The 46,025-nt window shown below is 70.8% G+C and carries 43 protein-coding genes, 1 pseudogene and 1 riboswitch; of the genes and pseudogenes, 15 read left to right on the top strand and 29 right to left on the bottom strand.

Annotated elements, in window-relative coordinates:
• Positions 1-292: 292 nt before the first annotated feature.
• Positions 293-1,741: a gamma-aminobutyraldehyde dehydrogenase gene (locus ACFYNU_RS37580; protein WP_356594038.1), complete on the bottom strand. Its 1,449-nt coding sequence runs from the start codon at positions 1,739-1,741 to the stop codon at positions 293-295.
• A gap of 176 nt (positions 1,742-1,917) precedes the next feature.
• Here ACFYNU_RS37580 and ACFYNU_RS37575 point away from each other — a divergent pair, with 176 nt between their 5' ends.
• The 5 genes from ACFYNU_RS37575 (at position 1,918) to ACFYNU_RS37555 (ending at position 7,149) form a co-directional block, all read left to right on the top strand.
• Positions 1,918-2,430 carry an Lrp/AsnC family transcriptional regulator gene (locus ACFYNU_RS37575; RefSeq protein ID WP_356593977.1) on the top strand — a complete coding sequence of 171 codons (513 nt, stop codon included), beginning with the start codon at positions 1,918-1,920 and terminating at the stop codon, positions 2,428-2,430.
• Complete coding sequence (locus ACFYNU_RS37570; protein WP_356593975.1) at positions 2,415-3,794, top strand: aspartate aminotransferase family protein; 1,380 nt, start codon at positions 2,415-2,417, stop codon at positions 3,792-3,794. The genes ACFYNU_RS37575 and ACFYNU_RS37570 overlap by 16 nt, the downstream gene beginning before the upstream one ends.
• A 250-nt stretch (positions 3,795-4,044) precedes the next feature.
• Positions 4,045-4,773 carry an ATP-binding cassette domain-containing protein gene (locus tag ACFYNU_RS37565; RefSeq protein WP_356593973.1) on the top strand — a complete coding sequence of 243 codons (729 nt, stop codon included), beginning with the start codon at positions 4,045-4,047 and terminating at the stop codon, positions 4,771-4,773.
• Positions 4,755-5,912 carry a hypothetical protein gene (locus ACFYNU_RS37560; protein WP_356593971.1) on the top strand — a complete coding sequence of 386 codons (1,158 nt, stop codon included), beginning with the start codon at positions 4,755-4,757 and terminating at the stop codon, positions 5,910-5,912. Before ACFYNU_RS37565 ends, ACFYNU_RS37560 begins: the two co-directional genes overlap by 19 nt.
• Before the next feature lie 58 nt (positions 5,913-5,970).
• The gene (locus tag ACFYNU_RS37555; RefSeq protein ID WP_356593969.1) at positions 5,971-7,149 is read left to right on the top strand and encodes a Rossmann fold nucleotide-binding protein; all 1,179 of its coding nucleotides are present in this window, start codon (positions 5,971-5,973) and stop codon (positions 7,147-7,149) included.
• A 28-nt stretch (positions 7,150-7,177) separates the two neighbouring features.
• On the opposite strand, the gene ACFYNU_RS37550 is transcribed toward ACFYNU_RS37555, so the two are convergent.
• The 9 genes from ACFYNU_RS37550 to rpsB all read right to left on the bottom strand — a co-directional run bounded on the left by ACFYNU_RS37550 (position 7,178) and on the right by rpsB (position 17,322).
• The gene (locus tag ACFYNU_RS37550; RefSeq protein WP_356594037.1) at positions 7,178-8,272 is read right to left on the bottom strand and encodes an ABC transporter ATP-binding protein; all 1,095 of its coding nucleotides are present in this window, start codon (positions 8,270-8,272) and stop codon (positions 7,178-7,180) included.
• A 5-nt stretch (positions 8,273-8,277) separates the two neighbouring features.
• A complete protein-coding gene (locus tag ACFYNU_RS37545) occupies positions 8,278-9,891 on the bottom strand; it encodes an iron ABC transporter permease (protein ID WP_356594035.1) in 1,614 nt (537 codons plus the stop codon).
• 143 nt (positions 9,892-10,034) lie between these two features.
• Positions 10,035-11,126: a thiamine ABC transporter substrate-binding protein gene (locus ACFYNU_RS37540; protein ID WP_356593967.1), complete on the bottom strand. Its 1,092-nt coding sequence runs from the start codon at positions 11,124-11,126 to the stop codon at positions 10,035-10,037.
• 79 nt (positions 11,127-11,205) lie between these two features.
• Positions 11,206-11,330: riboswitch (TPP riboswitch) on the bottom strand.
• A 54-nt stretch (positions 11,331-11,384) separates the two neighbouring features.
• Positions 11,385-12,497, bottom strand: coding sequence for a 23S rRNA (adenine(2503)-C(2))-methyltransferase RlmN (gene rlmN / locus ACFYNU_RS37535; protein WP_135069298.1), 1,113 nt, complete (start codon positions 12,495-12,497; stop codon positions 11,385-11,387).
• Positions 12,498-12,672: 175 nt separating this feature from the next.
• Positions 12,673-13,743 carry a phosphatidate cytidylyltransferase gene (locus ACFYNU_RS37530; RefSeq protein ID WP_356593965.1) on the bottom strand — a complete coding sequence of 357 codons (1,071 nt, stop codon included), beginning with the start codon at positions 13,741-13,743 and terminating at the stop codon, positions 12,673-12,675.
• Positions 13,743-14,300, bottom strand: a complete 558-nt coding sequence (frr, locus tag ACFYNU_RS37525; protein WP_031229369.1) for a ribosome recycling factor — start codon at positions 14,298-14,300, stop codon at positions 13,743-13,745. The genes ACFYNU_RS37530 and frr overlap by 1 nt, the downstream gene beginning before the upstream one ends.
• 127 nt (positions 14,301-14,427) lie before the next feature.
• Complete coding sequence (gene pyrH / locus ACFYNU_RS37520; protein ID WP_356593962.1) at positions 14,428-15,207, bottom strand: UMP kinase; 780 nt, start codon at positions 15,205-15,207, stop codon at positions 14,428-14,430.
• Between the two features lie 198 nt (positions 15,208-15,405).
• Positions 15,406-16,266: a translation elongation factor Ts gene (gene tsf / locus ACFYNU_RS37515; protein WP_356593960.1), complete on the bottom strand. Its 861-nt coding sequence runs from the start codon at positions 16,264-16,266 to the stop codon at positions 15,406-15,408.
• An 87-nt stretch (positions 16,267-16,353) separates the two neighbouring features.
• Positions 16,354-17,322, bottom strand: coding sequence for a 30S ribosomal protein S2 (gene rpsB / locus ACFYNU_RS37510; RefSeq protein ID WP_356593958.1), 969 nt, complete (start codon positions 17,320-17,322; stop codon positions 16,354-16,356).
• Positions 17,323-17,727: 405 nt separating this feature from the next.
• On the opposite strand from rpsB, the pseudogene ACFYNU_RS37505 reads away from it, so the two are divergent.
• Positions 17,728-18,354: pseudogene (locus ACFYNU_RS37505) on the top strand (murein hydrolase activator EnvC family protein); the annotation flags it as partial.
• Positions 18,355-18,499: 145 nt separating this feature from the next.
• On the opposite strand, the gene ACFYNU_RS37500 reads toward ACFYNU_RS37505, so the two are convergent.
• The 17 genes from ACFYNU_RS37500 to ACFYNU_RS37420 form a co-directional block, all read right to left on the bottom strand.
• Positions 18,500-19,060 carry a helix-turn-helix domain-containing protein gene (locus ACFYNU_RS37500; RefSeq protein ID WP_356594033.1) on the bottom strand — a complete coding sequence of 187 codons (561 nt, stop codon included), beginning with the start codon at positions 19,058-19,060 and terminating at the stop codon, positions 18,500-18,502.
• A gap of 73 nt (positions 19,061-19,133) precedes the next feature.
• Positions 19,134-19,991: an RNA polymerase sigma factor WhiG gene (gene whiG / locus ACFYNU_RS37495; protein WP_356593956.1), complete on the bottom strand. Its 858-nt coding sequence runs from the start codon at positions 19,989-19,991 to the stop codon at positions 19,134-19,136.
• 249 nt (positions 19,992-20,240) lie between these two features.
• The gene (dprA, locus tag ACFYNU_RS37490; protein WP_356593954.1) at positions 20,241-21,410 is read right to left on the bottom strand and encodes a DNA-processing protein DprA; all 1,170 of its coding nucleotides are present in this window, start codon (positions 21,408-21,410) and stop codon (positions 20,241-20,243) included.
• A complete protein-coding gene (locus ACFYNU_RS37485; RefSeq protein WP_356593952.1) occupies positions 21,407-23,035 on the bottom strand; it encodes a YifB family Mg chelatase-like AAA ATPase in 1,629 nt (542 codons plus the stop codon). Before ACFYNU_RS37485 ends, dprA begins: the two co-directional genes overlap by 4 nt.
• Complete coding sequence (locus ACFYNU_RS37480; RefSeq protein ID WP_356593950.1) at positions 23,035-23,397, bottom strand: YraN family protein; 363 nt, start codon at positions 23,395-23,397, stop codon at positions 23,035-23,037. Before ACFYNU_RS37480 ends, ACFYNU_RS37485 begins: the two co-directional genes overlap by 1 nt.
• 228 nt (positions 23,398-23,625) lie before the next feature.
• Positions 23,626-23,934 carry a DUF2469 domain-containing protein gene (locus tag ACFYNU_RS37475; RefSeq protein ID WP_003993268.1) on the bottom strand — a complete coding sequence of 103 codons (309 nt, stop codon included), beginning with the start codon at positions 23,932-23,934 and terminating at the stop codon, positions 23,626-23,628.
• A 55-nt stretch (positions 23,935-23,989) separates the two neighbouring features.
• A complete protein-coding gene (locus tag ACFYNU_RS37470) occupies positions 23,990-24,481 on the bottom strand; it encodes an NUDIX hydrolase (RefSeq protein WP_356593948.1) in 492 nt (163 codons plus the stop codon).
• Positions 24,471-25,241 carry a signal peptidase I gene (gene lepB / locus ACFYNU_RS37465; RefSeq protein WP_356593946.1) on the bottom strand — a complete coding sequence of 257 codons (771 nt, stop codon included), beginning with the start codon at positions 25,239-25,241 and terminating at the stop codon, positions 24,471-24,473. Before lepB (ACFYNU_RS37465) ends, ACFYNU_RS37470 begins: the two co-directional genes overlap by 11 nt.
• 60 nt (positions 25,242-25,301) lie before the next feature.
• Entirely contained in the window at positions 25,302-26,288 is a 987-nt protein-coding gene (gene lepB / locus ACFYNU_RS37460) for a signal peptidase I (protein WP_356594031.1), read from the bottom strand.
• On the bottom strand, positions 26,257-27,261 hold the full coding sequence (gene lepB / locus ACFYNU_RS37455) for a signal peptidase I (RefSeq protein ID WP_356593944.1): 1,005 nt from the start codon (positions 27,259-27,261) through the stop codon (positions 26,257-26,259). The genes lepB (ACFYNU_RS37460) and lepB (ACFYNU_RS37455) overlap by 32 nt, the downstream gene beginning before the upstream one ends.
• Positions 27,254-28,030 carry a signal peptidase I gene (lepB, locus tag ACFYNU_RS37450; RefSeq protein ID WP_356593942.1) on the bottom strand — a complete coding sequence of 259 codons (777 nt, stop codon included), beginning with the start codon at positions 28,028-28,030 and terminating at the stop codon, positions 27,254-27,256. Before lepB (ACFYNU_RS37450) ends, lepB (ACFYNU_RS37455) begins: the two co-directional genes overlap by 8 nt.
• Positions 28,031-28,087: 57 nt before the next feature.
• Positions 28,088-28,438, bottom strand: a complete 351-nt coding sequence (rplS, locus tag ACFYNU_RS37445; protein ID WP_356593940.1) for a 50S ribosomal protein L19 — start codon at positions 28,436-28,438, stop codon at positions 28,088-28,090.
• A gap of 131 nt (positions 28,439-28,569) precedes the next feature.
• Positions 28,570-29,391, bottom strand: coding sequence for a tRNA (guanosine(37)-N1)-methyltransferase TrmD (gene trmD, locus ACFYNU_RS37440; RefSeq protein ID WP_356594029.1), 822 nt, complete (start codon positions 29,389-29,391; stop codon positions 28,570-28,572).
• A 14-nt stretch (positions 29,392-29,405) separates the two neighbouring features.
• Entirely contained in the window at positions 29,406-30,008 is a 603-nt protein-coding gene (gene rimM, locus ACFYNU_RS37435) for a ribosome maturation factor RimM (RefSeq protein ID WP_356593938.1), read from the bottom strand.
• Positions 30,009-30,175: 167 nt separating this feature from the next.
• Positions 30,176-30,415 carry an RNA-binding protein gene (locus ACFYNU_RS37430; RefSeq protein ID WP_003980229.1) on the bottom strand — a complete coding sequence of 80 codons (240 nt, stop codon included), beginning with the start codon at positions 30,413-30,415 and terminating at the stop codon, positions 30,176-30,178.
• A 2-nt stretch (positions 30,416-30,417) separates the two neighbouring features.
• Positions 30,418-30,864, bottom strand: a complete 447-nt coding sequence (gene rpsP, locus ACFYNU_RS37425; RefSeq protein ID WP_356593936.1) for a 30S ribosomal protein S16 — start codon at positions 30,862-30,864, stop codon at positions 30,418-30,420.
• A gap of 239 nt (positions 30,865-31,103) precedes the next feature.
• Positions 31,104-31,697 (bottom strand): hypothetical protein, encoded by a 594-nt coding sequence (locus tag ACFYNU_RS37420; RefSeq protein ID WP_356593934.1) that lies wholly within the window; start codon positions 31,695-31,697, stop codon positions 31,104-31,106.
• A 775-nt stretch (positions 31,698-32,472) separates the two neighbouring features.
• On the opposite strand from ACFYNU_RS37420, the gene ACFYNU_RS37415 reads away from it, so the two are divergent.
• The 9 genes from ACFYNU_RS37415 to ACFYNU_RS37375 all read left to right on the top strand — a co-directional run bounded on the left by ACFYNU_RS37415 (position 32,473) and on the right by ACFYNU_RS37375 (position 41,542).
• Positions 32,473-33,417: a methyltransferase domain-containing protein gene (locus ACFYNU_RS37415; RefSeq protein ID WP_388768588.1), complete on the top strand. Its 945-nt coding sequence runs from the start codon at positions 32,473-32,475 to the stop codon at positions 33,415-33,417.
• A 230-nt stretch (positions 33,418-33,647) separates the two neighbouring features.
• Positions 33,648-34,586, top strand: coding sequence for a GntR family transcriptional regulator YhfZ (yhfZ, locus tag ACFYNU_RS37410; RefSeq protein ID WP_356593932.1), 939 nt, complete (start codon positions 33,648-33,650; stop codon positions 34,584-34,586).
• A 158-nt stretch (positions 34,587-34,744) separates the two neighbouring features.
• Positions 34,745-35,131 (top strand): transcriptional antiterminator, encoded by a 387-nt coding sequence (locus ACFYNU_RS37405; protein WP_356593930.1) that lies wholly within the window; start codon positions 34,745-34,747, stop codon positions 35,129-35,131.
• A gap of 13 nt (positions 35,132-35,144) precedes the next feature.
• Positions 35,145-35,501 carry a DUF2620 domain-containing protein gene (locus tag ACFYNU_RS37400; RefSeq protein ID WP_356593928.1) on the top strand — a complete coding sequence of 119 codons (357 nt, stop codon included), beginning with the start codon at positions 35,145-35,147 and terminating at the stop codon, positions 35,499-35,501.
• Positions 35,502-35,591: 90 nt separating this feature from the next.
• Positions 35,592-36,971: a YhfT family protein gene (locus ACFYNU_RS37395; protein WP_356593926.1), complete on the top strand. Its 1,380-nt coding sequence runs from the start codon at positions 35,592-35,594 to the stop codon at positions 36,969-36,971.
• Positions 36,972-37,026: 55 nt separating this feature from the next.
• Positions 37,027-38,025: a phosphotriesterase gene (locus tag ACFYNU_RS37390; protein WP_356593924.1), complete on the top strand. Its 999-nt coding sequence runs from the start codon at positions 37,027-37,029 to the stop codon at positions 38,023-38,025.
• 1 nt (position 38,026) lies between these two features.
• The gene (locus ACFYNU_RS37385; RefSeq protein ID WP_356593922.1) at positions 38,027-39,130 is read left to right on the top strand and encodes an aminotransferase class V-fold PLP-dependent enzyme; all 1,104 of its coding nucleotides are present in this window, start codon (positions 38,027-38,029) and stop codon (positions 39,128-39,130) included.
• A 2-nt stretch (positions 39,131-39,132) separates the two neighbouring features.
• Positions 39,133-40,293 (top strand): alanine racemase, encoded by a 1,161-nt coding sequence (locus ACFYNU_RS37380; RefSeq protein WP_356593920.1) that lies wholly within the window; start codon positions 39,133-39,135, stop codon positions 40,291-40,293.
• Between the two features lie 13 nt (positions 40,294-40,306).
• Entirely contained in the window at positions 40,307-41,542 is a 1,236-nt protein-coding gene (locus ACFYNU_RS37375) for a phosphopentomutase (RefSeq protein WP_356593918.1), read from the top strand.
• A 59-nt stretch (positions 41,543-41,601) separates the two neighbouring features.
• Here the strand turns inward: ACFYNU_RS37375 and ffh are convergent, their stop codons facing one another.
• On the bottom strand, positions 41,602-43,152 hold the full coding sequence (gene ffh, locus ACFYNU_RS37370) for a signal recognition particle protein (RefSeq protein WP_356593916.1): 1,551 nt from the start codon (positions 43,150-43,152) through the stop codon (positions 41,602-41,604).
• A gap of 183 nt (positions 43,153-43,335) precedes the next feature.
• On the bottom strand, positions 43,336-45,786 hold the full coding sequence (locus ACFYNU_RS37365; RefSeq protein WP_356593914.1) for a [protein-PII] uridylyltransferase: 2,451 nt from the start codon (positions 45,784-45,786) through the stop codon (positions 43,336-43,338).
• Between the last annotated feature and the right edge of the window lie 239 nt (positions 45,787-46,025).

The raw sequence follows: 46,025 nt of genomic DNA, 5'->3' as shown, positions 1-46,025 counted from the left end.
TCGGCTCCTTCTCCGCCGTACGCCCGGTGCCGGGGGGGGGGGGGGGGGCGGCGGGGGGGGGGGGGGCGGCGGCGGGGGCGGGGGCGGGGGCGGCCGGCGCCGCCCCCCCCCCCCCCCCCCCCCCCCCCCCCCCCCCCCCCCGCCCCGGGGGAGGCAACTCGTGCGGCGTACTCGCGAGTTGGCGAGCCGATCGCGCCGCGGTGACGACGCGGACCCGCCTCAGCGGCTCGCGCGCCCCGCCGCGTGCTTCATGCCCCCGCGTGCCTCGCGCACCTCGCGCGCCTCATACGCCTCACGCGTCGAGCGACGTCATCACGTGCTTGATCCGCGTGTAGTCGTCGAAGCCGTACGCCGACAGGTCCTTGCCGTAGCCCGACTTCTTGAAGCCGCCGTGCGGCATCTCGGCCACCAGCGGGATGTGCGTGTTGATCCACACGCAGCCGAAGTCCAGGTTCTTGGACATGCGCATCGCGCGCCCGTGGTCCTTCGTCCACACCGAGGAGGCGAGCGCGAACTCGACCCCGTTCGCGTACTCCAGCGCCTGCGCCTCGTCCGTGAACGACTGCACCGTGATGACCGGCCCGAACACCTCGTTCTGGATGATCTCGTCGTCCTGCTTGAGACCCGAGACGACGGTCGGCGCGTAGAAGTACCCCTTGTCGCCGACCCGGTGACCACCGGCCTCGACCTTGGCGTGGGCCGGCAGCCGCTCGATGAAGCCCGAGACGTGCTTCAGCTGGTTGGCGTTGTTCAGCGGCCCGTACAGCGCGTCCTCGTCGTCCGGACCACCGGTCTTGGTGTCGGCCGCGGCCTTGGCCAGCTCGGCCACGAACTCGTCGTGGATCGACTCGTGCACCAGGACGCGGCACGCCGCCGTACAGTCCTGCCCGGCGTTGAAGAAGCCGGCCACCGAGATGTCCTCGACGGCCTTGGCGATGGCCTCGCTGTCGAGGTCCTCGAAGACCACGACAGGCGCCTTGCCCCCCAGCTCCAGATGCACGCGCTTGACGTCCCTGGAGGCGGACTCGGCGACCTGCATCCCGGCCCGTACCGAGCCCGTGATCGACACCATCGCCGGCGTCGCGTGCTCCACCATGGTGCGCCCGCTGTCGCGGTCGCCGCAGATCACGTTGAAGACACCCTTGGGCGCGATCGCGCCGATGATCTCCGCCATCAGCAGCGTGGAGGCGGGCGTGGTGTCCGACGGCTTCAGTACGACGGTGTTGCCCGCCGCGAGCGCCGGGGCGAACTTCCACACGGCCATCATCATCGGATAGTTCCACGGCGCGACCTGCGCGCAGACGCCCACCGGCTCACGCCGCACGATGGAGGTGAAACCGTCCATGTACTCGCCGGCCGAGCGGCCTTCGAGCATGCGCGCGGCACCGGCGAAGAACCGGATCTGGTCCACCATCGGCGGGATCTCTTCGGTGCGGGTCAGTTCGAGCGGCTTGCCGGTGTTCTCCGACTCGGCGGCGATCAGGTCCTCCGCGCGCTCCTCGAAGGCGTCCGCGATCTTGAGCATCACCTTCTGACGCTCGGCCGGAGTGGCGTCGCGCCAGGCGGGGAACGCCGCGGCGGCGGCCTCCATGGCGGCGTCGACGTCGGCCTGGCCGGAAAGCGGGGACGTGGCGTACGCCTCGCCCGTGGCCGGGTTGACCACCTCGATGGTCCGCCCGTCGGCGGCGTCCTGGAACTCCCCGTTGATGTAGTTACGCAGACGGCGCAGCTCGGTGGTCACTGCCACCCCTCCTTACAGAAGTCATGCCGGATGTGTCCGATGGGTGAGACACCCACCCTAAGCGTTCAGCCGACGCTTTCGACAGACCTACCCTCTCTCAACTTCGGATTCAGTCAAATTCTGACCCGCTCACAACGAATTTCATCGCTTCAGGGTTGCAAGACAGACGAGTCACGGTGCACAGTGAGGCGGTGGCCAGTCGTAGCGCGGACCCCAGGAACGGGCACGGAAACGGATCGTCGCCGGCGATCGACTCCGTGTCCCTCGCGATCATCGAACAGCTTCAGGAGGACGGACGGCGCCCCTACGCCGCGATCGGCAAGGCCGTCGGCCTCTCCGAGGCAGCCGTACGCCAACGCGTCCAGAAGCTGCTCGACCAAGGTGTCATGCAGATCGTGGCCGTGACCGACCCGCTGACCGTCGGATTCCGGCGCCAGGCGATGGTCGGCATCAACGTCGAGGGCGACCTCGACTCCGTGGCCGACGCGCTCACGGAAATGGACGAGTGCGAGTACGTGGTGATGACCGCGGGCTCCTTCGACCTGATGGTGGAGGTCGTCTGCGAGGACGACGACCACCTGCTGGACGTCATCAACAAACGGATCCGCGCGCTCCCCGGCGTGCGCTCCACCGAGAGCTTCGTCTACCTCAAGTTGAAGAAGCAGACCTACATGTGGGGAACCCGATAGCCGTGAGCAAGGACCTCTCCAAAACCGCTTACGACCACCTGTGGATGCATTTCACCCGCATGTCGTCGTACGAGAACGCACCCGTGCCCACCATCGTGCGTGGTGAGGGCACCTACATCTACGACGACAAGGGCAAGCGTTACCTGGACGGCCTCTCCGGCCTGTTCGTGGTCAACGCGGGCCACGGGCGCCACGAGTTGGCCGAGACCGCCTACAAGCAGGCTCAGGAACTCGCCTTCTTCCCGGTGTGGTCCTACGCCCACCCGAAGGCGATCGAGCTGGCCGAGCGGCTGGCCCACTACGCGCCCGGGGACCTCAACAAGGTCTTCTTCACCACCGGCGGCGGCGAGGCCGTAGAGACCGCGTGGAAGCTCGCCAAGCAGTACTTCAAGTTGATGGGCAAGCCCACCAAGTACAAGGTCATCTCGCGCGCCGTCGCCTACCACGGCACGCCGCAGGGGGCGCTGTCCATCACCGGACTGCCCGCCCTGAAGGCCCCGTTCGAGCCGCTGGTCCCCGGCGCCCGCAAGGTGCCGAACACGAACATCTACCGCGCCCCCCTTCACGGCGACGACCCGGAGGCGTACGGCCGCTGGGCCGCCGACCAGATCGAGCAGCAGATCCTCTTCGAGGGCCCGGACACGGTCGCCGCCGTCTTCCTGGAGCCCGTGCAGAACGCGGGTGGCTGCTTCCCGCCCCCGCCGGGCTACTTCCAGCGGGTCCGCGAGATCTGCGACCAGTACGACGTGCTCCTCGTCTCGGACGAGGTCATCTGTGCCTTCGGCCGGCTGGGCACGATGTTCGGCTGCGACAAGTTCGGCTACGTGCCGGACATGATCACCTGCGCCAAGGGCATGACGTCGGGCTACTCACCGATCGGCGCCTGCATCATCTCCGACCGTCTCGCCGCGCCCTTCTACGAAGGCAGCAACACCTTCCTGCACGGGTACACCTTCGGTGGCCATCCGGTCTCGGCCGCCGTGGGTCTCACCAACCTCGACATCTTCGAGCGCGAGGGCCTCAACCAGCATGTGCTGGACAACGAGGACGCCTTCTTCTCGACGCTGCGCAAGCTTCACGACCTGCCGATAGTGGGCGACGTACGGGGCAACGGCTTCTTCTACGGCATCGAGCTGGTCAAGGACAAGGCCACCAAGGAGTCGTTCACGGACGAGGAGACGGAGCGCGTCCTGTACGGCTTCCTCTCCAAGGCTCTGTACGACAACGGGCTGTACTGCCGCGCCGACGACCGCGGTGACCCGGTCGTCCAGCTGGCGCCGCCGCTGATCTCCGACCAGTCGACGTTCGACGAGATCGAGCAGATCCTGCGCACCGTCCTGACGGAGGCCTGGACAAAGCTCTGATCATCGCGGAGTACGGGGCGGGGCCACGGGGCGGCGTACAGGCCCTGTGGCCTCGCCTCGTACGTCGTCCGCATGACGGCCCGGGTGCCCCCGTTCGAGTGCAAAGGGGCCATCCGGGCCGCGTGCTGTCCGCCCACCTCGTTATGGATCCTTACGGTGCAGTGGCCGATCGGCTTCGCTCTCGTTCCCCCCGGACGGGGCGCGGTACGTCAGCGCAGAACCGAGCCCGATCCGAACCGAGGTGTACGCCATGGTTGCCCCGCCGGACAACGACGTGCTCTGGGCGCGTTCCCTGCACCACTCCCACAACGGCTCGCCCGCGCTCAGCGGGGTCTCGCTCGGAGTACGCGAGGGCGAGATCCTCGCCGTCAGCGGTGCGCGCGGCAGCGGCAAGACGACGCTGCTGCGGTGTCTCGCCGGCCAGCTCGTCCCGGAGCAGGGCGAGGTCTGGTTCAACAGCACCGCAGTGCACACGATGCCCCCGGCGCTGCGCGAACGGCTCCGACGCGACCGTTTCGGCTGGATCGACTCCGATCCGGTCCTGGTCCCGGAGCTCAACGCCTGGGAGAACGCCGCCCTGCCGCTGCTGCTGCGCGGCTCGTCCCGCCGTGCGGCGAAGGCCGCGGCCATGGAGTGGCTGGAGCGGCTCGACATCGGCGTGTGCGCCCGCAAGCGTCCGCACGCCCTGCTCCAGTCGCAACGCCAGCGCGTCGCCGTCGCCCGCGCCCTGGTCAGTACGCCCGCCGTACTCTTCGCCGACGAGCCGACGGCGCCGTTGTACGCCGCCGACCGTGCGCAGGTCCTGCGCACGTTGACCACCGCGGCGCGCTCGCACCGCATCACCGTCGTACTGGCCACCCTCGACGACGAGGTCGCGACGCTCGCGGACCGCACCGTCGTACTGGTCGACGGCCGTCGTGTGGGCGCCCTGCGGCCGGCCGAGGCGGAAGGCCAGGCAGCGTGCTCGCTCTCCGTCTAGCCCGCGGCAGCCACCCACTCGTCCTGCTGCGCAGACTGCTCGTCGCAGCGGCGTCGGCGGGCGTCGGCTTCCTCCTGCTGTGCACACTGGGCTGGGCCATGAACCATCCCGCCGGGTCGCTGCTGCGCCTGCTGTGGTGCGTGCTGCCGCTCGCCGCCACGGTGCAGTTCGCCGTCGCGGTGGCCCGTACGGATCCGAGCACCCGGCCGCGCCCCGGCCTCTCGGCCGTCGGCCTCGGCCCGGCACAGCTCACCGCCCTGGCCGCCGCGTCGACCGCCCTGTCCTGCACGCTCGGCAGCGTGGTGGCGCTGCTGTTCTTCCTTCATCTGCGGGGTGATCTCACGGGGCTGCCTTTCGACGGTGCCGCGTCCGATCTCCTCGGCGCCGGGCAGCCGTTGCCGCTGGCCGCCGTCCTCACGCTGCTCACCGTCGTACCGGTCCTCGGCACCGTGGCCACCGGACTCGCCCTGCGTCCGCGCAAGGCGGGGCCGGCCGACCAGAGCGATCCCGAGCGCCCCGTGACGCCCAAGCCCGCCCCGTCGGGGCTCCCTTGGGGCGTGGCTCTCACCGCGGCCGGCCTCGCGGTCGAGACCTACGCGAGCCGAGGCGGCTCGGAGGCGCCGCTACCGCTGCCGGGGCGTTTCGAGGGCAGCCCGGCGGGGGTGCTGGCCGGCTGGTCGCTGACGGCGCTCGGCCTGGCCCTGGCGGGCCCCGGTATCGCGCACCTCTGCGGCCGGCTCCTCCAGATGCTGCGACCCGGCGCGACCCGGCTGCTCGCGGGGCGCGTCCTGATGGACGAGGCGGTACGGATCGGCCGCCCGCTGGGCGTGGTCTGCGCGGTGATCTCCGGCGGGTTCGCCGCCGCGGCGCTGTACGGCCCCGGTGACCCGCGTCCCTTCGGACCACTCACCGGCCTCGGGGCCACGCTCGTCGTGGGCTGCACCGTCGCGACGCTGCTGACGGCGGTGCTGGAGGCCAAACACGCCCGCACCGACACGACGGCGGCGCTGGTACGGGTGGGCGCCCCCACGGGGCTCCTGCGAACTGCCGCCGCGCTGCGGGCCGGCGCGCTGCTCGCCGTTTTCGGACCGCTCACATGGGTGATCGCCGCCCTGGCCGCCGTACCGCTCACCGGCTGAGCCGTCCGCCTTCCGGGACTCCCGTTCCCCTCCCGTACGAGGGGCCTATCGTGTCCGCATGGCGAACGGCGAGGCACACGACGCACATGACGCACAACAAGCAGCGGCGCAGGGCCTCCAGGGGCCGTGGGAGCACCGGGCGGACGGCCTGGACCGCGAGATCGAGACCCTCGACGAGTTCGACCAGGTGATCCTGGGCGGGACACTCAGCGGCTACCGGGTCCAGTCGGTCGATCTGACGGGCCGTACGCTCGCCCTGCTGTCCACCGACACCTCCGAAACCGTCTTCCTCGGCTGCCCGATGGCCCCGGACGCCGCGGCGAAGATACGGGCGGACGGGGCCCTGGTCTTCCCTCCCGTCCCGCACCTCCCCTTCGACCCCTACCGGGGGCTGCTCTACACGCCCGAGCATCTCTTCGAAGGGCTGGACGAGGGCGGGTACGAAGTGACGCCGGACGCGCTCGCCTACGACTGGTTCCAGCGGACCAAGGCCGACGGCGACATACTCGGCTCGATGTTGAGGTCGGTCCATGACGACGCGATCTCGGATGCTCTGGACGAACTCCTCGTCGGCGCGCGGGTCGTCGGCGTGATGGGCGGCCACGCCATGGCACGGGGCACCGACGCCTACGCGGGGGCGGCTCGCCTCGGCCGCGAACTGGCCCGTACGGGGCTGACCGTTGCCACCGGCGGCGGCCCCGGCGCCATGGAGGCCGCCAATCTCGGCGCGTACGCCGCCCCGCACCCCGACGAGATGCTGGACGAGGCCCTCGAAATCCTTGCCAAGACCCCGTCGTTCAGCCCCTCGATCTCCGACTGGGCGCGCGCCGCGTTCGAGGTACGGGGCCGCTGGCCCGGGGGCGCCGGGTCGGTCGGAATTCCCACCTGGTTCTACGGCCACGAGCCGCCGAACGCCTTCGCCGGGCACATCGCGAAATACTTCGCCAACGCGACCCGCGAGGACGGTCTGCTCGCCCGCTGCAACGCCGGCGTCGTCTTCCTGCCCGGCGCCGCGGGCACCGTCCAGGAGGTCTTTGACAACGCGACGCCGAACTACTACGAGTCACGCGGCGAACCGACGCCGATGGTCCTCGTCGACCGCGCGCACTGGACCGAGAAGCTGCCCGCCTGGCCGCTGCTCACGGCGCTGGCGCGGGAGCGCTCGATGGAATCCCGTATCGCGCTCGTCGACTCGGTGGCCGAGGCTCCGGAGGCCCTGGCGCGGCTCTCCGCCTGACCTGTAGGCCGCGAGGGGGGGCGTCTCGTCAGTCCGCCCTGTTGTCACCCGTTGAGGCCACGGCCTCGGTAGCGTCCTTGTCGGCGTCGGCCGACTCCGGTTCCCTGTCGTCCAGCACCACGACGTCCTCGGCCGCGAAGGAGACACCGACCTTCGCACCCTGGTCGGGGACGTCGCGGAGCGCGCACTCCGCCTCCAGCTCGGGACCGTCGGCGGGGCGCAACAGGACGGCGACGTGGCTGCCGCGGAACGTACGCGCCCCGACGGTGCACCGCAGCCCGTCCTCGGGCGGGCCGAGCCGTACCCCCACAGGACGTACGAGCAGAGCCCGCGAACCCTGCGCCGAACCGGCGGGCACGGGGACCTTTCCCCAGGGCGTATCGGCGACGTCACCGCGGACGGTGGCCGGCACCACGTTGTCGAAGCCCAGGAAGCGCGCCACAAACGTGGAGGCCGGGCGCTGCCAGACCTCCAGCGGTGTGCCGGTCTGCGCCACCTGTCCGTCACGCATCACCACGACGCGGTCGGCGAGCGCGAAGGCTTCGCCCTGGTCGTGCGTGACGGCGAGCACTGTCGTACCCAACTCCGTGAACACGCCGCGCAGTTCCACGACCAGTCGCTCGCGCAGACTCCGGTCGAGCTGGCCGAGCGGTTCGTCGAGCATGAGCAACCGGGGCCGGGGGGCGAGCGCCCGTGCCAGTGCCACGCGCTGCTGCTCACCGCCGGACAGCGCGCCGACGGCGCGGCGCTCGGCGCCAGGCAGGCCGACGAGGTCGAGCAACTCGGTGACACGTCGCCGCTGTTCGCCCCGTGGCTCGCCGCGCATGCGCAGACCGAAGGCGACGTTGCCACCGACGTCGCGCTGCGGAAAGAGCTGGTGATCCTGGAACATCAGTCCGACGCCGCGCCGGTGCACCGGCACACCCGCCTGGTCGGTGCCTTCCAGCAACACCCGCCCCGTGTCCGGCGGTTGAAGGCCGGCGACGACACGCAGCAAGGTGGACTTGCCACTGCCGCTCGGCCCCAGAACGCAGACGATCTCCTGCTCGGCGATCCGCAGATCCACGGCGTTGAGCGCCGTACGCCGCCCGAACCGTACGGTCACGTCCTCAAGAGTGAGCAGGGCCATCAGAATTCTCCGGAGCGGTCGGTACGGATACGTTCAAGCACCAGCAGCGACACGGCGCACACCAGCATCAGCACCGTGCTCAACGCCATCGCCTGCCCGTAGTTGAGGTCACCGGGCCGCCCCAGCAGTCGAGCGACGGCCACCGGCAGAGTCGGCCGGTCCGGCCTCGCGATGAAGACCGTGGCACCGAACTCGCCGAGCGAGACGGCGAAGGCGAATCCTGCGGCCACCAGCACCGCTCGCCGCACCATCGGCAGATCCACCTCCCGCCACGCCCGCAACGGCGACGCCCCGAGAACGGCGGCGGCCTCGCGCAGCCGCCCGTCCACGGCGCGCAGTACGGGAAGCATGATCCGTACGACGAAGGGGACCCCCACCAACGCCTGGGCGAGCGGTACGAGGATCCACGACGCCCGCAGGTCCAGCGGCGGTTTGTCCAACGTGATCAGGAACCCGAAGCCGACGGTCACCGCCGAGACGCCCAAGGGGAGCATCAGCAGGGCGTCGAAGCCCCGTGCGAGGCGCCCCGCCCGGCGGGTGAGCGCCGCAGCCGCCAGTCCGCCCACGATCAGGGCGATGACGGTCGCCATCAGGGCGTAGCGCAGCGAGTTCCACACCGCTTCCAGCGGCGGTACGAGGAACGTCCCTCCGCTCGCCTCCACCGAACGGAGCGCCCGGTAGTAGTCGAAGCCGTATCCGGCGGGGCCGTCGAGTGATCGCTCGATCAGCACTCCGAGGGGCAGCAGAATCAGGAGGAGGACGGTGCCCAGCACACCGGCGAGCAGCGCCCACTGACCGGCTCCTCGCGGCCTGCGCACCATCTGCGCGGGGTCGACCAGTTTCAGGGCGGTCTCCCGCCTCCGTACGGTCCAGGCGTGCAACGCCAGGACCGCGCCGACAGCGCCGAATTGCACCATCGTCAGAACGGCGGCGGTCGGCAGATCCAGCAGCTGCGCGGTCTGCCGGTAGATCTCCACCTCCAGGGTGGAGTAGGCCGGACCGCCCAGGATCTGGACGATGCCGAAGGAGGTGAAGGTGAAGAGGAAGACCATCAGCGCGGCGGCGGCGACGGCGGGGCCGAGGGCGGGCAGCGTGACCCGCCACCACGCCGCCAGCCGCCCGGCGCCGAGCACCCGAGCGGCCTCCTCCTGGCGTGGGTCGAGTTGGGCCCAGAGGCCACCAACGGTGCGGACGACCACCGCGTAGTTGAAGAAGACGTGCGCCAGGAGGATCGCCCACACCGTGGTGTCGGCCCGCACGCCCCACAGTTCGTCGAGCAGCCCACCGCGCCCCAGCAGCGCGAGGAACGCCGTGCCGACGACGACGGTGGGCAGGACGAACGGCACCGTGACAATGGCGCGCAGGAGCTGTTTGCCGGGGAAGTCGAAGCGTGCGAAGACGTACGCACCAGGGAGCGCGATCAGCAGGGTGAGGGCCGTGGAGACCGCGGCCTGCCACGTCGTGAACCAGAGCACCTGTCCGATGTCGGGCCGGCTCAGCACGTCGCCGAACCTGCCCCAGTGCCAGGAGCCCTCCGTCTTCAGCCCGCGGCCGACGATCGCGGCGACGGGGTAGGCGAAGAAGACCGCGAAGAAGGCGACGGGCACCGCCATGAGGCAGAGGCGTACGGCGCTCGCCCGGCGCCGTACGACGCGGGCCGCACGTCCCGCTTCCGCGCCCCGTCCCCCGGCGGGCGGGCCGGCGGTGGCCGCACCCGTATGCGTGGACTTCTCGCCCTTCGGGGCGGCCTCCGTGCCTACTTGACGACGAGTGAGGACCACGACTGGATCCACTCGTCACGGTTCTTGGCTATCTTCTCCGGGGCCACGGTCTCCGGGTTGTCGACGACGGCGCCGTGCTCGGTGAAGAGCGCGGGCAGCTTCGCACCCTCGACGACCGGATTGACGAACATGTTGAGCGGCATGTCCTCCTGGAACGTCTTGCTCACCAGGAAGTCCAGGAGGGCCTTGCCGCCCGCTTCGTTCTTCGCCCCTTGGAGCAGGCCGGCGAACTCGATCTGCCGGAAGCAGGTACCCGCGGCGACGCCGGTCGGCGCCTCCTTGGGCTGCGGGTCGGCGTACAGGACCTCGACGGGCGGACTTGAGGCGTAGGAGACGACGAGGGGACGCTCCGCCTTCGCCTTCTTGCCGCCCGCAGAGCCGGAGAAGTCCTCGTTGTAGGCCTGCTCCCAGCTGTCCACGACCTGGACGCCGTTGGCCTTGAGCTTCTTCCAGTAGTCCTGCCAACCGTCGTCCCCGTACGCGGCGACGGTGCCGAGAAGGAAGCCGAGGCCCGGCGAGGACTGCTCGGCGTTCTCGACGACGAGGAGATCCTTGTAGGCGGGCTTCGCGAGGTCCGCGAAGGACTCCGGTGGGGCGAGTTTCTTGTCGGCGAAGTACTTCTTGTCGTAGTTGACGCAGATGTCGCCGGTGTCGACGGGGGTGACTCGATGCTCGGCGTCGTCGAGCCGTACGTCCGCGCGGACCTGGTCGAGCCCCTTCGCCTCGTACGGCGTGAACAGGCCGTTGTCGAGAGCACGGGAGAGCAGGGTGTTGTCGACGCCGAAGAAGACGTCGCCCTGCGGCGAACCCTTCGTGAGGATCTCCTTGTTGAGCGCCTCGCCGGCTTCGCCGCTCTTGAGCACCTTGACGGTGTAGCCCGTCTGCTTGGTGAACTCCTTCAGTACGGAGTCCGAGGCGGCGAAGGAGTCGTGGGCGACGAGCGTCACGCTCTTGGATCCGGCCCCGTCCGACGCCGTGGAGTCCTCGGACCCGCCGCACGCGGCGAGCGCGGAGACTCCCAGGGCGGCGGCGACGGCGCCGGCCGCCATCTTCTTCGTGGTACGCACTGAAATCCTCCTGGGATGTCCAGGAGAAGACGCGGCCCTGCCCCGCGCCGGCGGACCGGCGCAGGGCAGGGCGCAACAGCTTGAGTGATGACCGAACTTCCTACCCAGAATGACCTGGGCGAGGTTCAGAGGGTCTGCGACCGTGAGGCTCTTCTCAAGCCTCTGCCGCACTCTCAGCGCTGTGGCGCTCCCCTGTCGGAATATGTAATTCGTTCGAACCCAGCGTACATGGGCCCCGACGGGGCCCCTTCGCCGCGCTCAGCGCTCCGTCGCCGCCAGTTGACCGCACGCCCCGTCGATCTCCTGACCGCGGGTGTCGCGCACCGTCACCGGCACCCCGTGGGAGGCGACGGCCTCGACGAACGCCTTCTCGTCCTCAGGGCGCGAAGCCGTCCACTTGGAGCCGGGCGTCGGGTTGAGCGGGATCAGGTTGACGTGCACCCGCTTGCCCTTGAGCAGCCGGCCCAGCAGATCGCCCCGCCACGCCTGGTCGTTGATGTCGCGGATCATGGCGTACTCGATGGAGATCCGGCGGCCCGACTTCTCGGCGTACTCCCAGGCGGCGTCCAGGACCTCCCGCACCTTCCAACGGGTGTTGACCGGCACCAGGGTGTCCCGCAGTTCGTCGTCGGGCGCGTGCAGCGACACGGCGAGGCGGCATTTGAAGCCCTCGTCGGCGAATCGCAGCATCGCGGGCACCAGACCCACCGTCGAGACGGTGATTCCGCGCTGCGAGAGGCCGAGACCGTCGGGCTCGGGGTCGGTCAGCCGGCGGATCGCCCCGACGACGCGGCGGTAGTTGGCGAGCGGTTCGCCCATGCCCATGAAGACGATGTTGGACAGCCGGGCGGGGCCGCCGGGGACCTCGCCGTCGCGCAGCGCGCGCATGCCGTCCACGATCTGGTGCACGATCTCGGCCGTGGACAGGTTGCGGTCGAGACCGGCCTGCCCCGTGGCGCAGAACGGGCAGTTCATGCCGCAGCCCGCCTGCGAGGAGATGCACATGGTGACCCGGTCCGGGTAGCGCATCAGGACGGACTCAACGAGTGTGCCGTCGTGGAGCCGCCACAGCGTCTTACGGGTGGTGTCGTCGTCGCAGGAGATGTGACGCACCACGGACATCAGGTCGGGAAGCAGCTCGGTGGCGAGCTTCTCGCGCGCGCCGGCCGGGATGTCCGTCCACTGGGCGGGGTCGTGGGCGTACCGCGCGAAGTAGTGCTGCGACAGCTGCTTGGCGCGGAACGCCTTCTCGCCGAGTGCCGCCACGGCCTCGCGCCGTTCCTCCGGCGTGAGGTCGGCGAGATGCCTCGGCGGCTTCTTGGCGCCACGGGGCGCGACAAACGTGAGCTCTCCGGGATTGGGCGGAGCCATGAGCTTTTCTCTCCTCGGTACGACGAGGCCGGTGTTCCCCGCCGGCTGCGGGAGGGACATGGGCACACTGCCGGTGCCAGGAGACCTCATGTGACGGGCCCCGCGACCGCGGAGCGCAGTAAGGCCCGCCGTACGGGACGGCGGGCCTTACCAGGGTAACCGGTACGGATACGGCTCAGCCCGAGCCGACGAACACCACCAGCAGCAGCCACACCACCGGGGCCGTCGGCAGGAGCGAGTCGAGGCGGTCCATGATGCCGCCGTGACCGGGCAGCAGCGTGCCCATGTCCTTGATCCCGAGATCCCTCTTGATCATCGACTCGCCCAGGTCGCCGAGCGTGGCACTGGCCGCCACGGCGAGACCGAGCAGCAGCCCCTGCCACCAGGTGCCGTCGTCGACGAGGAACTGCATGCACAGCGCGCCGGCCACCATGGCGAATCCCACGGCGCCGAGCAGACCCTCCCGCGTCTTGCCGGGACTGATGCGCGGCGCCAGCTTGTGGCTGCCGAACCGCCAGCCGATCGCGTACGCACCGGTGTCACTGACGATGGTCAGCACCAGGAAGGTGAGCACACGCTGGGCGCCGTCGTCCGCCGTGAGCATCATCGCGACGAACGTCGCCAGGAAGGGTACGTAGAACGTCGCGAAGACGCCCGCCGTCACGTCCTTGAGATAGCCCTCCGGCCGCTCCGTCATGCGCCAGGCGAGCACGGCGAGCGCGGTGAGCGCCGTGGCGACCCAGGCGCCCTCCGCGCCCCGTACGTACCCGGCGACGACCATCGCGGCGCCACCGACCGCGAGCGGGACGAGCGGCGCCTTGATGCCCTTCTTCTCGTCGAGCCGGGAGGTCAACTCCCAGAGCCCGACGACCACCGCGACCACTATCACGCCGATGAAGACGGCCTTCACGATGAAGAGGGACACCACGATCACCGCGCCGAGCCCCACACCGACCCCTATGGCCGCTCGGAGATCGCGGCCTGCCCGCTTCTTCGGCGGAGGTGGCGGAGGGGCGGACATGGGCTCCTGCGGCGTTTCGTCACGGAACAGGGGGCCGCCCGGCCGAGCAGCCCCCCGGTCGTCATCCTGGGCCCCGCCGCTCGCGGGTACGTCGGGCACGATGGGCATGGGCCGAGTCTGCTGTGCGTCCAGCTCATCGTATGCGGGACCCGCCGGGGCAGCCCCCTGGTCAGGCGGTCCCCAGTAGCCGGCAGCGGGCGGGGCCCCCCAGGAAGAGTCGTTCATCAGACCTCGAGCAGCTCGGCTTCCTTGTGCTTGAGCAGCTCGTCGACCTGGGCGACGTACTTCGCCGTGGTGTCGTCGAGCTCTTTCTCGGCGCGGCGGCCCTCGTCCTCGCCGACCTCACCGTCCTTGATGAGCTTGTCGATCGTCTCCTTGGCCTTGCGGCGCACGGAGCGGATCGAGATCTTCGAGTCCTCCGCCTTGGTCTTGGCGACCTTGATGAACTCCTTGCGGCGGTCCTGCGTGAGCTCCGGGAACACCACGCGGATGATGTTTCCGTCGTTGCTCGGGTTGACTCCGAGGTCGGAGTCGCGGATGGCCTGCTCGATGTTGCGCAGCGCGCTCTTGTCGAACGGGGTCACCACGGCCATGCGCGGCTCGGGCACCGAGAACGAGGCCAACTGGTTGATCGGGGTCAGGGCACCGTAGTAGTCCGCCACGATCTTGTTGAACATCGCCGGGTGCGCACGACCGGTGCGGATCGCGGCGAAGTCGTCCTTGGCGACCAGGACGGCCTTCTCCATCTTCTCCTCTGCTTCGAGGAGGGTCTCTTCGATCACCACTTGCTCCTGCGTGTCTTGAGTGGGCCCGGTGCTAACAGGGCCGGCGGAACCTGCGTCGCGTCTTCTTCCTGCACGGTGTCCGACCGGCAGGGCTTTGTCCATCCCCGTGCGGGGCAGCCCGAGTTCAGGCCCGGGTGCCCTGGTCGCTCACGAGCGTGCCGATCTTCTCACCCTTGACGGCGCGCGCGATATTGCCCTCCGTGAGGAGTTCGAAGACCAGGATCGGCAGCGCGTTGTCGCGGCAGAGAGTGACGGCGGTGGCGTCGGCGACCTTGAGGTTGCGGGTGATCACCTCGCCGTACTCCAGCGCGTCGAACTTCACCGCGTCGGGGTTGGTCTTGGGGTCGGAGTCGTAGACCCCGTCCACACCGTTCTTGCCCATCAGCAGCGCTTCGGCGTCGATCTCCAAGGCGCGCTGGGCGGCGGTGGTGTCGGTGGAGAAGTAGGGCATCCCCATGCCGGCGCCGAAGATGACGACGCGGCCCTTCTCCAGGTGCCGTACGGCGCGCAGCGGGATGTACGGCTCGGCGACCTGGCCCATGGTGATGGCGGTCTGGACGCGGGAGTCGATGCCTTCCTTCTCCAGGAAGTCCTGGAGGGCCAAGCAGTTCATGACCGTACCGAGCATGCCCATGTAGTCGGAGCGGGCCCGGTCCATGCCGCGCTGTTGCAGTTCGGCGCCGCGGAAGAAGTTGCCTCCGCCGATGACGATGGCGATCTCCGCCCCGTCCCGTACGACGGCGGCGATCTCGCGGGCGATGGCGTGTACGACGTCGGGGTCGACGCCGAGCCCTCCCCCGCCGGCGAACGCCTCACCGGACAGTTTCAGCATGAAGCGCCCGACCTTCTTGCCGGGGTCGCCGTTGTCGTCGGTGGACTGGGAGGCGTCCGCGCCCTTGTTCATGGGGATCTCCTCGTGCACATACGAAGAAGGCCATTGCCGATGGGTCTGTGTCCCTAGCGGCAATGGCCTCCTCGTCAGATCTGCGGCCGTCCGGCGCGTGTTCGGCCGGCGGCTGCAGTAGACCCTAGCGGGGTCCACCGTCGATCGCGTACGACTGCGCTGTCCCGGACGCTCGGTCCAGGGACGGTGTCCGGAACGTCAGGCGCCGACGCGGATGCGCGCGAAGCGCTTCAGCGTGACACCGGCCTCGTCCAGGACCTTCTTGACGGACTTCTTGTTGTCCTTCGCGAACGGCTGGTCGAGGAGGGTGACCTCCTTGAAGAAGCCGTTGACACGACCCTCGACGATCTTGGGCAGCGCGGCCTCGGGCTTGCCCTCCTCGCGAGAGGTGGCCTCGGCAACGCGGCGCTCGTTCTCGACGACGTCCGCCGGAACGTCCTCACGGGTGAGGTACTTCGGCGCGAAGGCGGCGATGTGCTGGGCGACGTCCTTGGCGACGGTGGCCGCCGTGGCGTCGTCGGCGCTGCCCTTGTCCAGCTCGACCAGGACACCGACCTGCGGCGGGAGGTCGGGCATGGTGCGGTGCATGTACGTGCCGACGAAGCTGCCGTCGCCCTGGAACTGCGCGAAGCGGTCCAGGACGATCTTCTCGCCGAGGTTGGCGTTGGCCTCGTCGACGAAGGCCTGGACGGTCTTGCCGGGCTCGATCTCGGAGGCACGCAGGACGTCGATGTCGGCGGGGCTGGTCGAAGCCACGTGCGCGGCGAGCGCGTTGGCGGCGGCCAGGAACTTGTCACCCTTCGCGACGAAGTCCGTCTCGCACTTCAGCTCCAGCAGAACACCGGAGGTGTTGTCGTCGGAGACGAGGGAGACGACAGCGCCGTTCTCCGCGCTGCGGCTCTCGCGCTTGGCGACGCCCTTCTGGCCCTTGACGCGAAGTACCTCGACGGCCTTGTCGACATCGCCGTCGGCCTCGACCAAGGCCTTCTTGCAGTCCATCATGCCGGCGCCGGTGAGCTCGCGGAGCTTCTTGACGTCAGCGGCGGTGTAGTTCGCCATGTCTGTAAGTCTCTCTCGGAAGTCGAAGATCTACGGGTTGACGGCGGGGGCCCGTGGCCCCCGCCGTCAGCAACCGAACCTTTGAGGTCAGGCCTTGTCGGCGTCCGCGGCCGGAGCCTCGGTGGCCGGAGCCTCGGCGACCTCGGCAGCGGGGGCCTCGGCCGGAGCGGCGGCCTCGTCGGCCTGCTCGGCGTCGGCGACCTTCGCCGTCTCGGCGGAGGTCTGGACGTCGGCAGGCGCCTCGGCGGCGTCCGCGGGCTTCTCGGCGTCGCTCTTCTTGTCGCCTTCGAGGAGGTCACGCTCCCACTCGGCGAGAGGTTCACCGGCGGCCTTCTCGCCCGGCTTGGAGTCGCCGGTGGCGGCGCCGGAGCGGGCGATGAGGCCCTCGGCGACGGCGTCGGCGATCACGCGGGTGAGCAGGGTGACGGAGCGGATCGCGTCGTCGTTGCCCGGGATCTTGTAGTCGACCTCGTCGGGGTCGCAGTTGGTGTCGAGGATCGCGACGACCGGGATGTGGAGCTTGCGCGCCTCACCGACGGCGATGTGCTCCTTCTTGGTGTCGACGATCCAGACGGCGCTGGGCACCTTCTGCATTTCGCGGATACCACCGAGGGTCTTCTCCAGCTTGGCCTTCTCGCGCGAGAGGACCAGGAGCTCCTTCTTGGTGAGGCCGGAGGCGGCCACGTCCTCGAAGTCGATCTGCTCAAGCTCCTTGAGACGCTGAAGGCGCTTGTAGACGGTGGAGAAGTTGGTGAGCATGCCGCCCAGCCAGCGCTGGTTGACATACGGCATGCCAACTCGCGTCGCCTGCTCGGCGATGGCTTCCTGCGCCTGCTTCTTCGTACCGACGAACATGATGGAGCCGCCGTGGGCGACGGTCTCCTTGACGAACTCGTAGGCGCGGTCGATGTACGACAGCGACTGGAGCAGGTCGATGATGTAGATGCCGTTGCGCTCCGTGAAGATGAAGCGCTTCATCTTCGGGTTCCAGCGACGGGTCTGGTGACCGAAGTGGACGCCGCTTTCCAGCAGCTCCCGCATCGTGACGACGGCCATGGCCGTACTCCTTGAGGTACTCGGTTGTCGTGTCCGCCGGACGGCGGACGCGCCTGACGCCCCGGAACGCTTTGCCACGAGGGACCGAGAAGCGCGGGCACCGGCGAAGAGGCCGGCGGCGGGGCGTGCGAAGTCGATCCGGTGACCCGGATCGCCACAGGAAGTGTACGGGACCCGCACAGTGCCCGGCGACGGAGTGCGGGGGTGACGGAGTTATGCACAATGGGCCGGTTATCCACAGAATCCGAGCATGATCCACATGGATCCGCGGAGTGCGGCAGCGTGGACGACATGATCACTGTCCACGAACTGCTCATCCATGCCTCCGCCCGCCCCGGTCGTCGTCGGCGGCGGGGGGTCATCTCTCTGTGCGTCTCCGCCGGCGTCGCCGCGCTCGCCGGGGTGATGGCGGCCGTCCTGTTCGGCCCCTCGCCCCAAGCGCGGGCCGCGGACAACGAGGAGGCGAGCGCGGGCGCCGACACGGCCGAGGAGGCGCCCGTGGCGACTCCGAGCGCTGCCACGGGCGCCGCAGCGAACACCCCTACGGCCACCGGGCCCCGCACCGGCGTGAGCGGCGACCGGGCCTGGCCGGTGGGACGGCGACCGGTCCTCCTACGAGGATGGGAACCGCCCGCCTCCCCGTACGGCCCCGGCCACCGCGGCGTCGACCTCGCCGCGCCTCCGGGCACTCTCGTCCGCGCCGCCGCACCCGGCAGGGTGTCCTTCACCGGCAAGGTGGCGGGCCGCGGCGTCCTGTCGATCACGCTGACCGGCTCCGGGCAGCCGCCTCTGCGGACCACCTACGAACCGGTGACCGCGGTCGTCGCCGAGGGCGACGAGGTGGCGGCGGGCCAGGTCGTCGCCGTTCTCGGGCCTGGACCGTTCCACTGCGCGGGCGGATGTCTGCACTGGGGTCTGCTGCGGGGTGAGACCTATCTCGACCCGTTGTCCCTACTGCCCGACGACCTGCTCGACCGCGGCCCGGCACGTCTGCTGCCGGTGTTCGGGGTCCCCGAGCCAGCCGCCACCCAGGCGCCGCCCGGATCTCCCTCGCCCCCGCTGCCGGACGATGTGGCGATCATGGCCGAGGAGACCGCCGCCACGGCAGGGGACGCTCTGCACGCCGCGGCCCTGCTCGCGGCTGCCGCGTGGGTGCGGCAGCACAGTCGTACGGGGGTCAGTTACCGCGTACGCCTCGGAGCACCATGGACACCGCCGCCTCGGCGATCACCACGGGGTCCTCGGCCGCGCCCAACTCGATCCGACGCACGGCGGCGTCCACCACGCCCTGAAGCAGCATCGCGGCCAGCCGCGGCTGCTCGTGGCCCAGTTCCGAGAGGGCGTCGACGATCATCGCGATGAGCCCGCCGTGCGCCGCGCGGATCTTCTCGCGGGCGCCCGCGTCGAGTTCACTCGCGGAGATGGCGACCACCGCGCGGTGCCGACGGTCGCCCACCAGGCCCAACTGCGTGCGTACATACGCTTCGATCTTGGTCTCGGGTGTCGTCGCCTCCGCCATGGCGAACTCGATCTCGGCCGCCCAGACCGGGAAGTCGACGGCGCAGAGCTCTTCGACGACGGCCGCGCGCGAGCGGAAGTACTCGTAGACCGACGACCTGGCGAGGCCCGTGCGCTCGGCGAGGGCGGGGAAGGTCAGCGCCTCCGTGCCGCCTTCGGACAGGAGGGAGCGTGCGGCGTCCAGCAGGGCGCCGCGCTGCATGGTCCGGTGCTCGGCCACGGAGGCCGCTCGAATCCTGGGCACGAGCCCACTGTACGGCGGAGACCGCTCGCGCAGGCGGGGCAGTGACGATTCAGCGTCCCGCGTCGGCGAGTTTCGCGCGGAGCTGGAGCACGGACTTCGTGTGGATCTGGCTGACACGGCTCTCGGTGACGCCGAGGACGTTGCCGATCTCCGCCAGCGTGAGCCCCTCGTAGTAGTAGAGGGTGACCACGGTCTTCTCGCGCTCGGGAAGAGTGTTGATGGCCCGGGCGAGCAGCCGGCGCAACTCCCGGTCCTCGGCGACCTCGACGGGGTTGTCGGCCGCCGTGTCCTCCAACGTGTCCATCAGGCTGAGCCGGTCGCCCCCCTCCCCGCCGACGTGCAGCAGCTCCTCCAGCGCCACGACATTGGCCAGCGACAACTGGCTGAATACGGCGTGCAGTTCCTCGACGGCGATGCCCATCTCGGCGGCCACCTCGGTCTCCGACGGGGTACGCCGCAGCTGCGCCTCCAGCGTGGCGTAGGCGCGCTCGACGGCCCGGGCCTTCTGGCGTACGGAGCGCGGGATCCAGTCCAGCGCGCGCAGTTCGTCGATCATCGCGCCGCGGATGCGCGTGATGGCGTAGGTCTCGAACTTGATCGACCGCTCGATGTCGAACTTCTCGATCGCGTCGATGAGACCGAAGACCCCGGAGGAGACGAAGTCCGCCTGCTCGACGTTGGACGGCAGCCCGACACTCACCCGGCCGGCGACGTACTTCACCAGTGGCGAGTAGTGCAGGATCAACTGCTCACGCAGCCGCTCGTTACCCGTGGTCTTGTACGACCGCCACAAGGTGTCGAGCGCCGAAGGGGCCGAGGGGGCGGAGGGTCGCACTTCGCCGCGGGCCGCGGGGGGCACCACGGGGGGTGCCGCCGCACGGTCGGACCCGGAGGTGTGCTGGGGCATGCGTCGCCTTGAGCCGTTCTGCCGTGAAGTGAGGGGAGGTGTGTCTGGGCCGGAATCCTGGTGAGCGTAGCGTGACAGTGTGGTCGCGGTGCGCGAGGAGGGTGAGGCTAGTGCCTGTCCGGACAGGTGCTGTCGGCCGCCGCCGAGATTCCGCGATCCGGCGCCGACACCGCGCGTATCGGCCGCAGGGGCGCCGCCGGGAGAACTGCGATGGTCATCTGCCTCACCTTTTCACCCGAATGCCCCAGGTCAAGGACCGGCTCGCCGCGTACCGCCGCCCCGTGTCGTCCGGGGCGTCAACTGCCAGCCTTCACCGTGCCGTTCGACGAACCCGAGCGAGTGAAGTTCGTACAGCTTGCCGAGAGCCTCGTCGGCCGTCGTCGCGCTCTCCCGTGCGATGTCCCGCCCGCCGAGCGCGCCTCGTGCGGGCAGCGCGTCAAGGATCCGTCTGCCAAGGGGATCGAGCAGATCCCTGGCCAGGACGGGACCACGCCTGACAGGTGCGAGGTCCCCCATGTCTCCCACCAGCTCGACCACTTCGGCGGCGTCCGTGACCAGCACGCCCTCGCCTCGCAGCAGTTCGTGCACCCCGGCGGAGAGCCCGCTCGTCGCGGGACCCGGCACCCCCATGGTGAACCGCCCGAGCCGCTGCGCACCGCGCGCGGTGACCAGTGAACCGCTGCGGTACTCGGCCTCCACCACGACCGTCCCCCGGGTGAGTGCCGCGATCACGCGGTTACGCAGGATGAACCTGCTGCGGGTCGGATGATCACCGGGTGCCAGCTCCCCCACGACCAGCCCCTGTTCGGCGATGCGCCGCACCAGTTCCGCGTGTCCGGGCGGATAGACGACATCCACGCCGCACGCCAGGACGGCCACGGTCGCGCCGTCGGAGGCGAGCGCTCCGCGGTGGGCGGCTCCGTCGACTCCGTACGCCGCGCCGGACGTCACCACCCAGCCCCGCTCGGCCAGTCCCGATGCGATGCTCGCCGCCATGTGGGCTCCGTACGGCGTGCAGGCCCTGGCCCCGACGACGGCGACGGAGCGCAGGGCCCAGAGCCTCAGATCGGGCCTGCCTCGTACCCAGAGCCCGATGGGGCGCGCCGTACCCAGGTCGTCGAGCTGGGTCGGCCACTCCTGGTCGCCGGGGCAGACGAACCGGCCGCCGATATCGGCGATAGCGGCCAGATCGCGTTCGGGCGCGGCTGCCGCGGCGCGCGCCCGTAGTCCGCGGATGCGCCGTGGACCCACATCGCTCAGCGGTTCGTCGTCGGGGTCCTCGGGCGAGGTGAGGAGGTCCATCAGCCCCCGGGCGCCGTACTTGTGCAGCCACCGCCCGCCGTTCTCGTCACCCGGCTCGATCACACGTGTCAGGGCGGCCCGTGCCAGTCGCTCGTCGCCCTCGCTTCCCCAGGTCATGACAGACCGCCGATCGTGGCCCCGACCCCGCGTGCGATGCCGGTACGGAGCTCCAGCGCGAGGCCCACGTCCCGTCCGTCGGGACGATCCCGCCCGGCGAGGTCCGCGACGGTCCACGCGACGCGCAGCACCCGGTCCAGGCCGCGAGCCGTGAGGAGTCCCCGTTCGAGGTCGCGCTCGGCCGCGTCGAGTGCGCCGGGCACGGTGAGCCACCGGGTACGCAGTTCGTGACCGGGCACTTCGCTGTTGACCGCCCATGGCGTCCCCGCGAGGCGCTCCGCCGACCGCAGCCGCGCCTCCCTGATCCGGTCGGCGACGACCGCCGTGGTCTCCCCCCGGCCACCCTGTCCCATGAGGTCGGCACGGTGCACGGGCTGGACCTCCACCCGCAGGTCGACCCGGTCGAGCAGTGGACCGGAGAGACGCGACTGGTAGCGACGGATCGCCGAGGGCGGACACTCGCACCCGGCGCCGTGCAGCGTGTGCCGCCCACAGGGGCAGGGGTTGGCGGCGAGCACCATCAGGAAGCGGGCGGGCAGCCGTACGACTCCGGCGCTGCGCGCGATGACCACCTGTCCCGATTCGAGGGGCTGGCGCAGCGCGTCGAGCGCCTTGCCCGAGAATTCCGGCGCCTCGTCCAAAAAGAGCACACCCTTGTGTGCCAAGGACACCGCTCCCGGTCTCGCCAGCCCGTTGCCGCCTCCGACGAGGGACTGCATGGTCGCCGAGTGGTGCGGAGCGCAGTAGGGCGCCGTACGGACGAGCGGCTCGCCGGGCGGCAGGATCCCGGCGACCGAGTGCACCGCCGTGACCTCCACGGACTCCTGTCGCGTCAGTGGCGGCAGCAGCGCGGGCAGCCGCTCGGCCAGCATCGTCTTGCCAGCTCCGGGCGGGCCCTGAAGGAGAAGGTGGTGTCCGCCCGCCGCGGAGACCTCCAGAGCTGTACGCGCTCCCTGCTGCCCGGCCACGTCGGCGAGGTCCGGGCAGTGCGTGCCGCTCTGCCCGAAGCCGGGGGCCAGTCCCGTCCCCACTCCGGCACCGGGGACCATCAGACCGGCGAGCATGGGATCGGGGCGGCCGTCCTCGACGACCGTCGGCTCGTCGGGCACCGGTTCGCCGGTCAGTACGGCGATGAGCTGGCGCAGTGTCCGTACACCGAGCACGGACACTCCCGGAACCAGCGACGCCTCTCCCGCCGTCTGCTCCGGAACGACCACCTGGCGATAGCCGGCCTCCGCCGCCGCGAGGACGGCCGGGAGGATGCCTCGTACCGGACGGACCCTGCCGTCGAGCCCCAACTCCCCGATCAGCACCAGATCGGCGATGGCCCGAGGCTCGATACGCTCGGCCGCTCCCAGCACCGATACGGCGACTGCGAGATCGAATCCGGACCCGCTCTTAGGTACGGAGGCGGGGCTGAGCCCCACCGTGAGCTTCTTCTGCGGCCATTCCGCGCCGGAATTCACGACGGCCGCCCTGACCCGGTCCCGGCTCTCCGAGAGGCTCTTGTCGGGCAGCCCGACCAGGGTGAAGGCCGCCACGCCAGGTTCGAGATCCGCCTGGACCTCCACCACCACACCCTCGACACCCACCAGCGCGACCGAACACGCACGCGCGAATCCCATCAGGCCACCCCTCGGGCGTGCTCGACCACGGGAGCGCCGCGTCTGGGCAGGACCACCCCGATCAGGTCGATCCGCACGCCGCCCGGGGGCGGTCCGCCGGACGCCTCCAGCCAGCAGGCCGCGAGGCGCCTCAGCCGGTCCATCTTCACCGGTGTGACGGCCGCCATCGGATGCTCGAAAGAGCCTTGCCGACGGGTCTTCACCTCACAGACGACCAGCACGTCCCCGTCGCGGGCGACGATATCGATCTCGCCCGTCCTGCCGCACCGCCAGTTGCGGTCCAGCACCGTCATCCCCGCCGCTGCCAGCCGCCGCGCGGCCAGCCCTTCGCCGTACCGCCCGAGTGCCCCCGTCGCGTTCATGTCGGCACCACCTCCGGCACCGACTCTGAGGCGAAGCTTCCTCGCGAGTGGATCTTGGTGGACAACTCACCGGTTGTGGATAACTCCGTCACCCACCAGCGCCCCACGAATCACACGAGCCTCAGGAAGCACGCCAACCCCGCGCACCTCGGAGCCCACCCACACCCCCGAGAGCACCGGGACCGCTCAGCCACACGCCCGCTCAGCCACACACCCCGTTCATCCGCTTCAGCCGCTCGGCAGCTCCAGGTCGCTCTTGTTCAGCTCCTCGATGTTCACGTCCTTGAACGTGAGCACTCTCACCTGCTTGACGAACCTGGCCGGCCGGTACATGTCCCAGACCCACGCGTCCGCCATCGAGACCTCGAAGAAGACCTCGCCCTGCACCGAGTGCACCTGCATCTCGTAGTCGTTGGTGAGATAAAAGCGTCGTTCGGTCTCGATCACGTATTTGAAAAGACCGACGACATCGCGGTACTCCCGGTAGAGCTTCAGCTCCATCTCGGTCTCGTACTTTTCGAGGTCCTCGGCGCTCATGGCATGTTCCCCTTCAGCCGTACGTCCCCCTATTGTGCTCCGGCCCCGTGCGCCCCTAGACGATTTCAGAGGCGAGAAGCACCGGTGCACCCGGAGGACCCTCGTCGAGCAGCGTGCGCAGCAGCCCGGCGAGCCTGGTCGGATACACCGTCTCACGCGCCGTCGACAGTTCGGCGGAGGTCCACCACCTCAGCTCCGCGACACTGCGCCGCTCCAGCTCCGTCTGCCCCTCGACGGTCGTCTCCGTCTGCGCCGTACGTGCCAGGAAGTACCACTCGTCCTGGTCCCAGCGCCGCCCGTCGAACGGAAAGGAGCAGGTACGGCGCCAGAGAACCGGCCCGAGTTCCACCTCTGTGATGCCGGTCTCCTCGGCCAGCTCGCGCAGAGCGGCCTCCTGCCGCGTCTCGTCGCCCTCCAGGCCGCCGCCGGGCGTGAACCACCAGTCGTTCGCGGGGTCGCCGGGCTCGTACCCGTGCATCAGCAGAATTCGGTCGTCCGGGTCGAGCAGCACGACCCGTGAGACCTTCCTCGGCGCGTCACCGGACACCGGTCGACACCTCGCCGTCGGTCCGCCCCGTCCGCCCCGTACGCCGCGGTCCGCCCAGCCGCCGTACGACCGGCCCGTACGCCGCGCCGCCCAGGATCAGCAGCGCCCCGAGGACCACGGAGCCCACCACCAGCGTGACGGGCCCCGGATCCGACACCCCGCCGGGCAGCGCCGCGAATGCCCGCGGGCGCTCGACCAGACCGCCCAGCGGCCACGCCACGGCGTCGAGCCGCGCCGTCACCGCCGAGCGCGGCACCGACCCCTGCCCCTGGTCCTGAAGATGGACCCGTGAGTCCAGCGACCCGCTGCGTTCGTCGCCGAGAAGGAAGAGCTGTCCCTCCGGGACCGTGGCCCCGAAGCCCGTGGTGGACGCGAGACCGCCGGGCATCCGCTGGACGTACGGTTCGTCGATCGCTTTCCCGTTCACCGTCAGACGCCCCCCGGAGCCGCAGCAGGCCACCTTGTCGCCCCCGACGCCGACGACCCGCTTGACCATCGGCATGTCGCCCCACTGGGCGTCCTTGAAGACCACGACGTCGCCGCGCCGTACCTGGTCGCCGGATATCCGCTGCGCCAAGACCCGGTCGCCGGCCTTCACCGTCGGGTCCATCGAGTCCGTCGGCACGGTGTACGGCCGGTACTCCACCGCCCCCCAGACGAACCCGCCGAGGAAGAGCACACAGCCGACGGCCACGGCCAGCCCCGACAGCGCGCTGCCGAGGCGGCCGTGGCCGCCGTTCGTACGTCCTGTCGCGCTCATCCCAGCCGTCCCCCGTCCCGGAGAATGATCATCGCCGGATCGGCGATCTGGGACGGCACCCTACCCGGCGGTACGTCCCCCGGTCAGCCTCCGCCTGCGCCAGAACACCAGCGGTACGGCGCCGGCGAAGCCAAGCACGGCCGGGGCGGCAGTCGTCGCCACGGCCGCCGCGTTGAGGCCCTTCTGGTCGAACGTGTCGGGCACGGGCAGCGTCGAGAGCCGGTCGAGCGGCCAGGCGATGACGATGGCGCGGCCGACGACCTCGTCCGTGGAGACGGTGCCGTGACCGGGCAGCTCCTGGTGGTAACGGGAGTCGAGCGAATTCTGCCGGTGGTCGCCCATCACCCAGATCCGGCCGTCGGGCACCGTGATCGGTCCGAACGGTTCGTCGTCACAGGCGCTGTTTCCGGGGAAGATGTACGACTTCTCGTCGAGCGCCTTCCCGTTGACCTGGACGCTGCCGCCCTTCTTGCACTCCACCGTGTCGCCGCCGACCGCGATGACCCTCTTGATGAGGTCCTTCTCCTCGGAGGACGGCATGAGGCCGATGAAGCTGAGGAACTTCTGCGCCACGTTGGGCTCGGGGGCCTCCGTGCTGTCGAGCCAGCCGCCCGGGTCGTGGAAGACCACGACCTCGCCGCGCTCGGGCTCCGCGCCGAACCACGGCGTGAGCTTGTCCACGAGCACGCGGTCCCCGCGCTGGAGGGTGTCCTGCATCGAGTCCGAGGGGATCGAGAAGGCCTGCACCAGGAAGGTCTTGATCAGCAGCGCCAGCAGCAGCGCGATACCGATCAGGAGAGGCAGTTCCTTCCAGAACGAGCGCGGCTTCTTCGGGTCCGAAGCCCCGTAGTCCCCGGACTCGCCGTCCTCGGGGCCACCGTCCTCGGATCCACCGCCCCGCCGCTCGTCCGCCCCGGCGTTCACCTCCGCGGACGCGCCCGCGGACGGGGTCCCCGCGGCGGAACCGACAGAACCGACGGAAGGCTCGGCGAGCTGCTCGGGCCTGTCCTCGGGCTCACCGTGCCCGGATCGTGCGCCGACGGCCAAATCCCCCACATCCACTCCTCAGTCCGTGCAACCGCCCGCTCCGGAGACGGAGCAGGCCCACTACTCCCATAACGAGCGGGAGTTCCGCAGGGGTCGGGAGCAGGATCATTCCGTTCCGATCCTGAGAGGACACACTATTCGACGGGCCGAGCGCCGTGGTCGGTGCGGCACGCGCGTCCGGTACGGAGGCGTACGTCCCGCGCTCCTCCAGCCGCCGCCAGTGACCCAGCGGCCAGGCGATGACGACGGCGCGGCCGACGACCTCGTCCTCCGAGACGGTGCCGCGGAACTCGTCGTCGAGATGGAACCGCGAGTCGGCCGAGTTGGACCGGTGGTCACCCATGACGAAGATCCGCCCCGTCGGCACCTTCACCTCGAAGTCGAGCTTCGACGGCGGGTTGCCGGGGTTCAGATACGGCTCCGTCAGCGCCACGCCGTTGACGACGATGCGCCCGTCCTTGTCGCAGCACTTCACGGTGTCGCCGCCCACGGCGACGACGCGCTTGATCAGGTCCTGCTCGTCGGCGGACGGCAGGAGTCCGATGAAGGTGAGGACCTGCTTGACCTGCTTGACGACGACCGGGTCGTCGGCGGGCACCTCGGTCTCCTCCTGGAGCCAGCCGCCGGGATCCTTGAACACGACGACGTCGCCACGCTCGGGCCGGGAGCCGAACCAGGGGGTCAGCTTGTCCACGAGCACCCGGTCGTCGATCCGGATCGTCTGCTCCATGGAGCCGGAGGGGATCACGAAGGCCTGGACGAGGAAGGTCTTGAGGACGAGCGCGATGAGCAGCGCGACGGTGATCAGCAGCGGGATCTCGGTCATCGCCGAGCGGCGACGGCGCCGTTTCACCTTGCGGGCGAGCCTGCGGCGCTCCGCGCGCCCCGGCAGGGCGCGCCCTGTGGTGGGTCTGGTGCCTGTCGGCAGCCGGGAGTCGGACCGGTGGCCCCCTGGCCGTCCTCGGTTACCCATGGGCGCCGTCCGGGGCGGTTACGTCCCTGAACGCGTCGGTGCCCTCCACCGCGGCCCAGCGGCCCAGCGGCCAGCCGATCCAGTCCACCCGCCCGATGACCTTGTCGACGGGCACCGTGCCGCCGCCGGGCCGGCCCAAGTGGTCACGAGAGTCGCGGGAGTTGCTGCGGTGGTCGCCCATCACCCAGAGGGTGCCGGAAGGTACGACGATGTCGAAGGGCGCGCTGGACGGCGCGTCGCCGAAGTACAGATACCGCTCGTCGACCGCCCGGCCGTTCACCTCGACCTTCCCCTCCTCGTCGCAGCAGACCACCCGGTCTCCCCCCACGCCGATCACGCGCTTCACGAAATCGGTCTCGGCGGGCTCGGCGAGACCGAGGGCCGCCGCCGCCCCGTGGGCGAACCCGGTGAGGGCGTTCGTCCGCGCCGGCTCCTGGACGAAGGACCCGGCGCCGTCGAAGACCACCACATCCCCGCGCCGCGGCTCGGTACCGAAACGGTACGCCAACTTGTTGACCATCACTCGGTCCCCGACCTGAAGGCCCGGCTCCATGGACCCGCTGGGGATCAGGAAGGGTTGCACGACGAAGGCGCTGAACAGCAGGAGAGAAGCGGTGACGAGTACGCCCAGGCCTGCGGCCCTGCGCAACGACAGTCCCCGCAGAAGTCCCGGGAGTCCCGGCATACGCACGGAGCGCGACCCTTCTTCCTTCCCTGTGGCGGGTGTGGAAGAAGGGTCGCGCTCCAAGTGCTGTGGTTCGGTGTCCATCGGGCTCAGAGCTTATCCGGCCGTCCGGTGGAACCATGCGCGAGTTCGAGCCTCGGCTCAGTTGTCGCGCTTCTCCTTGATCTTCGCGGCCTTGCCGCGCAGCTCACGGAGGTAGTAGAGCTTGGCGCGACGTACGTCACCACGGCTCACGAGCTCGATCTTCTCGAAGATCGGGCTGTGCACCGGGAAGGTGCGCTCGACGCCGACGGAGAAGGAGACCTTGCGGACCGTGAAGGTCTCGCGGACGCCCGAGCCCTGTCGGCGGATGACAACACCCTTGAACTGCTGGATACGGGAGCGGTTGCCTTCGATGACACGTACGTGGACGTTCACGGTGTCGCCGGGGCGGAAGGCGGGGAGGTCGGCGCGGAGTGACGCCGCGTCGACGGTGTCGAGCAAGTGAGCCATGATCGTCTGCTTCCTCGCTGATGCCACAGGTCATCAACGGAATGTCGAAAGGAAAGTTCGGAGCGCCGTTCTCGTCGGATGGGCGTCGTTCCCCCTGTGGCAGGGGCGCGCACCGGACGTACGGCAGCGGCTCATTCTTCCATGGCCTCGGGCCTGCGCCAAAATCGGCCACCGGGCTCCGGCGCCCAGCCCATGATCGAGAGCATCTCGCGGTCCTTCTTGTCGAAGGCCGCGGCGTCGCAACGCTCGATCATGTCGGGCCTGTTGAGCGCCGTACGGCGGAACGCCTCGTCCCGCCGCCACCGCGCGATCTTGCTGTGATGGCCGCTGAGGAGGATGTCCGGAATGGCACGCCCGCGCCACTCGGGGGGCTTGGTGTAGACCGGGCCTTCCAGCAGATCGGCCATCGCGCCGGGCGCGAAGGAGTCGTCACGGTGGGACTCCGCGTTGCCCAGGACACCGGGCAGCAGCCGCGCGACGGCCTCCATGATGACCAGTACGGCTGCCTCGCCGCCGGCCAGGACGTAATCGCCGATGGACACCTCGTACACCGGCATCCGCGTCGCGTACTCGTCGACGACGCGGCGGTCGATGCCCTCGTACCGGGCCGGCGCGAAGAGGAGCCAGGGCAGCTCGGAGAGCTCGACGGCGAGTTCCTGGGTGAAGGGGCGGCCACTGGGCGTGGGAACGACCAGGACGGGGCGGTGCGCGCCCGCCTCGTAGCCGTCTGCGATCGCCTCGTCGAGGGCGTCGCCCCAGGGTTCGGTCTTCATCACCATGCCGGGGCCGCCGCCGTAAGGAGTGTCGTCGACCGTGTTGTGCCGGTCGTACGTCCACTCCCGCAGGTCGCGCACGTCCACGTCCAGGCGGCCACGCGCGCGTGCCTTGCCGACGAGGGAGACGTTCAGCGGTTCGAGATACTCCGGGAAGATCGTGATCACATCGGCGCGCAGGGTGGCGGCGGGCGTCATGACGACTCGCCCTTGTCCGTACCGTCGGGGCCGGCTCCGACGCCGCCCTCGTCGTCGGCTCCGGCACCGTCCGGGGCGGCGACGACCGCGTTGTCGTCGATGAGGCCGGGCGGCGGATCGATCACGGCCCGCTGCTCCACGAGGTCGATCTCGGTCACGATCTCCTCGACGAACGGGATCATGACCTCGGTGCCGTCGGGCCGCTCCACGATGAACAGGTCCTGCGACGGGAGGTGGGTGATCTCGGTGATCCGCCCGACCTCCGTGCCGTCCGCCAGGACGACGTCCAGGTCCATGAGCTGGTGGTCGTAGTACTCGTCCGGGTCCTCCGGCATGTCCTCCGGGTCCACCTCGGCGATGAGCAGGGTGTTGCGCAGGGCCTCGGCGCCCGTACGGTCGCTCACCCCGGCGAAACGCAGCAGGAGCCTGCCACTGTGCACCCGGCCGGTCTCGACCGTCAGGGGGCCCGTGGAGGCCGGTTCCGTGGCGAGTACGGCTCCGGGGCCGAGCCGCAGCTCGGGCTCGTCCGTACGCACCTCGACGGTGACCTCACCCTTGATGCCGTGCGCACGGCCGATCCGCGCGACTACCAACTGCACTTGCACACGCCCCTGTTCTCCAACTTCTGCGGCCTCTACGGCCTCTGTGCTGCTCCGGCATTGGTGGCGGCGGAGCGACGCCGCGGCGTTCCGCGTCCGCGTCGCGAAGACGACAAAGACCGGGGAGGGCCTTGGCCCTCCCCGGCCCGTGCCGGTTCACAACTCTGTCAGCGGACCTGATCCACGTCGACGAGGTCGACGCGGATACCACGGCCGCCGATCGCGCCCACGACGGTGCGCAGGGCGCGTGCGGTGCGGCCGTTGCGGCCGATCACCTTACCGAGGTCGTCGGGGTGGACCCGGACCTCAAGCACACGGCCACGGCGCAGGGTGCGCGAGGCGACCTGCACATCGTCCGGGTTGTCGACGATGCCCTTCACGAGGTGCTCGAGAGCCTCCTCGAGCATGCTCAGGCCTCGGTCGGCTCAGCGGCGGGCGCCGAGGCAGCGGCGTCGGCCTCGTCCGCCTTCTTGTCGGCCTTCTTCGCCTTGGGGGTGATGGCGTCACCCTTGGGCTCGTCGCCGTCCTTGGCCAGGGCCTCGAAGAGGGCGCGCTTGTCGGCCTTCGGCTCCGGCTGGAGCAGCGGTGCCGGCGCGGGCAGGCCCTTGTGCGCCTGCCAGTCGCCCGTGAGCTTGAGGATCGCGAGCACCGGCTCGGTCGGCTGGGCGCCGACGGACAGCCAGTAACGCGCGCGGTCCGAGTCGACCTCGATGCGCGACGGGTTCTGCACCGGGTGGTACAGGCCGATCTCCTCGATGGCCCGGCCGTCACGGCGGGTGCGGGAGTCGGCGACGATGATGCGGTAGTGAGGCGAACGGATCTTGCCCAGACGCTTCAGCTTGATCTTGACTGCCACGGAAGTGGTCTCTCCTGGATCTTGACGTGGTTGGGCACATCGACATGCCGCGTGGGGTTGCGGTACTCGTGTGCCCGATGGACGCGTCAGCCGGAGGAGAGAGGGGTCCTGTGCGACTGTCGAGTACAGCTGGTCATTGTGCCACACGCCTCGGGCGCGCCGCGCCCCGCCCGACCGGAGCGGCTCGCTCCCGCTCTTGCGCGGGGCGGCTCCGGGGCCGGGCGGGCCGGTGGTGGTGCTCAGCTCGCAGCGGCGACCACTTCCGGAATGCGGAACGGCTTGCCGCAGCCGCCGCAGACGATCGGGGCCTGGGCGAGGACCGACGGAACCACGCGCACGTTACGGCCGCAGTCGCAGACCGCCTTCACACGCACCCCGCCGCCCGACGAGCCGTGCCGCGCGGCGGGGCCGCGGAAGCTGCGCTCGGTGTCGGACGTCGTCGCGACCGTGTGCGCCGCGAGGGCGCGCTGGAGGCGCTCGATGGTGGGGCGGTAGCGCCGTCTGGCCTCCGGGTTGAGTGATACCAGCGAGAAACCACTGCTGGGATGCGGCTCGTCGGAATGGTCCAGGCCCAACTCCTCGGCGATCGCGAGGAATCGGCGGTTGTGGTAGCGGCCGGCCCGGGAGGTGTCGCGGACACCCCGGGCGGCGGCGATGCCGTGGACTGCCTCATGAAGCAGTCGCTCGAAGGAGAGCTCGGCGCCGCAGGCGGACGACGACTCTCCGATCAGGGACTCTGGCGCGGCAAGATCGGGCAGCTCGGTGTGGTGCCGCTGAATCTCGGCCCACGCCTGCGCCAGTTCTGCGGCGAGGACAGGTGGTGTCGTGCTCACGTCGTGAACAACGAGCCTGGGCCCTCCCGGGTTCCATTCCGGGGCATCCCAAATATTTTGCACGTACCCGTCAGTTGCCATTGATGCGTCCTGACGAGGGCGGGTGCGTAGATCTGCGGAGAAGCCTCGCTTCTCGCCACAAGGCGGTACGTAGTACCGGCTACGTCTGGACGCGTAGGAGAAATACGTACACCAGATCGAGCCTGAGGCCCCGATCGTCGCGCGGGCAGCCGTGCCGACATCCCTGCGGCCTCGGTACCCGCGATCCGGGGTCCGCGGTGCGTGGTCCTTGGAAGGACGGGGCGGAGCGGGGCCACAAGAACGACATTAACGGGCGCGCCGCAGATCCCCGGCATCGGCCCCGCCCGGGGCAGGCCACGCGGATTCACCCGATACCGGCGCGGGTGAGGGGGAGTTGAGAGATCCCGCCCGGGCACCGTCACCCGTTCGGCGCAATCTCCGCCGACGCCCGTCGACGGCCCTCGTACGCCGCTCCGCCTTGCCCGCGCGCGCTCGGCGCACGGGTGGAGCGGCGGCCGACAGGGCGCGGCCAGTGACGTTTCGGCGGAGGCTCGCACCGTAGGGCGACAACGTCCGGTGAGAGCGATTTTCTGTGCGCCGGGGCGCACAACCGGAGCACACAAGGATTGCCCGCGAACCACTGGACGCGGGCACGGATGCGGAGTTCCCTGACATACGGGGAACGAAGACGCGCACGTACACGGGGGCTGTCAATCAGGGCACAAGGACCTCTCGCCGGATTGGGGCGCTATCCATGACTCGTACGCTCGTCCAGCACCACCAGCAGCAGGTGAACGCGGCCTCGACAGACCCTTCTACAGAGGCGTGCGAGCGCGCCCGCGACTGGGCCGAGATCCAGGAACGGATGCTGGTGCCGCTCTACGAGGCGGTGTACGAGCGCCTGGAGGTGGGCCCGGGCACCCGGCTGCTGGGCCTCGGCTGCGGCTCAGGACTGGCCCTGCTCATCGCCACCGCCAGGGGCGCCCACGTCACCGGGGTGGACGCCGATCAGGAACGCGTGGCACTGGCCCGTGAGCGGCTCGTCCAGGACGAGCGCCCTATGGCGCACGCCGCGCCGCCGGCGTCGCCCGGGAGGGCCGTGGCCGCCCCGTCGGGGCGGTTCGGCGGGCGGGCACGGGCGCGCGTACTGACGGGTGGCGCGACCGCGGTCGCGGAGGCGGAGCGCCCGCCCAGGGGGCCGAGGCGCTCCTCCTACGACGTGATCACGGCCTTCCAGCCCATCGGCGTCGCCTCCGGCGACTCGGACGGGCTCGGCCCCGCGCTGGCGGAGGCGGTTCCGCTGGCGGAACGCGGCACCCCCGTGGTGCTCGCCGGCTGGGGTCCGCCGGAGCGGTGCGCGACGTCGGGCGTTCTGCGGGTGGCGGGGCGGCTGACGGAGCGGCTTCGCAAGGGCGGCGGCTACCGTCCGCCGCTCAGGGACGACCTGGAGGACGTGGCGGCGCGGGCGGGCCTGAAGCCGGACGGTTCGGGCCGGGTGTCCTGCCCGTTCGGATACGCGGGGATGGAGAGCGCCCTGCGGGGGTTGCTGTCGACCGGGGTGTTCGACGCGGCGGTGCGGGCGACGGACCAGTCGCAGGTGGAGAAGGAGATAACCGAGGCGCTTCACCCGCATGTCCGGCGCGACGGCACCGTATGGATGCCGAACGTCTTCCGCTACCTGATCGCGCGCACGCCCTGACAACGCCGCACGTGATGGCTTGAGGACAGAGGCCACCCCCGCGCCGTACGTCGCGACGGGGTGGCCTCTGGCACAGCGGCTCCGGGCGGGGAGCGAACCGGCGCGGCGGACGGCACCGCGTGCGGGTGCGGGGAGGCGGCAGCGAACGCGGAGAGGACGGGCCGGCCCCGGCCGTGGACATACGGCAGAGGCTCTTGTCAGTATCCAGAATCCTGGTTACTGTCCCTTCTGTGACCGGCTTCGATGAACGTTTCCTGACGCGCAACGGCCTCGCCGCCCAGCAGCTCGCCGTCCTGCTGCTCAACCACGAACCGGACACCCGGCTGCCCCGCGTCCGTGACTTCGCCGAGGAGCTGGGCGTCGGCAACGGCACCGTCCAGGCGGCCCTCCAGCTCCTGGAGACGGCCGGCGCGATCCGTACGACCGCGCGCGGCCACCTCGGCACGTTCCTCGTGGACTCCGACCGCTCCGTCCTCTGGCGGCTCTCGGGGCTCGGCACACTCCTGGCAGCGATGCCGCTGCCGTACTCGCACCGGTACGAGGGGCTGGCCACCGGACTGCGCGCCGCGTTCGAGCAGGCCGGGGCGCCGTTCGCGATCACCTTCATGCGCGGCGCCGGGACCCGCACCACCGCGCTGATCGAGGGCAAGGTCGACCTGGTGGTCCTGTCGCGCTTCGCCGCCGACCGGCTGATCGAGGAGCGCCCCGTGGAACTGGTCGCGGATCTCGGGCCCGGGACGTACGTGGGGGCCCACGGGTTGCTGCTGCGACACGGCGCGGCCCTGGAGACCGACGGGCTGCGGGTCGCCGTCGACCACGCCTCCGAGGACCAGCGCATACTCGCGGAGCGCGTCTTCGCCGGACGCGCGGACATCAGGTGGGTCGAGGCGTCGTACATGCAACTGCGCGACCTGTTCGCCCACGACCGCGTCGACGCCACCCTGTGGAACCTCGACGAGGTCCAGGACCGGCTCGGCGCCGGCGTGGACGTGCTGCCGCTGGGCGACGAGGTCACCCGCGATCTGTCCTCGCGCAACTCCAGCGCCGCGATCATCGGCAGGACCGAGGGGGCCAAGGCGCTCGGCGCCGTACGCGACTCCCTGGACCTGTCGCTCGTCACCACCTGCCAGGCAGAGGTACTGCGAGGTGAGCGCGCCCCGTCGTACTGACCGTCCGGGTACCGCCCCGTCCGGCCCGCCCCGTCCGGCCCGCCCCGTCCGGCCCGCCCCGTCGGGGCGGGCCCCGCCCCCGGAGAAAAAGAAGAAGCCGAGCCTCTGCTCAAAATCCAAAATCCTGGTTACTGTCGTATTGAAGGAGGGGACCCACCATGGACGACCGGCTCGCCCTGCGTATCCAGCTCTTCCGCGAGGGCGGCCAAGTCCGCCCCGAGGCCGCCGAGTTCGTGACCGCGGAGCTGGACGCCCTCGCCGCCGAGGGCCGCACCGTCACCGAGGAGACCGCCGGCACGCTCACCAGTCACCTCATGATGGCGCTCACGAGACTGCTCGACGGAGCACCGATCGCGGAGTTTCCCACCGACTCCGAGATCACCGCCGAACTCGCCGGACACCCGAGGGCGGTGGAGCGGGCCCGCGCCGTCTCCGCACGCGCGGCGTCGGAACTCGGCGCGCCCCTCCCCGACTCAGAGATCAACTTCCTCGGACTGCACCTCGCCCTGCTCGACCAGAACTCGCCCCCACGGCACGAGACATGAGAAGGAACCAGCCATGACGAAGATCCTCACCGGCGGCGTCGGCAAGGCCGAGGTCACCGAGACCGTCAAGAAGCTCGGCCTCGACGGCATCGAGGTCGCGGTCTCCAACGACATGGACGCCGCGATGAAACTCCGCGGCGGCCAGGCCGACTACTACCTCGGCACCTGCCACACCGGCGCGGGCGCCTCCCTCGGCGTACTCGTCGGACTGCTCGGCAAACCCGCGTGCCACACCTTCGGCCGCTCCGTGCCCACGGAGGACGAGGTGAACGCCCTGCTCTCGGAGGGCAAGAAGGTCTTCGGCTTCGCCATCGACCAGATCGACGTGATCGCCCCGCTCATGGCCCGCGCCATCGCCGCGCGCGGCTGACGGCCCCGTACGAGCCCCGTACGGGCTCGACAGACCTCGTAAGACCCCGCGCCGGGCCAAGTCCCCGCCGGGCACTGAGGAGTGAATCCCGTGAACAGCGTCCTCGCAGCGAGTTCGACCGACCTCGATCTCTCGCTGGCACAGCAACTGACCGTGATAGCGCTGTGTGCGCTGACCGCGTTCATCTCTCATATGGCACTGGCCGTGTTCAACGACGGCGTGCGGCCCTTCATGCTCGACTTCATCCAGGGCCGGTCCACGCGCAACGCGACCACCGCCGTGTCCTTCGGTCTCTCCGCCGGCTTCATCTTCGGCCTCGGCGCCCCGATGGCGCTGTCCACCGGCGTGCTCAACCCGTGGCTGGTCTTCCTGCCCACCGACATCCTGGGCATCCTGTCGCCCAAGAAGTGGATCGCGCCGCTGCTCGGCGGCGCGTGGGGCGCCGTGGTCGTGTTCGGCCTCAACGGGGCCAACAGCCTCGCCCACGACCTGCCCGTCGACTTCCTGACCGCGCTCCAGCAGATGTCGACGCCGATCCTGTTCCTGTTCACGCTTTTCCCGGTGCTCGCCATCACCAAGCAGTTCGGGCGGCTACGGGGCGCGATAGCCGCCGTCGTCGAGCTGGCGCTCGTCGTGATGACGATGAAGGTCTGGCCCGACATCTTCCCCGGCTCCATCGCGATGGCCGTCGGCGTCCTGACGCTCATCGGCTTCGCCGTCAACAAGGACATGACGCAGCGGAAGTCGGACCGTGCCGAGGCGGCGAAGGCGGCAGCGGCGGGCGACGGGGCCCAGGAGGGGAAGTCCGGGCCGGCGGACGCCGCGGAGGATCCGATGGCCTCGCTCTTCAGCGCGAGCGCGCTGCGGCTGCGCCGTCATCTGCCGCTGTTCATGCTGCTCGGGGCGGGCGTCTGTGTCCTGGCCCAGTCGCATGTGTTCGGCGGCGGTGAGGCGACGAGCTTCCTGATCGCCAAGGGCGATTACGCGGAGGCCGCCCAGGTGGACTTCTACCGGGCGTTCGGGTTCGTACCGCTGATCGCGACGACCGCGCTGGCCTCCGGCGCGTACGGCATCGCGGGCTTCACCTTCGTCTACCCCATCGGCTACCTCATGCCGAACCCGTTCGTCGCCGCCATCGTCGGCGCGGCGGTCTTCGCCATCGAGGTGCTGGCGCTCTCCGCCATCGGCAAGGTTCTCGGAAAGCTGCCCAGTGTCCGTGACTCCTCCGAGCATCTGCGCAGCGCGATCGGTGACGCCCTGGGGCTCGCCATCCTCTTCGGTTCGCTGATGGCCGCCAACGTCATGGGAGGGGGGCTCGGCATCCTCATCGTGGGCGGGCTCTACCTGCTCAACGAGTCGATGGGGCGCCCCGTGGTGCGGATGGCGGCGGCACCCGCCGCGGTCATCGTGGGCGGCGTCCTGCTGAACGTCCTCTACTGGCTGGATCTGTTCACTCCGATCAAGGGGTAGGGGCGCCACGGGACCGCCGTCGCGCATACGCACCACACAGGAAGGCCACCGCACCATGCAGCACGCCGACTCCGGCACCGCGCGTCGCACCGATGACGACGTACGGCCTCCGCACCATCTGCGCACCGTCACCGGCCCGTTGCCCGTCTCCGCCGTACGTGGCCCCGTACTCGCCCACGAGCACCTGGTCCTCGATCTCGACCGTGCCGGGGAGGGTGCGGCGGTGCTCGACGCGGACCGGCACGGGGCCACCGTCACCGCGGAACTGGCGGCTCTGCGCGAGGAGTACGGCCTCGGCCTGGTCGTCGAGCTGACCTGCCGGGGCATGGGGCGCCGACCGCGCGCCCTGGCGCGGATCTCGGCGGAGTCCGGGGTGCCGGTGGTGGCCGCCACCGGGTGGTACTACGAGCCGTTCCACCCGGCGGAGCTGGACGGGGCGTCCGTCGAGGAGCTGACCGCGATCCTCCTTGAGGAGATCGACGAGGGCTTCGGCGACACCGGTATCCGGCCCGGCGTACTGGGCGAGATCGGCAGTCACGGCGACACGCCGACCGAGCCCGAGACCCGCGCCCTGCTGGCCTCGGCGCGTGCCGCCGTCGCCACGGGCCTGTCGGTCGCCACTCACGCCCAGCTCGGCCGCGGCGCTCTCGCCCAGCTGGAACTGCTCACCGGCGCCGGTCTGCCACCCCACCGGATCTCGCTGGGTCACCAGGACCTCCTCGACGACTCGACGGTGCACCGTGAGCTGGCGGCGAGCGGTGCGTACGTCGCCTTCGACACCGTCGGCAAGGAGAGCTACCAGAGCGACACGACGCGGCTGCGTCTTCTGCTGGCGCTGGTGGAGGCCGGCCACGCCGACCGGGTCCTGCTCAGTTGCGACATCTCCCGGCACGCCTACCTGCGGTCGGAGGGCGGTCAGGGATACGGGTATCTCTTCCGGTCCTTCCTGCCCCGGGTGCGCGCGGCCGGCGTGGGCGAGGACCTGATCGATCTGATGACTCGGCGCAATCCGCTCCGGTTCCTGACCGGTGCGGACACGAAGGAGAACCACTGAGATGTCCGTACAACTGCCGCGGACCTTCCCGCTGGCGACGATCCCGCTGGACGACGCGGTCCGGACGCAGTTCCGGCTGCTGGAGTGTGTCGCGGCGCGGTTCGAGGGTCAGCAGCTCTTCGAGGCGGACGCGGGCGTGGTGCCGGACCTGGGCCGGCCCCGTACCACCGCGCGCGTCGAGTCGGTGCTCGCCGACTTCTTCGGCGCCGAGGACGCCGCACTGGTGCAGGGCGCCGGCACAGGTGCCATCCGGGCCGCCCTCCAGGGCGCGGTCGGTCCCGGTGACCCGTTGCTGATCCATCGGGCACCGGTGTACCGCACCACCGCGGTGACGCTGCGCGGACTCGGAGTCCGCACCGTCGAGGCGGACTTCAACGATGGCGCGGCGCTCCGCCGGGCCCTGGACTCGGGTGAGTTCGGGTGGGCGTACATCCAGCACAGCCGGCAGCGGCTCGCCGACTCGTACGACATGGCGGACGTCCTCGCGGCCTGCCGGGCCACCGGGGTGCGCACGATCGTGGACGACAACTACGCGGTAATGCGCGCCCCGTCGTGCGGAGTTGAGCTGGGCGCCGACGCCTCGTGCTTCTCGCTCTTCAAACTGCACGGGCCGGAAGGGGTCGGCGCCGTCGTCGGGGCGGCCGATGTCGTGGAGCGCGTTCGCGCCGACAACTATTCGGGCGGCGGTCAGGTGCAGGGCCATCAGGCGCTGGACGCGTTGCGCGCCCTCACGCACGTCCCCGTCATGTGGGCCGTGCAGTCGCAGGTCGGGGCCGAGATCGCGGACCGGCTCGCCGCCGGTGAGGTGCCCGGTGTGGCGGAGGTACGGATCGCGAACGCGCAGGACCGCTGTCTGCTCGTACGCCTGGACCGCCCCGTCGCGCGTGAACTGCCCGCGGCGGCGGCGCGGTACGGCGCCGCGCCGTACCCCGTAGGCTCCAACTCCCGCTACGAGATCGCCCCGCTCTTCTACCGGATGTCCAGCTCGTCCCTCGACGACGCTCCGGAACTCGCCGACCGGACCGTGCGGATCAACCCCATGCGGGCCGGCGCCGATCTGGTGATCGAGATTCTCCGCCGTTCGCTGTACGACCTGAAGGACTGACCGTGTTCCTGGACGCCGTCCTGGCCCGCAACCCCGAACTCGTCGATGTGGCGGTCTCGCTGCACCGCTCCGGCGCCGTTCCGCCCGACACGTACGTGATCGACGCCGACACCGTGGAGGCCAATGCCGCGCTGCTGGCCGGTGAGGCCGAACGGCTCGGCCTCTCGCTCTGGTTCGTGGTCAAGCAGATCGGCCGCAATCCGGTGCTGATCCGGGCGATCGCCCGGCACATCCCCCGGTTCGCGGCGATCGATCCGTACGAGGCGCGCCTGCTGCACGAAGCGGGGGCACGGGCCGGCAACCTCGGCCACCTCGTACAGATCCCGCCCCGTCAGCTGCCCGAGATGCTCGGCTGGCGGCCGGAGACGGTGACCGTCTTCGACCTCGCCAACGCCCGCGCCGTCTCGGACGCCGCCCGGCGGCTCGGCCTCGTCCAGGACGTCCTCGTACGGCTGGAGGGCACCGACAAGGTCTATCCGGGGCAGGAGGGCGGCGTACCGATCGCCGGGCTCGATGATTTCGCCGCGGCGGCCGAGGCACTGCCGGGCATCCGGATCGCGGGCGTCACAGCGTTCCCGTGTGTCCTGTGTGATCCGTTGACCGGCGCGCCGACCGCTACGCAGAACTTCCAACTCGCGATCACGGCGCGCGAGTTGCTGGCCGCGCGCGGGCACGAAAAGCTGAAGCTCAGCGCACCGAGTGCCACCTCCATGGCCACGCTCCCCCTCCTCGCCGACCTCGGCGCCACACACGGCGAACCGGGCCACGCCCTGACCGGGACGACCCCCCTGCACGCGGTCGATCACCAGCAGCCCGAACGTCCCGCCTACGTGTACGTCAGCGAGGTCGCCCACACGCTCGCCGACGGGCGGCCCGCGCTCCACGGCGGCGGCTTCTACCCCCGCGCCCACATCCGCGACGCCCTGCTGCCTCGTACCGGGCTGCGCCTGCCCGTGGAGGACGCGCCCGCGGAGAACATCGACTACTACCGGCTGCTCCAACGCCCCATCCACGCCGCGGACGTCGAGGTCGGGGACACCGCCGTACTCGCCTTCCGCACCCAGATCTTCGTCACCCGCTCGACCGTCGCGGTCGTCGCCGGGCTCTCCACCGGAGAACCCCGGCTGACCGGCCTGTACGACGCCCAGGGACGGGCCCGGTAAGGAGCCAGCGCCAATGAGCACGACCGTGATCGTCGTCATCGACGGATTCGGTGTCGGCGCGATGCCGGACGCGGGGGCGCTACGCCCCGGCGACCTCACCGCCGACACCTGCGGGCATGTCCTCGACCACTGCCGCGCGTCGTTGGGCCGGCCGCTCCAACTGCCCGCGCTCGGGGCGCTGGGCCTCGGCCTCATCCATCCGCACCCCGATCTCGCCCGCCGGACCGGCCGCCCCGTCGCCGTGGGCCGGGCCGCCCTCGGTTACCCCGGGGCGGACACCTTCGCCGGGCATCAGACCATGATGGGCGCGGACTTCAGCCGGGTCACGGTGGCTCCGCTCGCCGGGCATCTCGACGAGGTGAGCGACGCGCTGAAGTCGGCGGGACACCTGGTCGAGCCCCTGCGGGGGCAGCCGCTCCTGCTCGTCGACGGCGCCGTGTTCGTCCACGACAACCTGGAGGCCGACCCCGGCATCAACTGGAACGCCTCCGGACGCCTCGACGACATGTCCTTCGACCGCATCGTCTCCATCGCCCGCACGGTGCGGGCGGTCGCGCCGGTCGCCCGCGTGATCGCCGTCGGCGGCCATGCGGACGGGGCGCTGGCGACGTACGTACGTGACGGTGACGGCGGCACCGTCGGGCTGGACACGCCGGCCACCGGCTTCTACCGCAACGGCGGGCTCCAGGTGCGGCATCTGGGCGTGGAACTCGACCACACCGGACAACTGCCCGACATCGCCGCCCGGGCGGGTCTCCCGGTCACCCTCGTCGGCAAGGCCGCGGACATCCTGGCGTGCGAGGCGGCTGTACGGCGCCCGGCGGTCGCGACGGCGGAGGTGCTGGAGCACACGCTGACGGCGGTACGGGGCGGGCGCGGCGGCCTCGTGGTGGCGAACGTCCAGGAGAGCGACCTCGCGGGCCACCAGCAGGACACGGGGCGCTACGGAAGCGTCCTGGAGCAGGTCGACGTGGGACTCAGCGAGCTGACGGGGCTGCTCACCGCGCCGGGCGACCGTCTCATCGTCACGGCCGACCACGGCAACGACCCCACGATCGGCCACGCGTACCACACCCGCGAGTACGTCCCCGTCCTGATCCACCGCCCGGACGCCGCGGGGATCGAACTCCTGCCGGACGCCGCCACGTTGGCGGACGTCGGGGCAACGGCCGCGGCGGCCCTCGGCCTGGACGTGGGCGCCCTCACGACGGGAGAGGCGCTGCTCGGCCGGGCGCGGTACCTGCGGTAGGGAGGGCGCCGGGGGCGCCCGCCCCGGCCGCCGCCCGTCCGTCCGGCCGAGAGCGGGCCTCAGCCCATGAACTTCTTGAACTCGTCGGGCAGTTCGAAGTTCTTGTCCGCGTCGGCAGCCGGAAGGCCGAAGGCGCCACCCGCCTGCGCCGCCTCCTCGCGCCGTACCGCGGCGGCCTGCTCCTCGGCCTTGCGCTTCATCGGGTTGCCGGAGCGCCGCTTGCCCTTGGCCTGCTTCTGCTGCTTCTTCTGCCGGCCGGGACCACCGCCGGAGCCCGGGGCGCCCGGCATGCCCGGCATCCCCCCGCCCTGCGCCATCTTCGACATCATCTTGCGGGCCTCGAAGAACCGCTCCACCAAGTTCTTCACGGCGCTGACCTCGACGCCGGAACCCTTGGCGATACGCGCCCGGCGTGAGCCGTTGATGATCGTCGGCTCGTGCCGCTCGCCCGGCGTCATGGACTTGATGATCGCGGCCGTACGGTCGACGTCCCGCTCGTCGAGGTTGCTGATCTGGTCCTTCATCTGCCCCATGCCGGGCAGCATCCCGAGCAGCTTCGAGATGGAGCCCATCTTCCGGACCTGTTCCATCTGCGCCAGGAAGTCGTCGAGCGTGAACTCCTTGGGCCCCTTCGCCAGCTTCTGGGCCATCTTCTCGGCCTCGGCCTGGCTGAAGGTCTGCTCGGCCTTCTCGATGAGGCTGAGCATGTCGCCCATGTCGAGGATGCGGGACGCCATGCGGTCCGGGTGGAACGCGTCGAACTCGTCCAGCTTCTCGCCGTTGGAGGCGAACATGATCTGCTTGCCGGTGACGTGCGCGATCGAGAGCGCGGCACCACCACGGGCGTCGCCGTCGAGCTTCGACAGCACGACGCCGTCGAAACCGACGCCGTCGCGGAACGCCTCGGCGGTGTTGACCGCGTCCTGACCGATCATCGCGTCGACGACGAACAGGACCTCGTCGGGGCTGACGGCGTCGCGGATGTCCGCGGCCTGCCGCATCAGTTCCTCGTCGATGCCGAGACGGCCTGCGGTGTCGACGATGACGACGTCGTGGACCCGGTCCTTCGCGTACTTGACGGAGTCCTTGGCAACCTTCACCGGGTCGCCGACGCCGTTGCCGGGCTCGGGGGCGTACACGGAGACGCCCGCGCGTTCGGCCACGACGGCGAGCTGGTTCACGGCGTTGGGGCGCTGGAGGTCACAGGCGACCAGCAGCGGGGAGTGGCCCTGGCCCTTGAGCCAGAGGCCCAGCTTGCCCGCGAGGGTCGTCTTGCCCGCACCCTGGAGACCCGCGAGCATGATCACGGTCGGCGGCTGCTTGGCGAAGCGCAGGCGCCGCGTCTCGCCGCCGAGGATGCCTACGAGTTCCTCGTTGACGATCTTGATGATCTGCTGGCTGGGGTTGAGCGCCCGCGAGACCTCCTCCCCGCGCGACCGCTCCTTGACCTTCGCGGTGAAGTCGCGGACCACGGGGAGCGCGACGTCCGCCTCGAGGAGCGCGATGCGGATCTCGCGGGCGGTGGCGTCGATGTCCGCCTCGGACAGCCGCCCCTTGCCGCGGAGGGTTTTGAAAGTCGCTGAGAGGCGATCGGAGAGGGTATCGAACACGGCGCTCGTAGGTCCTCAGGGGTCGGGGGCAGGGTGGATTGCTCTCCAGGGTATCCGGCCGGGCGAAGACGGGGGGCCCTGCCCGGTGTGAATGCCCGTACGGGGCCCTTCGCCGCGGCGTCGCACCGCCCCGTGCGCGCCCCGTACGCCGACTTTCCGCGCACCGTACAGAGGACCGCGCGGTCAGCCGCGCAGTGCCTCCTCCACCATCTTCGCGACCGTCGACGCCTCGCCGTCCGTAAGGAGGGTCCCGTCGGCGCGCGTGACGTAGACGGTGTCCACCACGTTCGCGCCCAGCGTGGACACGTGCGCGCTGCGGACCCGTACCGCCGCCTCCTCCAGCGCCCGCCCGATCCGGTGCAGCAGACCGGGGGCGTCCTGGGCGCGAACCTCGATGACGGTGGCGAGCTCCGAACTGCCCGGCACCACCGTCACACGGGGCGGCGGAGCCTGCGTGCCACGCCGCCGGGGATAGGCGGCCTCGCGCTCCGCGAGCCGGGCCCGGATGTCCAGCGAGCCTTCCAGGGCGCGTACGAGGTCGGCGCGCAGCCGCGTCGCCTGGGGCAGGGAGCCGTACGCCGCCGCGACCCGCCAGCTCAGCAGCAGGACGTCGGAGGCGTCGCCGAGCGCCGTGGGCAGTTCGACGACGCGCAGGTCGGCGGCCCGCACGGTGAGACGGTGCAGCGCGAGGACCCCCGCGGCGGCCGGCAGGACACCGGGGCGGTCGGGCAGGGCGATGAGCAGCTCGACGCCGACCTGCTCGGGTTCGTCGTCCTCCTGAGGAGGCTCCGGCTGGGCGTGGAGGGACAGGACGGGGCCGCCGGTGCGCAGTGCCTCGACCGCGAGGCGTTCCTGCTCGGCGCTGGTGACCACGGGGCGCGGTGCGACCGGTGGCTTGCCCGCGAGGGCGGCGGCGACGCGGCCGACGAGGTCGGTGACGAGCGACGCGCGCCACGCGGACCAGGCCGCGGGCCCGGTGGCGAGCGCGTCGGCCTCGGTGAGCGCGTGGAGCAGTTCGAGGGTCGACAGCGAGTCGACCTTCTCGGCGACGGAGCTGACGGTGGCCGGGTCGTCCAGGTCGCGCCGTGTGGCGGTCTCGACGAGCAGCAGATGGTGGCGTACGAGCGCGGCGACGACGTCCGCGTCGGTCCGATCGAAGCCGATGCGCAGCGCGACGGTGCGCGCGACGGGCGCGCCCGCCTCGGAGTGATCGCCCGGCAGGCCCTTGCCGATGTCGTGGAGCAGCGCGGCGACCAGGAGCAGGTCGGGGCGGCTCACGCGCCGGGTCAGCGCGGACGCCGCGACCGCCGTCTCGACGAGGTGGCGGTCCACGGTCCAGGTGTGAACGGCGTTTCGCTGGGGCCGGCAGCGGACGCGCTCCCACTCGGGGATGAGGCGGGTGATGAGGCCCTCGGCCTCGAACGCCTCCCAGACGTCGACGGCGGGCTCCCCCGCGCCGAGCAGCGTGACGAACTCCTCGCGCGCCGCCGCCGGCCACGGCACGGGCAGCGGGTGCGCGGCGGCGAGGCGCCGGACGACGTACGGGGAGATCGGCAGCTCGGACTGGGCGGCGGCGGCAGCGGCGCGCAGCGGCAGCACGGCGTCGCGGTCGACGCGCGCCGTCCTGGCGAGCACGGCCTCACCGTCCTGCTCCACGACGCCTTCGGCGAGTGGCGTCCGCTCCGGGGCGGGCCTGCTGCCGCCGAGGAGGGCGCGGAAGCGGGGGCGGGCGGCGCGGGAGCGCAGGACGCGGTTGACCTCGCGCCAGGTGACGTCGGAGGCGTACGACACGGTGCGCGCCGCCTCGTAGACCTGGCGCAGGAGTTCGTCGGCGTCCTCGACACCTAGGTCAGCGGCGACACCGTCCTGCTCCTGGAGGGCGAGCCGGTCGGTGGCCCGCCCCGTCGTCAGATGCAGCGAGTCGCGTACGTCGAGGAGCGCGCGGCGGGCATCGGCGAGGCCTTCGCGGGGGGCGTCGGCGAGCCAGGACGCGGCGACGGCGCGCAGCGCGGTGGCGTCCCTGAGGCCGCCCCGTGCCTCCTTGATGTCGGGTTCGAGGAGGAATTGCAGCTCGCCCTGGCGCTCCGCGCGTTCGCGGCAGAGTTCGTCGAGTTCGGGGAGGCGCTTGGGTGCCTGGTTGCGCCAGTCGGCGAGTACGGCGGTGCGCAGGGCGGCGGTGGGCGCCGGGTCGCCGACGATGTGGCGGGCGTCGAGGAGTCCGAGCTGCACCTTGAGGTCCTGGCCGGCCGTCTTGCGGGCCTCGGACGTCGTACGGACGGAGTGGTCGAGGGCGAGCCCGAGGTCCCACACGGGGTACCAGACGCGGTCCGCGAGAGCCGCGATCGCCGCGGCGTCGGAGCCGCCGTCGTGCAGGAGAAGAAGGTCGAGGTCGCTGCGGGGGGACAGTTCACCGCGTCCGTAGCCCCCGACGGCGACGAGGGCCGCGCCCTGGACGCCCACCTCGCGTACCGCGGCGGTGAACAGCGCGTGCAGCCAGTCGTCGGTGAGACGTGCCAGGGCGGCGCGGCGCGGCGGGCCGGGGCGTGTCTTCTCGTGGAGGAGGCGCAACCGGGCAGCCGCGTAGCCGCTGGGTCCGGGATCGGGTTGTCCGGTCGTCTGTTCAGGGGTGGTCACCCGGCAGGTCCCGTCTTTCGGCGGGCGTCCCGCGTGCGGGGCGCCCGGTTTCGCTGCGCGTCCCGTCTCCGAGCGCGTTCGGTGTCACAACTCGCGCGACGTTGTCACGAGTTGGGCGCCGGCCTCGCGTTCCGTCCCCGGAAAGCGGGCGGCGGGGGGGGGGGGGGGGGGGGGGGGGGGGGGGGGGGGGCCGCGCGCGGGGCGCGCGCGCCCCCCCCCCCCCCCCCCCCCCCGGCGCG

The organism is Streptomyces sp. NPDC006643 (assembly GCF_042870175.1).
Taxonomy (GTDB): domain Bacteria; phylum Actinomycetota; class Actinomycetes; order Streptomycetales; family Streptomycetaceae; genus Streptomyces.
This window is presented reverse-complemented; position numbering and strand designations above follow the sequence as displayed.

Bases quoted from the DNA above. Each gene is read 5' to 3' on its own strand.
- ACFYNU_RS37555 (WP_356593969.1), top strand. From the start codon at position 5,971: ATGGCGAACGGCGAGGCACACGACGCACATGACGCACAACAAGCAGCG.
- ACFYNU_RS37485 (WP_356593952.1), bottom strand. From the start codon at position 23,035: ATGGGATTCGCGCGTGCGTGTTCGGTCGCGCTGGTGGGTGTCGAGGGT.
- lepB (WP_356593946.1), bottom strand. From the start codon at position 25,241: ATGAGCGCGACAGGACGTACGAACGGCGGCCACGGCCGCCTCGGCAGC.
- rlmN (WP_135069298.1), bottom strand. From the start codon at position 12,497: ATGGCTCCGCCCAATCCCGGAGAGCTCACGTTTGTCGCGCCCCGTGGC.
- lepB (WP_356593942.1), bottom strand. From the start codon at position 28,030: ATGGACACCGAACCACAGCACTTGGAGCGCGACCCTTCTTCCACACCC.
- ACFYNU_RS37400 (WP_356593928.1), top strand. From the start codon at position 35,145: ATGACGAAGATCCTCACCGGCGGCGTCGGCAAGGCCGAGGTCACCGAG.
- ACFYNU_RS37385 (WP_356593922.1), top strand. From the start codon at position 38,027: ATGTCCGTACAACTGCCGCGGACCTTCCCGCTGGCGACGATCCCGCTG.
- whiG (WP_356593956.1), bottom strand. From the start codon at position 19,991: ATGCCCCAGCACACCTCCGGGTCCGACCGTGCGGCGGCACCCCCCGTG.
- ACFYNU_RS37415 (WP_388768588.1), top strand. From the start codon at position 32,473: ATGACTCGTACGCTCGTCCAGCACCACCAGCAGCAGGTGAACGCGGCC.
- ACFYNU_RS37405 (WP_356593930.1), top strand. From the start codon at position 34,745: ATGGACGACCGGCTCGCCCTGCGTATCCAGCTCTTCCGCGAGGGCGGC.
- ACFYNU_RS37565 (WP_356593973.1), top strand. From the start codon at position 4,045: ATGGTTGCCCCGCCGGACAACGACGTGCTCTGGGCGCGTTCCCTGCAC.
- ACFYNU_RS37375 (WP_356593918.1), top strand. From the start codon at position 40,307: ATGAGCACGACCGTGATCGTCGTCATCGACGGATTCGGTGTCGGCGCG.
- rplS (WP_356593940.1), bottom strand. From the start codon at position 28,438: ATGGCTCACTTGCTCGACACCGTCGACGCGGCGTCACTCCGCGCCGAC.
- ACFYNU_RS37480 (WP_356593950.1), bottom strand. From the start codon at position 23,397: ATGAACGCGACGGGGGCACTCGGGCGGTACGGCGAAGGGCTGGCCGCG.
- tsf (WP_356593960.1), bottom strand. From the start codon at position 16,266: ATGGCGAACTACACCGCCGCTGACGTCAAGAAGCTCCGCGAGCTCACC.
- rpsB (WP_356593958.1), bottom strand. From the start codon at position 17,322: ATGGCCGTCGTCACGATGCGGGAGCTGCTGGAAAGCGGCGTCCACTTC.
- ACFYNU_RS37545 (WP_356594035.1), bottom strand. From the start codon at position 9,891: ATGGCGGTGCCCGTCGCCTTCTTCGCGGTCTTCTTCGCCTACCCCGTC.
- pyrH (WP_356593962.1), bottom strand. From the start codon at position 15,207: ATGAACAAGGGCGCGGACGCCTCCCAGTCCACCGACGACAACGGCGAC.
- dprA (WP_356593954.1), bottom strand. From the start codon at position 21,410: ATGACCTGGGGAAGCGAGGGCGACGAGCGACTGGCACGGGCCGCCCTG.
- ACFYNU_RS37430 (WP_003980229.1), bottom strand. From the start codon at position 30,415: ATGCTCGAGGAGGCTCTCGAGCACCTCGTGAAGGGCATCGTCGACAAC.
- ACFYNU_RS37390 (WP_356593924.1), top strand. From the start codon at position 37,027: ATGCAGCACGCCGACTCCGGCACCGCGCGTCGCACCGATGACGACGTA.
- ACFYNU_RS37530 (WP_356593965.1), bottom strand. From the start codon at position 13,743: ATGAACGACTCTTCCTGGGGGGCCCCGCCCGCTGCCGGCTACTGGGGA.
- lepB (WP_356593944.1), bottom strand. From the start codon at position 27,261: ATGGGTAACCGAGGACGGCCAGGGGGCCACCGGTCCGACTCCCGGCTG.
- ACFYNU_RS37475 (WP_003993268.1), bottom strand. From the start codon at position 23,934: ATGAGCGCCGAGGACCTCGAAAAGTACGAGACCGAGATGGAGCTGAAG.